48 protein-coding genes and 1 pseudogene (1 of these 49 running past the window's edge) are annotated in these 57671 nt (G+C 67.5%); 20 read left to right on the top strand and 29 right to left on the bottom strand.

The genetic code is table 11. From position 1 onward, the window contains the following. Together C265_RS07000 and C265_RS06995 are read left to right on the top strand one after the other, a co-directional pair. Positions 1-332: the final stretch of an aromatic acid/H+ symport family MFS transporter gene (locus tag C265_RS07000; protein ID WP_010811591.1), read on the top strand. 1045 nt of this gene lie to the left of the window's left edge; the window shows 332 of its 1377 coding nt (coding positions 1046-1377); the start codon falls outside the window, past its left edge; it ends in the stop codon at positions 330-332. 138 nt (positions 333-470) lie between these two features. After that, positions 471-722, top strand: a complete 252-nt coding sequence (locus C265_RS06995) for a hypothetical protein (RefSeq protein ID WP_010811590.1) — start codon at positions 471-473, stop codon at positions 720-722. Positions 723-775: 53 nt separating this feature from the next. Here the strand turns inward: C265_RS06995 and C265_RS06990 are convergent, their stop codons facing one another. Then, positions 776-1621 carry a class II glutamine amidotransferase gene (locus C265_RS06990; protein ID WP_010811589.1) on the bottom strand — a complete coding sequence of 282 codons (846 nt, stop codon included), beginning with the start codon at positions 1619-1621 and terminating at the stop codon, positions 776-778. 325 nt (positions 1622-1946) lie between these two features. Here C265_RS06990 and rpoD point away from each other — a divergent pair, with 325 nt between their 5' ends. From rpoD to C265_RS06955, 7 genes are all read left to right on the top strand, one after another. After that, a complete protein-coding gene (rpoD, locus tag C265_RS06985) occupies positions 1947-3917 on the top strand; it encodes an RNA polymerase sigma factor RpoD (protein ID WP_037023804.1) in 1971 nt (656 codons plus the stop codon). Between the two features lie 56 nt (positions 3918-3973). Beyond that, on the top strand, positions 3974-4558 hold the full coding sequence (locus C265_RS06980; RefSeq protein ID WP_010811587.1) for a DUF2760 domain-containing protein: 585 nt from the start codon (positions 3974-3976) through the stop codon (positions 4556-4558). Next, positions 4558-6405: an Hsp70 family protein gene (locus C265_RS06975; RefSeq protein WP_010811586.1), complete on the top strand. Its 1848-nt coding sequence runs from the start codon at positions 4558-4560 to the stop codon at positions 6403-6405. Before C265_RS06980 ends, C265_RS06975 begins: the two co-directional genes overlap by 1 nt. Then, positions 6380-9205, top strand: a complete 2826-nt coding sequence (locus tag C265_RS06970) for an Hsp70 family protein (RefSeq protein ID WP_010811585.1) — start codon at positions 6380-6382, stop codon at positions 9203-9205. Before C265_RS06975 ends, C265_RS06970 begins: the two co-directional genes overlap by 26 nt. A gap of 72 nt (positions 9206-9277) precedes the next feature. Then, positions 9278-10057: a protein-L-isoaspartate(D-aspartate) O-methyltransferase gene (locus tag C265_RS06965; protein ID WP_037023802.1), complete on the top strand. Its 780-nt coding sequence runs from the start codon at positions 9278-9280 to the stop codon at positions 10055-10057. Between the two features lie 32 nt (positions 10058-10089). Beyond that, positions 10090-12540 carry a hypothetical protein gene (locus C265_RS06960; RefSeq protein ID WP_010811583.1) on the top strand — a complete coding sequence of 817 codons (2451 nt, stop codon included), beginning with the start codon at positions 10090-10092 and terminating at the stop codon, positions 12538-12540. Positions 12541-12632: 92 nt separating this feature from the next. Further along, positions 12633-13238 carry a J domain-containing protein gene (locus C265_RS06955; protein WP_010811582.1) on the top strand — a complete coding sequence of 202 codons (606 nt, stop codon included), beginning with the start codon at positions 12633-12635 and terminating at the stop codon, positions 13236-13238. Here the strand turns inward: C265_RS06955 and C265_RS06950 are convergent. The 3 genes from C265_RS06950 to C265_RS06940 all read right to left on the bottom strand — a co-directional run bounded on the left by C265_RS06950 (position 13235) and on the right by C265_RS06940 (position 14659). Then, positions 13235-13537: a hypothetical protein gene (locus C265_RS06950; protein ID WP_010811581.1), complete on the bottom strand. Its 303-nt coding sequence runs from the start codon at positions 13535-13537 to the stop codon at positions 13235-13237. The two genes, C265_RS06955 and C265_RS06950, sit on opposite strands and share 4 nt — an antisense overlap. A 30-nt stretch (positions 13538-13567) precedes the next feature. Beyond that, a complete protein-coding gene (locus C265_RS06945; RefSeq protein WP_010811580.1) occupies positions 13568-14020 on the bottom strand; it encodes a PA2169 family four-helix-bundle protein in 453 nt (150 codons plus the stop codon). Positions 14021-14230: 210 nt separating this feature from the next. Next, positions 14231-14659, bottom strand: a complete 429-nt coding sequence (locus C265_RS06940) for an ACT domain-containing protein (RefSeq protein WP_010811579.1) — start codon at positions 14657-14659, stop codon at positions 14231-14233. Positions 14660-14863: 204 nt separating this feature from the next. On the opposite strand from C265_RS06940, the gene acs reads away from it, so the two are divergent. Continuing rightward, positions 14864-16921: an acetate--CoA ligase gene (gene acs, locus C265_RS06935; protein ID WP_010811578.1), complete on the top strand. Its 2058-nt coding sequence runs from the start codon at positions 14864-14866 to the stop codon at positions 16919-16921. A 35-nt stretch (positions 16922-16956) separates the two neighbouring features. Here acs and C265_RS06930 read toward each other — a convergent pair whose 3' ends face one another. After that, entirely contained in the window at positions 16957-19686 is a 2730-nt protein-coding gene (locus C265_RS06930) for a UPF0182 family protein (RefSeq protein ID WP_010811577.1), read from the bottom strand. Between the two features lie 300 nt (positions 19687-19986). On the opposite strand from C265_RS06930, the gene C265_RS06925 reads away from it, so the two are divergent. After that, entirely contained in the window at positions 19987-20562 is a 576-nt protein-coding gene (locus C265_RS06925) for a cysteine dioxygenase family protein (protein WP_010811576.1), read from the top strand. A gap of 66 nt (positions 20563-20628) precedes the next feature. After that, positions 20629-21087, top strand: a complete 459-nt coding sequence (locus C265_RS06920) for an Lrp/AsnC family transcriptional regulator (RefSeq protein ID WP_010811575.1) — start codon at positions 20629-20631, stop codon at positions 21085-21087. A gap of 15 nt (positions 21088-21102) precedes the next feature. Here C265_RS06920 and C265_RS31260 read toward each other — a convergent pair. The 17 genes and pseudogenes from C265_RS31260 to C265_RS06835 form a co-directional block, all read right to left on the bottom strand. Beyond that, positions 21103-21204, bottom strand: a pseudogene (locus tag C265_RS31260) (PAAR domain-containing protein); the annotation flags it as partial. A gap of 381 nt (positions 21205-21585) precedes the next feature. Further along, a complete protein-coding gene (locus C265_RS06910; protein WP_010811574.1) occupies positions 21586-22023 on the bottom strand; it encodes a DUF6708 domain-containing protein in 438 nt (145 codons plus the stop codon). A gap of 148 nt (positions 22024-22171) precedes the next feature. Beyond that, entirely contained in the window at positions 22172-22894 is a 723-nt protein-coding gene (locus C265_RS32775) for a hypothetical protein (protein ID WP_246840182.1), read from the bottom strand. Positions 22895-23159: 265 nt separating this feature from the next. Continuing rightward, a complete protein-coding gene (aspT, locus tag C265_RS06900; RefSeq protein ID WP_037023796.1) occupies positions 23160-24857 on the bottom strand; it encodes an aspartate-alanine antiporter in 1698 nt (565 codons plus the stop codon). Positions 24858-24887: 30 nt separating this feature from the next. Then, positions 24888-26276, bottom strand: a complete 1389-nt coding sequence (locus tag C265_RS06895; protein ID WP_010811571.1) for a BatD family protein — start codon at positions 26274-26276, stop codon at positions 24888-24890. Then, on the bottom strand, positions 26273-27916 hold the full coding sequence (locus C265_RS06890) for a VWA domain-containing protein (RefSeq protein ID WP_010811570.1): 1644 nt from the start codon (positions 27914-27916) through the stop codon (positions 26273-26275). Before C265_RS06890 ends, C265_RS06895 begins: the two co-directional genes overlap by 4 nt. Beyond that, positions 27916-28953 carry a VWA domain-containing protein gene (locus C265_RS06885; RefSeq protein WP_010811569.1) on the bottom strand — a complete coding sequence of 346 codons (1038 nt, stop codon included), beginning with the start codon at positions 28951-28953 and terminating at the stop codon, positions 27916-27918. Before C265_RS06885 ends, C265_RS06890 begins: the two co-directional genes overlap by 1 nt. Continuing rightward, positions 28940-29479, bottom strand: a complete 540-nt coding sequence (locus tag C265_RS06880) for a DUF4381 domain-containing protein (protein WP_010811568.1) — start codon at positions 29477-29479, stop codon at positions 28940-28942. The genes C265_RS06885 and C265_RS06880 overlap by 14 nt, the downstream gene beginning before the upstream one ends. Continuing rightward, a complete protein-coding gene (locus tag C265_RS06875; protein ID WP_010811567.1) occupies positions 29476-30498 on the bottom strand; it encodes a DUF58 domain-containing protein in 1023 nt (340 codons plus the stop codon). The genes C265_RS06880 and C265_RS06875 overlap by 4 nt, the downstream gene beginning before the upstream one ends. A gap of 20 nt (positions 30499-30518) precedes the next feature. Continuing rightward, positions 30519-31493, bottom strand: a complete 975-nt coding sequence (locus tag C265_RS06870) for a MoxR family ATPase (protein WP_010811566.1) — start codon at positions 31491-31493, stop codon at positions 30519-30521. Next, positions 31490-34135: a fused MFS/spermidine synthase gene (locus tag C265_RS06865; protein ID WP_010811565.1), complete on the bottom strand. Its 2646-nt coding sequence runs from the start codon at positions 34133-34135 to the stop codon at positions 31490-31492. The genes C265_RS06870 and C265_RS06865 overlap by 4 nt, the downstream gene beginning before the upstream one ends. A 93-nt stretch (positions 34136-34228) precedes the next feature. Next, positions 34229-35986, bottom strand: a complete 1758-nt coding sequence (locus C265_RS06860; RefSeq protein ID WP_176844237.1) for an arylsulfatase — start codon at positions 35984-35986, stop codon at positions 34229-34231. 70 nt (positions 35987-36056) lie between these two features. Beyond that, positions 36057-37133, bottom strand: a complete 1077-nt coding sequence (locus C265_RS06855; protein ID WP_010811563.1) for an HAD family phosphatase — start codon at positions 37131-37133, stop codon at positions 36057-36059. 64 nt (positions 37134-37197) lie between these two features. Then, a complete protein-coding gene (locus tag C265_RS06850) occupies positions 37198-38442 on the bottom strand; it encodes a formylglycine-generating enzyme family protein (protein WP_010811562.1) in 1245 nt (414 codons plus the stop codon). A gap of 147 nt (positions 38443-38589) precedes the next feature. Then, positions 38590-38985: a hypothetical protein gene (locus tag C265_RS06845; RefSeq protein ID WP_037023794.1), complete on the bottom strand. Its 396-nt coding sequence runs from the start codon at positions 38983-38985 to the stop codon at positions 38590-38592. A gap of 69 nt (positions 38986-39054) precedes the next feature. Next, positions 39055-40218, bottom strand: coding sequence for a BamA/TamA family outer membrane protein (locus C265_RS06840; protein ID WP_010811560.1), 1164 nt, complete (start codon positions 40216-40218; stop codon positions 39055-39057). A gap of 30 nt (positions 40219-40248) precedes the next feature. Further along, positions 40249-41109, bottom strand: coding sequence for a hypothetical protein (locus tag C265_RS06835; protein WP_246840181.1), 861 nt, complete (start codon positions 41107-41109; stop codon positions 40249-40251). Positions 41110-41347: 238 nt separating this feature from the next. On the opposite strand from C265_RS06835, the gene C265_RS06830 reads away from it, so the two are divergent. After that, complete coding sequence (locus C265_RS06830) at positions 41348-42304, top strand: transporter (RefSeq protein WP_037023789.1); 957 nt, start codon at positions 41348-41350, stop codon at positions 42302-42304. A 24-nt stretch (positions 42305-42328) separates the two neighbouring features. On the opposite strand, the gene C265_RS06825 is transcribed toward C265_RS06830, so the two are convergent. Continuing rightward, positions 42329-43162 (bottom strand): autotransporter outer membrane beta-barrel domain-containing protein, encoded by an 834-nt coding sequence (locus C265_RS06825; protein WP_010811557.1) that lies wholly within the window; start codon positions 43160-43162, stop codon positions 42329-42331. 141 nt (positions 43163-43303) lie between these two features. On the opposite strand from C265_RS06825, the gene C265_RS06820 reads away from it, so the two are divergent. Continuing rightward, the gene (locus C265_RS06820; RefSeq protein WP_010811556.1) at positions 43304-43570 is read left to right on the top strand and encodes a hypothetical protein; all 267 of its coding nucleotides are present in this window, start codon (positions 43304-43306) and stop codon (positions 43568-43570) included. A 467-nt stretch (positions 43571-44037) separates the two neighbouring features. Continuing rightward, positions 44038-44940, top strand: a complete 903-nt coding sequence (locus C265_RS06815; protein WP_010811555.1) for an acyltransferase — start codon at positions 44038-44040, stop codon at positions 44938-44940. Between the two features lie 7 nt (positions 44941-44947). Here C265_RS06815 and C265_RS06810 read toward each other — a convergent pair whose 3' ends face one another. The 3 genes from C265_RS06810 to C265_RS06800 are packed head-to-tail and all read right to left on the bottom strand — an operon-like array spanning position 44948 to position 48335. After that, positions 44948-46792: an FAD/NAD(P)-binding protein gene (locus C265_RS06810; protein WP_010811554.1), complete on the bottom strand. Its 1845-nt coding sequence runs from the start codon at positions 46790-46792 to the stop codon at positions 44948-44950. A gap of 7 nt (positions 46793-46799) precedes the next feature. After that, positions 46800-48134, bottom strand: coding sequence for a cytochrome c (locus tag C265_RS06805; protein WP_010811553.1), 1335 nt, complete (start codon positions 48132-48134; stop codon positions 46800-46802). Between the two features lie 15 nt (positions 48135-48149). Further along, positions 48150-48335, bottom strand: coding sequence for a DUF2970 domain-containing protein (locus C265_RS06800; RefSeq protein ID WP_010811552.1), 186 nt, complete (start codon positions 48333-48335; stop codon positions 48150-48152). A 147-nt stretch (positions 48336-48482) separates the two neighbouring features. On the opposite strand from C265_RS06800, the gene C265_RS06795 reads away from it, so the two are divergent. Next, the gene (locus C265_RS06795; protein ID WP_010811551.1) at positions 48483-49901 is read left to right on the top strand and encodes a PLP-dependent aminotransferase family protein; all 1419 of its coding nucleotides are present in this window, start codon (positions 48483-48485) and stop codon (positions 49899-49901) included. On the opposite strand, the gene C265_RS06790 is transcribed toward C265_RS06795, so the two are convergent. Next, complete coding sequence (locus tag C265_RS06790; protein WP_037023814.1) at positions 49898-51382, bottom strand: glycine betaine ABC transporter substrate-binding protein; 1485 nt, start codon at positions 51380-51382, stop codon at positions 49898-49900. The two genes, C265_RS06795 and C265_RS06790, sit on opposite strands and share 4 nt — an antisense overlap. Before the next feature lie 220 nt (positions 51383-51602). Between C265_RS06790 and C265_RS06785 the strand changes: the two genes are divergently transcribed. From C265_RS06785 to C265_RS06770, 4 genes are read left to right on the top strand one after another with little or no spacing between them, the layout of a single operon-like run. After that, a complete protein-coding gene (locus C265_RS06785) occupies positions 51603-52613 on the top strand; it encodes a LysR family transcriptional regulator (RefSeq protein ID WP_010811549.1) in 1011 nt (336 codons plus the stop codon). Beyond that, positions 52606-54081, top strand: a complete 1476-nt coding sequence (locus C265_RS06780) for an FAD-dependent oxidoreductase (RefSeq protein ID WP_010811548.1) — start codon at positions 52606-52608, stop codon at positions 54079-54081. Before C265_RS06785 ends, C265_RS06780 begins: the two co-directional genes overlap by 8 nt. 31 nt (positions 54082-54112) lie before the next feature. Continuing rightward, a complete protein-coding gene (locus C265_RS06775) occupies positions 54113-54649 on the top strand; it encodes a CMD domain protein (protein WP_010811547.1) in 537 nt (178 codons plus the stop codon). Beyond that, positions 54646-55242 carry a peroxidase-related enzyme gene (locus C265_RS06770; RefSeq protein ID WP_010811546.1) on the top strand — a complete coding sequence of 199 codons (597 nt, stop codon included), beginning with the start codon at positions 54646-54648 and terminating at the stop codon, positions 55240-55242. Before C265_RS06775 ends, C265_RS06770 begins: the two co-directional genes overlap by 4 nt. A gap of 34 nt (positions 55243-55276) precedes the next feature. Here C265_RS06770 and C265_RS06765 read toward each other — a convergent pair whose 3' ends face one another. Continuing rightward, positions 55277-55612, bottom strand: coding sequence for a cupin domain-containing protein (locus C265_RS06765; RefSeq protein ID WP_010811545.1), 336 nt, complete (start codon positions 55610-55612; stop codon positions 55277-55279). Between the two features lie 39 nt (positions 55613-55651). Continuing rightward, the coding region (locus tag C265_RS06760; protein WP_010811544.1) for a DNA translocase FtsK at positions 55652-57671 on the bottom strand (2020 nt) is incomplete at its 5' end.

The raw sequence follows: 57671 nt of genomic DNA, 5'->3' as shown, positions 1-57671 counted from the left end.
GCCTGGCCGGTGCGTCGACGATCGGCACGCAGATCGTCGCCAATGCCTACACCGGGCAGTTCTACCCGACCGCCATCCGTTCCACCGGTCTTGGCTGGGCCCTGGGCATCGGCCGCAGCGGGGCCATCCTCGCCCCAATCGTCATCGGGGTACTCGTCGCCATGGAACTCCCGCTGCAGCAGAACTTCATCGCGATCGCAATTCCGGCGGTGATTGGCATGGGCGCGGTCCTGCTGATCGATCACAGGCGCTCGGCATCGGCCCGCTACGACGAAATGAGCGCCGGGCTGCCTGCGTCGCCGGTCGGGCTGTCCATCGCGGACCGGAACTGATTCCCCAGGCCGGCGCGGCCCGGCGGGCAGCGCTCCGGGGACAGGCGCGGGCACGGCTAGAATGTATTCATGGGAACCACGTCGGGATCACTTCCAGGCCCCGACCCCGGTTCAGTCAGAATCGAAGAGGTTGTCGCGATGAAGGCAAGAGCCTCGATCATTGCATTCGTATTGGTGACCCTGGCCACCCCGATGGCGCACGCGGGGGTGGCCGAGGACGCGCGCGGATTCAAGAACGGCGTCAAATCGGCTGGCAAGCAGGCCGGGCATGCGGTGCGCGACGGCGCGCATGCCATTGGCCGCGGCGCGAAGGCGGCCGGCCATGCGATTGCCGATACCACTAAACAGGGCTATCGCGCGACCAAGAGGGCCGTGAAGGGTCACGAGTAAGGACTTGTCCTGCGGAGCCGGATCCTGCCGCGCTCCCTTGCTCCTTTACGCCCTCAGGCCGACTGGGAAGGCATCCGCGGCACGAAGCGGCGGCGCTCGATCTCGCCACCCCGGGCCACCAGGGTGGTCGCCTCGGGAATTTCCTCCCATACCCCCTGCACCTCGATCAGCGGCTCGGACAGCACCAGGAAGGCGTTGTCGCCGGCGGCGATGATGCGCGGATCGTCCGGGTAAAGCGCGCGCAATTGCCGGAACGAGGTGCTGTGGAACAGCGAGCGCGAGTCCGTCTCGCTCGAATAGCGCACCGCCACGATCTGCTGGCCGTCGGTCACGCAGACGGTCATGTTGAGCGGAAACTGCACATCGTAACGGTGGCCAACGTCCTCGATCAGCCCGGCCATCTGTTCCAGCGCGCCGCCCGGATCGCGCTCCAGGCCGAAACTCAGGGCCAGGAAGAACATCACCTCGGAGTCGGTCGACCCCTCGATCCAGCGGAACAGGTGCGGCGCCACGGCCAACATCAGGTCACGCCGCAACAGCGGGTATTCGCGGATCAGGCCGTTGTGGACGAACAGCCAGCGGCCGAAGCGGAACGGATGGCAGTTGGTCTCCTGCGTCGGGGTGCCGGTGGCTGCGCGCACGTGGGCAACGAAAAGTGGCGCTCTCACCGCCCGCGCGGTCTCGCGCAGGTTGGTGTCGCTCCAGGCCGGGTGCAGGCAGCGGTAGCGGAACGGCACCTCCGAGTGACGTCCATACCACCCGACGCCGAACCCGTCGCCATTGGTCGTGGTATGACCCAGCCGCGAATTCAGGCTCTGGTCGATCAGCGAGTGTTCCGGCTGGAACAGCACCGTTTCCAGCGGAACGGATTTGCCCGAGTAAGCCAGCCAGCGGCACATGATGCTCCTCCTTGACCGGTGCGGCCCGGTGGCTTCCGGCCCACACTTCCAGTTGTAGGACGACAACGCGCGAACGCAAAGCACGCGCAGCTGTGGCGCACCGGCTACCCTCAACTGTGCGCCGGCTCCACCGGGATACGGCGAGTTGACGCTGCGAAGCAGCAATGGCTGTAGAATACGCGTCCTCCCCGATTCCAATGGTCACGGCGTCCGATATCGGCCCGCGCCGCACCGGTACCTCACGAGCCTTGACAGCAGGCCCGATAGCGCACGCACAGCGTGCGCGCTGCTGTCGAAACGCGATTCACGAAGGAAACAGTAGTAAATGACAAGCGGCGTACAACGAACGGCAGCTAAAACACGAGAAATAGGCGCAATCAAGGACCCTGGCCAGACCAGCGCAGGGTCGACGGCGCAGCCTGATCCATCGACGGAAGCCGCCGCGCGTAGCCAGCAATTGCGTGCGCTGATCCAGCTGGGCAGGCAGCGCGGCTACCTGACCCACGCGGATATCAGCGACCACCTGCCGGAGAACTTCACTGACACGGCGGCGATGGAAAGCATCGTCAGCACGTTCGCCGAGATGGGCGTGAAGATCTATGAGCAGACGCCGGATGCCGAGACGCTGCTCCTGAGCGATGGCCCGGTGGTGGCCTCGGACGACCAGGCCGATGAAGAGGCCGAGGTAGCGCTTGCGACTGTGGACTCCGAGTTCGGCCGGACCACCGACCCGGTGCGCATGTACATGCGCGAAATGAGCTCGGCAACGCTGCTCACGCGCAAGCAGGAAGTCGAGATCGCCAAGCGCATCGAGGAAGGCCTGAACAATATGGTGCATGCCATCTCGGCCTGCCCGTTCACCATCGCCGCGATTCTCGAGCTGTCGGGCAAGGTCGCCAGCAATGAAATCAGCATCGACGACCTGGTCGATGGCCTGAGCGACGAGAGTATTGCCGAAGCAGCCGTGGCGGCGGCAGCTGACGAGACCGACGACAGCGTCGATAGTGCCGACGAGGCCGATGACGATTCCGAAGACTCCGACGACGAAGGCTCGACCCAGCAAAGCAACGAAAAAGCCCTGGCCCAACTGCGTGAGGAATGCCTGAAGCGGTTCGCGCGTGTCACCGCGCAATTCGAGCTGATGTGCCAGGAAAGCGCCGCAAATGGCGCGGGCTCGGCAGCCTTCCTGGCCGCAAGGGATGCGGTGCGCGAAGAACTGCGCACGATCCGCTTTACCGCGAAGACCATCGAGCGCCTGTGCGCCAACGTCCAGGCCATGGTCGACGAGGTGCGCACGGTCGAGCGCCAGGTGGTCCAGCTGCTGGTCGAGCGCTGCGGGATGGAGCGCGAGGAGGTCATCGCCCGCTTCCCCGGCAATGAAACCAACCTGGCCTGGGGGCAGGAGCTGGTCGCCCAGTCCCGTCCGTACAGCGCGGCGGTCGCGCGGGCCCTGCCGGACCTCGAGGCGCACCAGCAAAAGCTGATCGACATCCAGGCCCGGGCGGCGCTGTCGCTGCCCGACCTGAAGGGCGTCAACCGCAAGATGCTGGCTGCCGAGCGGCAGATGCGCCAGGCCAAGCACGAGATGACGCAGGCCAACCTGCGGCTGGTGATCTCGATTGCCAAGAAGTACACCAACCGCGGGATGCTGTTCCTGGATCTGATCCAGGAAGGCAACATCGGCCTGATGAAGGCGGTCGACAAGTTCGAATATCGCCGCGGCTGGAAATTCTCCACCTACGCGACGTGGTGGGTGCGCCAGGCCGTGACGCGGGCGATTGCCGACCAGGCCCGCACCATCCGCGTCCCGGTGCACATGATCGAGCAGATCAACAAGCTCAATCGCCTGTCGCGCGAGATCATGCAGCAGACCGGCAAGGAACCCGATCCGGCGGTGCTGGCCGAGCGCCTGGACATGACCGAAGACAAGGTTCGCTCGATCATGAAGATCGCGAAAGAGCCGGTCTCGATGGAAACCCCGGTCGGCGAGGATGGCGATACCAGCCTGGGCGACATGATTGCCGACTCGGACACGGCCACGCCCGCCGACGCCGCATTGCAGGCGGGCCTGCGCGCCGTCGTGCGCGAAATGCTCGACGAGCTCACGCCGCGTGAAGCCAAGGTGCTGCGGATGCGCTTTGGCATCGATATGTCCACCGACTACACGCTGGAAGAAGTCGGCAAGCAGTTCGATGTCACGCGCGAGCGGATCCGCCAGATTGAAAGCAAGGCAATGAAGAAGCTGAGGCATCCCAGCCGGGCAGACCAGCTGATCACCTATCTGCGCGACGCCTGATACTTGCCGGCAACAGCCGCTTGGCCGACTGACACAGAGCAGACAGGAGCTTTCGGATGACTGACTCGAACCTATCTTTCTTCGGCAGGGTCTCGCTTGCCATGGGCACCTTCTTCGCCATCCTTGGCAACCGCGAACTCGCGGCCGGTGTCAAGCGCCTGCGTGACGGCGAGGGATTCGCCGCGGCGCCGGCGCCCGCGCCTGTATCAGCACCTGCTCCCGCCCCGGTGGCGGAGGCTGCCGCACCCGTGCTGAAGGAAGCCAGCCCGGTGGCGGCGCTGCAGTTGCTCGGACTGCTCCAGCGCGATGCACGCTTCATCGACTTCGTCGAGGAAGATATCGCGCGCTATTCCGACACGGAGATCGGTGCCGCCGCGCGCCTGGTGCACGATGGCTGCCGCGGGGTGCTGCGCGAGCATTTCACCATCCGGCCGGTGCGCGAGGAAGCCGAGGGCAGCCGTGTCACGCTGGCCGACGGCTTCGATGCCACCGCCATCCGCCTGACCGGCAACGTGGTAGGCAGCGCGCCGTTCCATGGCAGCATCAGCCACCGCGGCTGGAAGGTCGAGGAAGTCCGCCTGCCGCGCGTGGCCGAACGCCATGACGCCACCGTGATTGCCCCCGCCGAGGTGGAGCTTTGATGAGCGAAGCACGCTATGCCATCGGCATCGACCTGGGCACCACCCATAGCGCGGTCTCCTACGTCGACCTGGCCGCCAGCGATGGCGAGAAGACCAGCCAGCGCGTCCTGCCCATCACGCAGCTGACCGCGCCGGGGGCCGTCGAAGACCTGGACCTGCTGCCCTCCTTCCTGTACCTGCCACACGCCAGCGAACTCGCCCCGGGCGACCTGGCGCTGCCGTGGAACGCCGCGCGCGACTTCGCCGTGGGCGAGCTGGCGCGCAGCCGCGGCGCGGCCACGCCGATCCGCCTGGTGTCGAGCGCGAAGAGCTGGCTGTGCCATCCCGGCATCGACCGCCGCGCGCAGGTCCTGCCCAACGACGCACCGCCCGAGGTGACGCGCGTGTCGCCGCTGGAGGCTTCCGTGCGCTATCTCACGCACCTGCGTGAAGCCTGGGACCAGGCCCACCCCGAAGCGCCGTTTGGCGAGCAGGACGTCACCGTGACGATTCCCGCATCGTTCGACCCGGCCGCACGGGAGCTGACGGCCGAGGCGGCCGCCGCGGCCGGCTATGCCCGCATGACCCTGCTCGAGGAACCCCAGGCCGCGCTCTATAGCTGGATCCAGAAAAGCGGCGGCCAATGGCGCAAGCAGGTCAAGGTCGGCGACATCATCCTCGTCGTCGATGTGGGTGGCGGCACCACCGACCTTTCGCTGATCGCCGTGATCGAGCGCGAAGGCAACCTTGAGCTGCACCGTATTGCGGTCGGCGACCATATCCTGCTCGGCGGCGACAACATGGACCTGGCGCTGGCCCACGTGGTGGCGCGCAAGCTGGCGGCCCAGGGCACGCAGGCCGATCCGTGGCAACTGCGCGCGCTGACCTATGCCTGCCGCGCGGCCAAGGAAACGCTGCTGACCGACCCGGATACCGATACCGTGCCCCTGGTCGTGCCCAGCCGCGGCTCCAGGCTGATCGGCGGCTCGATCCGCACGGACCTGACCCGCGCCGAGCTGACCCAGACCATCCTGGAAGGCTTCTTCCCGCAAGTCGAGGCCTCGGCCCGCCCGGTGAGCCGCGCACGCGCCGGCCTGACGCAGCTTGGCTTGCCCTATGCGCAGGATGCGGCCATCACGCGGCACCTGGCCGCGTTCCTGGGCCGGCAGGTGGCGGCGCTGGCCGAAATCGAAGGCTTGCAGAGCGCACAGCCGGAAGGCGCGACCTTGCTGCACCCGACCGCCGTCCTGTTCAACGGCGGCGTGTTCAAGTCCGGCCTGCTGGCGGACCGCATCCTGCAGACGCTGAACGGCTGGCTCGCCGCGGAAGGCGCTGCCCCTGCCCGCCTGCTTGACGGCGCCGAGCTGGACCTGGCCGTGGCACGCGGCGCCGCCTATTACGGCTACGTGCGGCGCGGCAAGGGGGTGCGGATTCGTGGCGGCACCGCGCGCGCCTACTATATCGCCGTGGAATCGTCGATGCCCGCCGTGCCTGGCTTCGAACCGCCGATCCAGGCCCTGTGCGTGGCGCCGTTCGGCATGGAGGAAGGCACCGAGGCCGCGCTGCCGCCGCAGGAATTCGGCCTGGTGGTGGGCGAACCCGTGCACTTCCGCTTCTTCGGCTCGTCGGTGCGCCGCCAGGACCAGGTCGGCACCCTGCTGGACTACTGGGGGCCGGAGGAACTGCAGGAGCTGGAAGAAATCCAGGCGACCCTGCCGGCCGAAGGCCGCACCGCGGGCGAAGTGGTACCGGTCAGGCTGCATGCGCGGGTGACCGAGGCCGGCACCCTGGAACTCGAAGCCGTGCCCGGCGGCAGCGCTGAGCGCTGGAAGGTCGAGTTCGATGTGCGCGGCAGCGCCGATGCCTGAGCAAGCGGCCGGGCCGGCGACGAAGCAATACGTCGTCGGCATCGACCTCGGCACCAGCAACACCGTCGTCGCCTACGCGAAGGCCGGGTCCGACGATATCCGCGTCTTCGATATCGACCAGCTGGTCAGCCCGGGCGAGGTCGCGGCCCGTCCCCTGCTGCCCTCGGTGCGCTACCACGCGGCACCGGGCGAGCTCAGCGGCGACGACCTGCAACTGCCCTGGCAATCCGCCGCCAGCGCCGCCGCGCGCCGGACCGTGTTCGGCCGCCTGGCGGCCACGCTCGGCGCGCAAGTGCCCGGCAGGCTCGTAGCCAGCGCAAAGAGCTGGCTGTCGCATGCTTCGGTCGACCGCACCGCGGCCATCCTGCCTTGGGGCGGGGATGACGATCTCGACAAGATCTCGCCCGTCGTCGCCAGCGCCAGCTACCTGGGCTATGTGTGCGCGGCGTGGAACCACCGTTTTCCCGATGCGCGGCTCGAGGACCAGGACGTGGTCCTCACCGTGCCCGCCTCGTTCGACGAAGGCGCGCGCGCGCTGACGCTTGAGGCGGCGCGCCTGGCCGGGCTGCCCGCGCTGCGCCTGCTCGAGGAGCCGCAAGCCGCGCTCTACGACTGGCTGTTCCATCATCGCCAGAGCCTGGACACGGACCTGGCGCAAACCCGCCTGGTGCTGATCTGCGACGTGGGCGGCGGCACCACCGACCTCACCCTGATCCGGGTGGACATGCAGGACGGGCAGCCGCAGCTGACCCGCATCGGCGTGGGCAACCACCTGATGCTCGGCGGCGACAACATGGATCTTGGCCTGGCGCATCTGGTCGAGGCGCGCCTGGGCGCCGGCGGGGCCGCGCAGCCGCGGCTGTCGGCGGCCGGCCTGTCGCAGCTGGTCGCGCGCTGCCGCGCCGCCAAGGAACAGCTGCTCGGCGCGCAGGCGCCGGACTCGGTCGCGGTGACGCTGCTGGGCGCTGGTGCCAGGCTGGTCGGCGGCGCACGCTCGGTGGAAGTGACGCGGCAGGAGGTCGAACAGCTGATCGTCGACGGCTTCTTCCCCAAGGTGCCAGCCAGTGAAAGGCCGGGGCGCGCACGGGGCGCGATTGTCGAGTTCGGCCTGCCGTATGCGTCCGACCCCGCCGTGACCCGGCACGTTGCGGCGTTCCTGAGCCAGCATGCGGCGCAGTCGCGGGCGGCACTGGACGCACCACAGGCGCCGGCCGATGCCTTGCCGATGCCCGATACCCTGCTCCTCAACGGCGGCGTATTCAGGGCGCAGGCGCTGGCCGGCCGCATCGCCGACACGCTGGGCACGTGGCGCGGCGCGCCGCTGCAGGTCCTGCACAACGACAATCCCGACGTTGCCGTGGCCCGGGGCGCGGTCGCGTATGCCCGGGCCCGTGCCGGGCAGGCCCCGCGCATCGGCGGCGGCTCGCCGCGCAGCTACTTTCTGGTCCTCGATGATGGCGCGTCGGGGCAGCAAGGGATCTGCCTGCTGCCGCGCGGCACTGAGGAGGGCCACGAGATTCACCTCAGCGACCGCACTTTCGCCTTGCGGCTCGGCCATCCGGTGCAATTCCACCTGGCATCCTCCGTCGCCGACACGGCCTATCAGCCCGGTCAGCTGACCGACCTGTCGGCGGGCGACTTCATCCGCCTGCCGCCGATCGCCACCGTCGTGCCGCCGCGCGGCGCCAGCGGCCCGCGGGAAACGCCGGTGCAGATCACCGCCTCGCTGACCGAGGTCGGCACGCTCGAGGTCCACTGCATCGACATTGCAGATGCCTCGCAGCGATGGCGCCTTGAGTTCCAGTTGCGTGGCAATGACACCCAGGCGGCACCGGCGCCCGATACGGCACACCCGTCCCTGCCCCAGGCCCTGGAGGCGATTGACCGCACCTTTGGCGCGCGCTTGCAGGACGTCGGCCCCAAGGAGGTCAAGCGCCTGCGTGCGCAGCTGGAACAACTGCTGGGTGCGCGCGAGCAATGGGACAGCGCCGTGCTGCGCGAGCTGTTCGGCGCCTTCTGGGAACGCGCCCGGCGCAGGCGGCGCACTGCCGACCATGAACGCCTGTGGCTGAACCTGGCCGGCTATTGCGTGCGCCCGGGATTCGGCTATCCGCTCGACGAATGGCGCGTCGGGCAACTCTGGTCGCAGTACGACCAGGGCATCCAGTACGTCAACGAAAGCCAGAACTGGTCCGAGTGGTGGACGCTGTGGCGGCGCGCGGCAGGCGGGCTGGACGAAAGCGCGCAACTGCGCCTGCTGGAAGACATGGCCTTCTACCTGCAGCCACCCGGCAGCACCCGCTACAAGAAGCCCGCCGGGCCCGCCAGGGGCGGCTATGCCGATATGGTGCGCCTTGCCGGCTCGCTCGAGCGCATTCCCGCCGACGCCAAGATCGAACTGGCCGAATGGCTGCTGGCCCGGCTGCGCAAGCCATCCGAAAACAGCCAGGGCTGGTGGGCCGTGGGCCGCATCGGCGCGCGCCGGCCGTTCTACGGCAGCGCGCACAGCGTGGTGCCGGCCGGGACCGCCGCCCAATGGGTGGACGCGATCCTGGCCCTCGACTGGAAAAAGGTCGAGCCGGCAGCGTTCGCCGCCGTGCAGATCGCGCGCATGACCGGCGATCGCAGCCGCGACCTGCCCGACGAGATCCGGGCAACCGTGGTGCGCCGGCTGGAAGCCGCCAACGCGCCGCCAAGCTGGATTGCCATGGTGCGCGAAGTGGTGGAACTCAATACCGCGGACGAGGGGCGGGTGTTTGGGGAGGCGCTGCCCGCCGGGCTCAAGTTGATCGCGGGGTAGCAGACCAGCGCGAATCGACTGGCAGGCGCCTCATTTGCCACTTATCTGCGCCAGCCAGGCCGATGATCTACGATGACGGTAGGCTCCTTGCCTGCCCCACTCGTGAAGCCATCAGCGCCCCGCCCACTCCTCCCAATCCTGGTCGCCGCCATCGCGCTGGCCTTGCCCTGCTCGATCACCGCCGCCGACGACGCCTTTGCCCCGCAGCGCGCCGACATGGTCAGGGAGATCGCCGCGGTCGCGGCAGCGGCCGCCGCCCAGAGCGGCAGGCATGCCATCGACCCGCGCGTCATGGCCGTGATGGGGCAAGTGCCTCGCCACGAGTTTGTGCCGGACGCGCAGAAGCCGCACGCCTATGAGAACCGGCCGCTGCCGATAGGCCATGGCCAGACCATTTCGCAGCCGTACATCGTCGCCCTGATGACCGACCTGATGCTGGTCAAGCCTGGCGACACCGTGTTGGAAATCGGCACCGGATCCGGCTACCAGGCCGCGGTGCTGACCGGGCTGGCGCGCGCGGTCTATACCATCGAGATCATCGAGCCGCTGGGACGGCACGCCTGCGACCGCCTGAAGCGGCTGGCCTACCGGCAGGTGGCGTGCAAGGTGGGCGACGGCTACTACGGCTGGGACGAACACGCGCCCTATGACGCCATTGTCGTCACCGCGGCGGCCAGCCACGTGCCGCCGCCGCTGATCCGGCAACTGAAGCCAGGCGGGCGCATGGTGATCCCGGTGGGCGCCCAGTTCCTGACGCAGTACCTGCTGCTGGTCGAAAAGTCCGAGGACGGCACCGTTTCCACCAGGCAGATCCTGCCGGTCAGGTTCGTGCCGCTGGTTGGCAAGCACTGAAGCGCGGCACATCAGCCCGGCCAGCTGACGCCATGCCACGCCCCCCGCTGTTCGCCCTGGCCTTGCTCTCTGCCGCCGCGCTGGGCTACGAGATCCTGCTGATGCGGCTGCTTTCCATCATCCAGTGGCATCACTTCGCCTACATGATGATCAGCGTGGCACTGCTGGGCTATGGCGCGGCGGGTGCGCTGGTGGCGCTGGCGCAGCGAACGCTGGTCCGCCATTTCGTGCCAGTGTTCGCGGGCGGGGCCCTGCTGTTCGGCGTCAGCGCGATGGGTTGCTTCGCCCTGGCCCAGCACGTGGCGTTCAACCCCCTGGAGATCCTGTGGGAGCCATCGCAGCCGCTGCGCCTGTTGCTGATCTACCTGCTGCTGTTCGTGCCGTTCTTTTGCGCCGCGACCAGTATCTGCCTGAGCTTTTCCCGCTTCACCGGGCAGGTTCCGCGCATCTACAGCTTCGATATCCTTGGCGCCGGGCTGGGCTGCCTGGGCATCATCGTGGCGCTGTTCGCGCTGCATCCGGTCGATGCGCTGCGGCTGGTCGGCATGGCAGGCATGGCGGCGGCGGCGCTGGCATGCGTGGAATGCCGCTGGCACCGGCCCTGGCTGCCGGCGCTGCTGCTGTTGGCGGCAATCGTTCCGGCCGGTGTGCCAGGTGACTGGATTGCGCTGCGGCCGTCCGAGTACAAGGAGCTGAGCCAGGCCCTGCGCATCGGCAACGCGCGCGTGGTGGCGCAGCGCTCGAGTCCCCTCGGCCTGGTCACGGTGGTCGAGAGCCCTTCGATCCCGTTGCGGCACGCACCCGGGCTGAGCCTGAATGCCAGCCAGGAGCCGCCAGCACAACTGGCCGTATTTACCGATGGCGACGGGCTCAGTGCGCTCAACCGCCATGACGGCCGGCGCGAACCGCTTGCCTACCTGGGCGACCTGACCTCTGCCCTGCCCTACCACTTGCTGCGCAATCCGAAGGTGCTGGTGCTGGGCAGCGGTGCGGGGGCGGACGTGTTGCAGGCGGTCTATCACCAGGCCAGCGCGGTCGATGCCGTGGAACTGAATCCGCAGGTGATCGACCTGGTGCAGGACCGCTTCGCTGCGTTTTCCGGCAAGCCGTACAGTGCCGCCGGCGTGCGTGTCTTTGCCGGCGAGGCGCGCGGCTTCCTGGCGGCCAGCACGGCACGCTACGACCTGATCCAGGTGGCCCTGCTGGATTCATTCAGCACCTCATCGGCCGGACTGTACGCTCTCTCCGAGAGCTATCTCTATACCGTTGAGGCCTTCCAGGGCTACCTGCGCCATCTTCGGCCCGGCGGCCTGCTTGCGATCACGCGCTGGGTCACGCTGCCGCCGCGCGACATACCCAAACTGCTCGCCACCGCCGTGGCCGCCATGGAAGGCGCGGGCGTGCCCGATCCGTCCCGGCGGCTGGCACTGATCCGTGGCTGGAAGACGGCCACGCTGGTGGTCAAGAACGGGGAATTCAGTGCCGCGGACCTTGCCGCCCTCGCCGACTTCTGCCGCGCCCGTTCCTTCGACGTCGAATACTATCCCGGCATCCAGCCCGGCCAGGCGAATCGCTACAACGTGCTGGACCAGCCCTACTTCTTCGACGCCGCGCAGGCCCTGCTCGGCCCCGAACACGACCGGTTCCTGTCCCGCTACAAGTTCGATGTGCGGCCCGCCACCGACGACAGGCCGTATTTCTTCCATTTCTTCAAATGGCGCACGCTGCCTGAACTGCTGTCGCTCAAGGCGCAGGGTGGCCTGCCCTTGCTGGAATGGGGCTATCCGGTGCTGGTGGCGACGCTGCTGCAGGCCACCGCCCTGGCATGGCTGCTGATCGTGGTCCCGCTCTGGATTCTGCGGCGGCGCCCCCGGCCGCAGCCCGCCGCGGGGCCTGGCGGCAATGGCGCAGCCGTGCGGCGCTTGCCCGAATGGCGGGCCGGCTTCTACTTCCTGGCGGTCGGCCTCGGCTTCATGTTCGTGGAGATCGCCTTTATCCAGAAATTCATCCTGTTCCTGAGCCACCCGCTCTACGCGGTCGCGGTGGTGCTGTGCGCCTTTCTCTGCTTTGCGGGACTGGGTAGCCGATACGCCCAGCGCATGCCCGCGCGCGCTGGCGATGACCGCGGCCGGCGGCAGGCGGCGCTGGCCGTCAACGGCATCTGCGTGGCCGCGCTGGTCTACCTGGCGGCGCTGCCGACGGTGTTCAGGCTGCTGATCGGGTTGCCGGACCCGGCCAGGATAGGTGTCTCAGTGCTGCTGATCGCGCCGCTGGCGTTTCTGATGGGAATGCCGTTCCCGCTCGGCCTGGCCCGGGTCGCGGCGCGCGACGAAACGCTGGTGCCCTGGGCATGGGGCATCAACGCCTGCGCCTCGGTGGTGGCGGCGGTCCTTGCCACGCTGGTCGCGATCCATGTCGGATTCACCGCGGTGGTGCTGCTGGCGCTGCTCCTGTACGCTGCCGCGGCGCTTGCGTGCCCATGAACCGGGGCCGGGATCGATCTCGCATGCCATGGCTGCGGGTCACCCCGTGCTAGGATGAATGCCCGCCCGGCAGAAAGACGCCCAATCGGCCCATGACCACCCTCTACACAACCCTCGGCGTGGCACCGGACGCCACCCTGGACGAGATCAAGCGCGCCTACCGCCGCGCCGCGATGAAGTGGCACCCCGACCGCAACCTTGGCCGCGAGACTGAGGCGCATGCGGCATTCCAGGAAATCCGCGACGCCTACACCATTCTCTCCGATGCCGGGCAGCGCCAGATCTACGACGAGGTATTCGAGCGGGAGATGCGGCGCTGGCAGGCCGAGCGCGAGGCCCAGGAAGAGCAGGAGCGCGAGGCGCAACGCGAGAGCCAGCGCATCGCGCAGGAACACTACGAGAAAATGCTCGGTATCGCGATGCGCTTTGCCGACGACGGCCACAACCGCGACGTCATCTTCGGCGTGCTGCTCGGCCGCGACTGCGAGGCGGAACTGGCGTCACGCATCGCGGACAGCATATGGGCGCTGCAGGAGTCGCGGCGGGCAAGTGCGCGGGACGCGCACGCGCCGGACACCGAGGCCGCCCAGGCGCCCGACGGGGCGGCAGCGTCAAACCCCGACGAGGAAACGCGGCCCAGGCGTCATGCCGGCGCCTTCGATTCGTTCTGGCACGGCTTGTTCGGCATCCGCTCCTAGATGTCGGGGGCGACCAGGAGCCCGCTTTTCACCGTATGGATCAGCGCAAGGCGATCTTCAACCGCCTTGCGCAGGACTTCGCGTCCCCTGAACGGATCCGTCAGGTAACTGGCGTACTGGCTTGCCCGAATCTGCACCTTGAGATGCATCGTCGTCGGTCCACTCTCCGGCCATGTCACCAGGAACGCCGGATGGCTGTCCGCGCACTCAACGAAAGCAGCGTCAGGGGACGGGAAACAGGAGTCGGCGCCCTGGGCAAGGAACTGTAGATCCTTGTCCTTGAACTCGTAGGTTGCCATTGCTTACTCCCATCGCGCGAAGCCGGGCCCTCAGTGAATCTGCATCCCGCGCATGGCATGAATCCGGCCATGATGCTGCGTCAACGCCTCATACTGGCGCTGCAGCGCCGCGCTGGCCTCTGGCGGCAGCGGCTTCATCATGACGGACTGATACTCGCGCCTGGCGGCATCTTCCTCGTGCTCGCACATGCCCAGCACGGCGTCGTCGTTGTTCGGCGACAGCATGTGGCGGAATGCCATCCAGCGGCGGTACAGCATGCCATTCATGCTGCCCCGGTCAGCTGGCGCGCCGCCCATGGCGCTGACCATCGACTGCAGTTCCTTCACCGACGCCCGGTACGATTCCGCGGTGCTGGTCAGAATGTCGCGCAGCGCTTCATCGCGCACTTCGCTGGCTCCGCTCATGCAGGCCAGTTCGCTGTCCTTGCCAGCCTCGATCAGCTGGTTCAGCGCCAAGACAGCTTGTTGCTGGTTGTTGCCCATGGAATTCTCCCAATTTGCATGCCAGCGATGCGCAACTTCGGCGCAAGTCGCCAGGTCTCGCCAACGGACGGACCGCCACGGCGCAACCGGCCGCGAGGGGAACGTCGGAGACGCCATCAACATGAATCAGCCGGTTCGCGCCGGGCCCCATCTGCCTGCCCGTTCAGAGGCAAGGCGTGATTCCATGATAGGAGATGGCTGAACCTCGCTTCAGCCCTTGCCCAGGATTGCCATTGCCTTGTTCGCATCGTCGAGCGAGTCCACCGACACGTACGCGACAAACTGTATCCCGATGACGGAGGCAGAGAATCCGCGCAGGTTGATTCCGCCTTCCGCCAGCTTTCGGGTCAGTTCCGCCACGATGCCGGGCCGGTCCCCGCCCATGATTCGCACCGAATGCAGGCTGTGCGTGACGTTGAAGCCGACCTGGGCAGCGGCACGGATTTCCCTGTCATTCTGCAGCGGTGTCACGAACACGACACCCTTGCCGGGGTCCTCCGGCGTGCGGCGCGCAATCGCGAATTGCAGGTCCGCACCGGCATCGCGCAAGGTCTCCAGTACCTCGGCGAGGCCGCCGGGACGGTCCGGTATGGTTGCCGCCCACACGTCCACGCGTTCCACGAGAAGATCGTTGGTCATTGCTCATTCCTCCAATGCCCTCCTACGAATCTAGCTCATGGCGGCCGCCAGGCAAGCTCCGGGCTCGGCGGACAGCGGCAGGGCGAATTCCTGGAAACTCCCCGTGCCCGGACTTAATATGGACTAGTCGTTTCAGGCAGCTATCGCAGGATAGTGGCACCGACCATCCCTGGATGGATGCCATGAAAGTGAAGGGGGATCGTCATGTCTGAAGGCAAAGCGCCACGCCATGCTGCCCAGCAGGAATTGGCCGATGTGTCCGAGGCCGAAATCGCGGTCCATTGGCCCGAGGAAGACTACGTCCCGCCGGCCGGCCAGTTCATTGCGCAGGCCAATCTGACCGATCCCCATATTTTCGAGCGCTTCTCCCTCGAACGTTTCCCCGAGTGCTTCAAGGAGTTCGCAGACCTGCTGGACTGGTACAAATACTGGGAAACGACCCTGGATACCAGCAACCCGCCTTTCTGGCGCTGGTTCGTCGGCGGCAGGATCAACGCCTGCCACAATTGCGTGGATCGCCACCTCGCTGCATACAGGAACAAGACCGCGATTCATTTCGTGCCCGAGCCGGAGGATGAGGCGGTGCATCACCTCACCTACCAGGAGCTCTTCGTTCGCGTCAATGAGCTGGCCGCCCTGCTGCGCGAGTTCTGCGGCCTGAAGGCCGGTGACCGCGTCACGCTGCATATGCCGATGGTGGCCGAACTGCCCATCACCATGCTCGCCTGCGCCCGCATCGGCGTGATTCATTCGCAGGTATTCAGCGGCTTCAGCGGCAAGGCCTGCGCCGAGCGCATCGCGGACTCCGAGAGCCGGCTGCTGATCACCATGGACGCCTATCACCGCGGCGGTGAATTGCTCGATCACAAGGAAAAGGCCGACATCGCCGTGGCAGAAGCCGCCAGCGCCGGTCAGCAGGTCGAGAAGGTCCTGATCTGGCAGCGCTACCCGGGCAAGTATTCCAGTGCCGCCCTACTGGTGAAGGGCCGCGATGTCATTCTCAATGACGTGCTCGCCGGGTTCCGCGGCAGGCGTGTCGAGCCCGAGCCGATGCCGGCGGAGGCGCCGCTGTTCCTGATGTACACGAGCGGCACCACGGGCCGGCCCAAGGGCTGCCAGCATTCCACTGGCGGCTATCTGTCCTATGTGGCGTGGACCTCTAAGTACATCCAGGATATCCACCCCGAGGACGTCTACTGGTGCATGGCCGATATTGGCTGGATTACCGGGCATTCCTACATCGTCTATGGCCCGCTCGCGCTCGCCGCTTCGTCTGTCGTCTATGAAGGCGTGCCGACCTGGCCCGACGCCGGCCGGCCCTGGCGTATTGCGGAAAGCCTTGGCGTCAATATCTTCCACACCTCGCCCACCGCAATCCGCGCGCTGCGGCGCAACGGGCCCGACGAGCCGGCGAAGTACGACTGCCATTTCAAGCACATGACCACGGTGGGCGAGCCGATCGAGCCCGAAGTCTGGAAGTGGTACCACCGTGAAGTCGGCAAGGGCGAGGCGGTGATCGTGGACACCTGGTGGCAAACCGAGAATGGCGGCTTCCTCTGCAGCACGCTGCCGGGCATCCACCCGATGAAGCCCGGCAGCACTGGCCCGGGAATCCCGGGCATTCATCCGGTGATCTTTGACGAGGAAGGCAATGAGGTCCCGGCCGGCTCGGGCAAGGCGGGCAACATCTGCATCCGCAATCCCTGGCCGGGCATATTCCAGACCGTCTGGAAGGATCCGGACCGCTACGTGCGCCAGTACTATGCGCGCTATTGCAAGAATCCCGACAGCAAGGACTGGCACGACTGGCCGTATATGGCGGGCGATGGCGCAATGCAGGCGGCGGACGGCTACTTTCGCATCCTTGGCCGCATCGACGACGTGATCAATGTTTCCGGCCATCGCCTCGGCACCAAGGAGATCGAATCCGCAGCACTGCTGGTGCCGGACGTCGCCGAGGCGGCGGTGGTGCCGGTGGCCGACGAGGTCAAGGGCAAGGTACCTGATCTCTATGTATCGCTCAAGCCGGGACTGTCGCCCTCCATCAAGATCGCGAACAAGGTCTCGGCCGCGGTGGTATCCCAGATTGGCGCGATTGCGCGTCCGCATCGGGTCGTGATCGTCCCCGACATGCCCAAGACACGCTCGGGCAAGATCATGCGCCGCGTGCTGGCGGCGATCTCCAACCACCAGGAGCCTGGCGACGTATCCACGCTTGCCAATCCGGAGGTCGTCGAGAAGATCAGGGAGCTGGCGACATAGGACGGCACTCCTGCCGGCGGCTCCCGGCACGCCGCTCACTTCCGCTCATCGGCACCCCCTGCCCCGAGCGCCTCGAGCAGCGGCCGCAAGGCATCGAGCTCCGCGCCAAAGCCGCTCCAGTCCCCCGCCTTCAAACGCTCGACGGCGCGGTCATAGTGCGCGAGTGCTTCGCGCGCGCGGGCGTTCGCTGCGCCCTGCGCCGGAATCGCCGCCGGCGCGGATTCCTTGAACAGGGCCGCAAGCGCTGCGCCCAGGGTGTCCTCCATGACCACGCGATCGCCATAGGCGGCGATCACCCGCTTGAGTTCGGGCAACTGGCCGGACTCCGCACGCAGGTAGAGCGGCGAGACATAGAGGATGGAGTTCTCGATCGGCACGACCTGCAGATGGCCGCGGATGACGCGCGAGCCCATCTGGTTCCACAGCGAAATCTGCTGCGAGATCTCGGTATTCTGCTGGATGCGCGCCTCGATCTGGAACGGCCCGTAGACCAGCTTTTCCTTGGGGAAGGTGTAGGCGACGAGCTTGCCGTAGTTGGGGGGATCGGAGCGCGCAGCCAGCCAGGCGATCATGTTCTCGCGCTGGCTCGGCACCATCGGCAGCATCAGGACGAACTCGGCGCGCGGTTCGTCCGGCAGCCGCAGGATCATGTAGTAGGGCATCATCCGCGCGGCGGGCGTGTTCCCTGTGCTCATGCCGGTCAGCTGGCGAGGAAACTCCCACAGATCCTCGCGGTTATAGAAGACTTCTGCCGCATCCATGTGGTAGGCGCGGTAGATCCGCGCCTGGATCAGGAACAGGTCCTCAGGGTAGCGGATATGCCGCTGCAGGTCCTGCGACATGGCGCCCAGCGGCCTGAACATGCCCGGGAAGATGCGCTGGTACACCTGCACGATCGGATCGGCCGGGTCGCTGGTGTAGAAGTCGACCGTGCCGTTGTACGCATCGATCACGACCTTGACGGCGTTGCGGATGTAGTTGGCGCCGCCACCGGTGCCGGGCTGCGAATAAGGGAACCAGCGGCTGGTAGTGTAGGCGTCCTGGATCCAGTAGAGGCGACCATCGCTCACGACCACATAGGGGTCATGGTCGAGGCTGAGGAACGGCGCAATCGTGCGCACGCGGTTCCGGATATTGCGATGGAGCAGGATGCGGCTTTCCTGCGTGATGTAGCCGCTCAGCAGGATATTGGGATCGCCGAGATGCCAGGCGAACAGGGTCCGGCGCGCAATGCCGCCGATTCCGATGCCGTCGCGCCCGCGATAGGCCGTATAGACGTTGTCCTTGCCCTTGGGGTAGTCGAACTCGGGCACGCTGCCTTTGACGATGACATAGCCTTTGCCGCCTTCACCGAAATAGAGGCGCGGCTCCTGGATGACCGGGCCGCCGTCGGAGAGCGGGGGAATGTCATGCAGATAGAGTGAGGGCAGGCCTTCGGCGGATTTCTCGGTGACCGGCGACATCACCACGCCATTGCCATGGGTGAACAACAGATGCAGGTTCACCCAGGTCTGGGCATTGGCCGGAATCAGTGCTGGCTCAAGCTCCCGCGCCGACAGCATGACCTGCTGGTAGCCAGCGCCGAGCTGGTAGCGGTCGATGTCCGTCGCGAGGAACTTGTAATAGGTCCTGATCTCCTGCAGCTGCGCATAGGTATCGCGCAGCGGCTGCAGGTCCCACAGGCGGATGTTGTCGATGGTCGGCCGATTGGCCTGAAGCGCGGCGAGATTCACGTTCTGTTCGACCGGAAACGGCTTTACCTCGATCTGCGTCAAGCCATAGGCCTCGCGCGTCAGCGCAATATTGTGTTGGAGATACGGTGTCTCGAGTTGCAGCTCGTTCGGCTTGACATAGAAACGCTGGAACAGTGCCGGCCAGATCGTGCCGAGCACGATTGCGCTACCGACCACCAGCAGCGCCGCGGCCGCAGGCACCCGGTAGTCCCGCCAGCGCATATTGGCCCACGAAGCGGCGGCAGCCGCGGCAGCCAGGCCGACTTGCAGCCACAGGACCGGCAGCCCGACATGGACATCGGTATAGCTCGCGCCGACCACGACGCCGTTGTCGCCGTAGAGCAGCATGAAGCGGTCGAGCCAGTAGGACCACGCCTGCAGCGCGAAGAACAAGCCGAGCAATGCCGATCCATGGGTAGCGGCCGCCGGCGAAAGCCCGCGCGGCGACCGGACCAGCGCGATGTCGCCGCGCAAGCCATAGACCACGCCGGCAAGCACTGCGCTGCAGCCCAGCAGCAGGAGCAGCCAGTTCCTCAGTGCAAGATACGCCGGCAGCGTGAAGAAATAGAAACCGATGTCCTTGGCGAAGATCGGATCGGTCTTGCCGAAAGGCACCTGATGGAAATAGCGCAGCGCAATGGCCCAGCTTGACAGTTCACCGACGGCCATGAGCAGCCCCACCAGGACGGCGACGCCGGCAATGGCGGCGCGCCAGGGGACGCGCGCCGCAATCTCGCCAACCGGCTGGCCCAGGACCTCCGGCCTCCAGGCCTGCGCCTGGCTCGCGCTGCGGTGCGCCAGCCAGCCCGATAGCCAGAGCGCGCCTGCCGAAACGGCGAATACGGCAAGGAACAGCAGCGCCTGGGTGAGGAAGATCGTGCGGAAAACCCCGGCGTAGCCAACCGAGGCAAACCACAGCCAGTCAACAACGAGGCCGGTGACGCGACTGACGGCGATCAGCGCGACGATGACGGCAACAACCCAGGTCGCAAGGCGTCCCAGGCGCGTGGCGTCCCTCGCTGGCGAGCGCATCGATCATGCTCCTTTGCCGCACCGTCGTCCGTGACCCGGCTACTCGGGCTGCCTGCCCATATCAGCATATATGCGTTCGCTGCACAGCGCACGGGGTACGCCACCCTGGCCCGGCCGTGGCGTCGTTGGCGAGCACCCATTCACCCTGCCCGGCCTGATGTGAGCATATGATTCTCAAAATTCAACCAATCCAGGAATAGAATTACAATCTCCGGCGACATTGAACGACAATTCGCATGCCTGTGCTCCGGCCCGCAAATATCATGGACACGTACCCAGAACAAGACCAAGGTGCCTGCCATGCCGACCGGATCCCCCCTGACTGCCGCCCCTCCGGCAACTCTCCCGCATCTGCCCCCGCCAGCCGCGCCGCTCGACCAGCTGGCGCTCGACCTCGAGGCCACCTTCGCCCACAGCGCGCGCATGGTGGCCGGCCACATCGCCACGCACCTGCCGGACACCGACACGCTGCTTGCAACACTGCCGCCAGGCGCCCTGCTCGGCAAGCCGGATTGCTATGCCCGCCACCTGGTCCATGCCGACCCGCTGGAGCGCTTCTCGGCGATGGTGCTGGTCTGGCGCCCGGGCCAGGCCAGCCCCGTGCACGGCCATCGCACCTGGTGTGCCTACCGCGTGCTGCGCGGCACGCTGAGCGAGCAGCACTACCGGTGGGATCCCGCCAGCCGGCAGGCGCGCCATGCCAACACCGTCGCGCGCACGGCCGGCGATACCTTCAGCGTGCCGGCCGGGCTGCAGCATATCCATGCGCTGGGCAATGCCAGCGACGAGATCGCCGTGTCCCTGCACCTCTACGGCGTGCACCGCGACCACATTGCCACCGGCGTGAACCTGCTGGTGCCGACCGCCGACGCCTAGGTCTTGCCGCGCGTAGCCGCGCCGCATGCGGGCGCCGGCCCACCCTCACCTGAACCGCTACGCGCCATGGACCGCTACGACAAACAGATTCTCGCCATCCTGCAGGAAGACGCCACCGTGCCGGTGGCAGAGATCGGCGAACGCGTCGGCCTGACCTCGACGCCATGCTGGCGCCGGATCCAGCGGCTGGAAGACGCCGGCCTGATCCGCAAACGCGTGGCACTGCTCGACGCCGACAAGCTCAATGCCGGGGTCACGGTCTTTGTCTCGGTCCGCACCAGCCAGCACAACGTGAAATGGCTGGCGCAGTTCCACGGGCTGGTGGCATCGATCCCGGAAGTGACCGAGTTCTACCGCATGGCCGGCGATACGGACTACCTGCTGCGCGTGGTGGTGCCGGATATTGCCGCCTACGACCGCGTCTACAAGAAGCTGATCCAGGGCGCCGAGCTGGCCGACGTCAGTTCCAGCTTTGCGATGGAGCAGATCAAGTACACCACGGCGCTGCCGCTCGATTATGCGTAGGCCGGCACCGGCCAGCTAAGCCACGTTCGCGCTGCCACCGCCGATTAGCGTGGCACCGCACCGGGTGCGGTCCCCATGCAGTGCTGCGGGTTGCCCATCGACATCCATGCCGGAACTCGCGTCAACGACCGGCTACGTTGTACATCGCAGGCAGTGTGGAAGGCTTGTGTCACTGCTCGGTCCAACGCGCCTGGTCCCAGTTGCTGGCAAAGTAATGAAGTATTTCGCGACATGCGAAGAGGCCCGCATGCTCGTGGAGGTAGTCAAGCTCAGCGGCTTCCAGGCGGTCGATGGGAAGCCCACTCGCCCAGGCATGAATCCCAGTATCATCCGTCCCCCAGGGGTTGGTGAGGGTAACTCCCTGAGCAAGACTCTTAGTGCCGACGTATCCGAGGGCGTTGCCATCGGGCTTGTTTCGTTGGCTCGCATTGTCAGTTCCTTTGACTGGACGCTGATGTTTCCTTCGCTTCATTCGCAACTTCCTCCACGTCCCATGACTTAGACATGGTGGTTGCCGTCTTCAATGCCAGGCCTGGCATCCGGGCCGTTCGGCACACCGATGAACTCGTCGGCATGGGGACGCGCATATGGGTCGTTGGGTGTGGGCCTGCACGCCGCCTCAATCTCGGGAGGCCACACGGGATCGCTGCAAGTTACCAGCGTGAGCCATCGGAATGTCGCATCCAGCAAGATCATCGGCAGGAAGATCAGATCACCAGCAGACCTGAGGTCGCCCCTGCAGATCTTGAAGCCCTCCCAAAAGCCCTCTCGTGGAGCCCAAAAAAACTTCGGTTCAGGCAGGTTGGCGGGACCGTCTTGCATATAACGTCGGTAGTATTCCCACTGCTGCTGGGCCTGTTCCAGCGTGAACATCTGCTGCCCGAGAACGAAGGCACGAACCACATTACCGTCCGCGTCCAACTTTGCCGATTTCATCGGCGACTTCGCTGGACGGCCTATCGATGTACAAGCGGTGCTGCAACTGCCATGTTCCAGGCGGTCTTCCCTTCTCGCGAAAGTAAAGTGGAATGCGTTCATCCTTGGTCGGGAGCTTCATTTCTTGGCATCCTCGCTAACCTTAATGTCAAGTTGAAGAAACTCTGCCCATTCCTTCTCCATGGTGGTGTAGCGTTCGCCATTCGCTTGCTTGCTGAAATGGCAGCGCGTGGCCCATTTGAGCGTGGCCGGGTCGTCCAGGATCGCGATCCCCACGTTCACCGCGAAGAGTACGACCAGGAGAGGCCAAACCGGAGTGCCAACGAGAATTAGTTCTGCAGAGATAAGCCCGGCGGTGCTGGTGTCGCTTACTCTTGTCCAGCACGGCTTCATAGGGCGCCCAAGCCGCATCGCCGGCTGCCTTTTTCCTCGCAAGGCGAGTCGCTTCACGCTCCGCATCTTCGCGCTTCCATCGCTCGGCCGTCGCTTTTCCATTAAACAGAACCGACATGAGTTCGTAAGCCGGAAATCCATCCGGCGTGGTCTTCATGCGCTCAGCCTCGGCCGCCGCGGCCTCCGCCTCTTTTGTGTGCTGCGCCTCGGCGCTGGCCCGGATGTTCGATTCAAGACGATCCAGCAAAAAGTCCGTAGACTGATCCCAGATGACCGCGTTGTTCGCCTTCGGGTGCATCTTGGGACTGGTCAGGATGCTCAGGTCCTCGATAATCGCCAGCGGGTCGTTGCATGCCAGCATCAGTGCCTTGCCGGGCGAAATCTGCTCCATCCGATCCGCAAGCATCGAACCGCTTATGGGGCCAATCGGAGCAATCTCGCCCAGGTTAATGGCGGGCATATCGGCAATCCCGCGCATTGACACTTGCTCACATTGCGTGGCTCGCGAGCGACGCCACGGCGCGCACAGAAGCGCTTGTGCCAGCGCTTCCGTCCGCTGACTTGGCGATCGCCCGGCGGAGACCGGCGGCGCCTGAGCGAAACGATATAGCGGCAGTGTGTTTGGGCCAGATCCGGCACCGGCGGAGCGCCCTCGCGGACACTAGGAAAATGCTGATCAGTGAGCTGGCGCAGGTAATCCAGACCTCGGCATTCGTAATGTGAGAGAAGCAGGCCGCATTTCCCTAAGTGAACCTGAACGCCAGCGAAATAATGATCGGCCCCAGCACCGGCAGCAGCACGTTGGCAATGGCATAGGTAATGGTGTAGCCCAGCAACGGCACCGAGCTGTGGCTGGCGGCCAGGATGGCGCTGATCGCCGGGGTGCTCACGTGCTGCCCGGCAATCGCACCAACCAGCAGCGGGCCTTCGATCTTCAGGAGCTTGTGACCGATCCATAAGGACAGGCACGCCGGCCCCAGCGACACGGCCAGCCCGATCAGTGGCAGCACCGCGCCGTGCTCGCGGATCAGCGAGATCGCATCCGGCCCGGCGGACAAGCCGACGCATGCGACGAAAACCGCCAGGCCCAGGTCCTTCAGGATCTGCACGGCCGACCTCGGGAAGGTGCCGAGCGACGGCCTTCTTGAATTGATCCATCCGAACACCAGGCCGCTGAGCAGCGCCCCGCCCCCGCTGCCAAGCGTAATATGCATGCCGCCAGGGCTCAGGCTCAGGGTTCCCACCAGCAGGCCCGCCAGGATGCCCACGCACAGGAAGACCAGGTCGGTGACCTCGGTTGCCTTCGCTTCCACGCCGATTCCGGCAATGGCTTCGGACAGCGACGGCTCCAGGCCGACGATGGTGACCACATCGCCATGCTGCAGCGGCGTGGAACGCGTGATCGGCAGCGACATCCCCGAGCGCCGCACCTGCAGGATCCAGACTTCACGCAGACGGCGTGCGCCGGCCAGGCGGGCCAGTTCGCCGATGGTCTTGCCGTTGACCCTGGGCTTGTTCACGATGACCTGCTTTTCGACCAGCTGGATGGCATCCGTGTGGGCCTCGGGCAGCAGGACTTCGGGCCCGATCAGGGCTGCCGCCTTCAGCAGGTTGCTGCGGATCCCGACCATGGCCAGGATATCGCTGGCCTGGACCTTGTCGTCATCGCCAAGCTCGATACTGGTGCCGTCGCGCAGCACCTTGACGATAGACGCCCGGCCACCCACCTGTTGCTGCAGCTCGCTCACCGTCATTCCGGCGGCCTGGTGCACGGAATAAGCGCGCCCGATCAGGCGCGGCAGCGCGGGTTGCGTCGCGACGTCGTCCTCGGACGCGGCATCCATCTTCGCGGCGACTTCCCTGGCGGCCTTGCGCAGATCGATGCCCAGCAAGGCCGGCGCGATCTGGCTGGTGAAGAACACGATGCTGATCAGGCCGACCAGGTAGGTCAGCGTATATGCCGTGGCGATATTGGCCTCGTAGCGGCTCGCGGTGGCGGCGTCCAGGCCCAGGTGCTTCAGCGCCTCGGCGGCGGTGCCGACCACGGCCGATTCCGTCGCCGCACCCGCGGCCAGGCCGGCGGCGGTGCCGGGATCGAAGCCCAGGTAGGCCGCCGCACCGACGGCAATGGCGAGCACGACGATGGCTTCCACCACCGGCAGGACCATATAGCGCAGGCTCGACCGGTTCAGGTTGGCAAAGAATTGCGGCCCGCCGGAATAGCCCATGGCGAAGATAAACAACGCGAAGGCCATGTCCTTGAGCTCGCCGTGCATCTGGCAACCGGTCTGCCCCATGAACAGCGCGACGACCAGCGTGCCGCAGACTCCCCCTAGCTGGATCGGGCCCACGCGTGCCTTGCCGATGAAGTAACCCAGGCCCACGGTGATGAAGAGCACCATCAACGGGTTGCCTGCAAACAGATCAACGGAGCATTTCATAGAGGGGGCGCCGTTTGGGGGACTTGATTGTCAGGGATTGAGCGGAGGCAGTGCGGGCATGGCTTGCCGGTGCCGTCGCACCGGCGCCCTGGCAGTATGGCGGCGCAGGCCCTGGGCCAACGGGGTGCCATTCCAGGCGGCCTGGGCCGGCATCGCGCCGTAGAGATGGCGTTGCAGGTCGGTCACGGCATCGGCAAGGCCGGCATCGCCGACCGACTCTGCCCACACTGCGGGGGTGGTGCCGTGGGCGGCGCGCGTCCATGCCCCCAGCGCCTGGCTGGCGACAGCGGCACTGCCTGCCTGGCAGGCTTGCAGCGTTGCTTCCAGCTGCGCGTCGGCACCTTCGGCGCGGGCGCGCTTGCGCTCGGCCAGCCGCTGGCGCAGCCGGGCCAGCGCCGGCCGCATACGCCACCACGACAGCCCGGCTGCCAGCACAGCCACCAGCCCCACTGCCCCCCACAGCAATGTCCGCCAGGGCAAGCCGCCCTCGCCCGGCAGCGCGCCGGCAGACGGACCGCCCGGGGCCAGCGCGCTGCCCGCGCGCGCGGGAGCCACTACCACCCTGATCGCGGGCGCTTCGGACTTTGCCGGCTTGCGTGTGGCCGGATCGACCCAATCCACTGTCACCGCCGGCAGCGTGTAGGTACCGGTCCGCTCGAACACGTAGGTGATGGCATCCACGCGCGTGCCGCCCGGCCCGGGCGCGTCCTGGGCGTGATCGGACAGCCGCGCATCGGCGCTGAAGACACGCACCCCGCGCGGCGCCGCGGCGTGCGGCGGATGGATCATCATGGCCTGGGTCTGCGGCGCAAAGGTGGTGACGGTGCGCACCAGGGCATCGCCCGCGCGCAGCCGCACGGTGCCTTCGTCGGAGGCGTGGTCCAGCGCCTGTGTCACGGTGAGCCGGGCCACCGGCAGCAAGGGCCGTCCGATTCCGGCGCCGGCCTTCACCGCGCCGCCGGCTCCCGCGCGGATCCGCGTGGGCGGGAAGGTCACGCTGCCCTCGCGCGACGCGCCGTCGTCGCCCGCATAAGTGAAGCGCACGGTCGCGGATGGCAGCTCGAAGTCGCCATCCTGCTCGGCGGTGAAGGCATAGGTCTTGCGGATGCCGGCGTAGCCAACCCCATCGATGATTTCGGTCGAGTTCAACGCGCGCTGGTCAGGCATGGTGACGACGGCGCCCGGCACCTGGAGCACCGGGAAGGCCGGCGCCGACATGAAGAAGTTGGGCGCCAGGATAGTGACGTCGATGCTGATCTGCTGGCCGACCAGCACCGGCTGCTTCGCGCCCACTTCCACGCGCACGATGGGCTCGGCGGCACGCGCGAGCAAGGGCAGCAGCAACGCCGCCATCAGCAAGATGACCAGCGGCGCAAGCCGCCGCAGCCACCCGCGCTGACACACGGCGCGGCCGCTCATCGCTGCCCCTGCTGCGGTGCGGCCTGCCCGCGCTGCAGCGCGAACTTGCGCTGCAACAGGTCGGTCGGCGTGGTCTGGATCGCGCGCATCCACATCTCGGCGTCCTGCGTCAGGCCGATATGCATGGACTGGCCGCCCTGCTCCGGCGGCTTCGCGGCGTCGTACTTGATTTCATCCGGCGGCACGTCGGGGGGCTCTTCCTGGTCGTCGGGGTCTGGCTTGTCTTTTGGCTTCTGCTGCGCCAGCAGCTTTTCCATCAGCGCCAGGTTGGCCGTGGCCGCCGGCCATTGCGGCTGGCGCCTGAGCGCCTGACGGTAGCGCGCGGCGGCTTGCTGGTACTGGCCCTGCCGCGCCAGCGCATTGCCCTGGTTGTAGTCGGCCTGCGGTGAATCGACCAGCGCGAAGCTCTGCACCGCCTGCGCGTACTGGCCGGCGCGATACTGGGCGACGCCGCGCCACATCGCATCGTCGAACAGGGTCGCGGCGCGCGCGAAGTCGCGCTGCTCGAAGGCGCGGCGGCCTTGCTGGTCATGCGTCAGCCACAGGTCGGCAAAACGCCACGGGCGCGCGCCATCGGCCTGCTGTGCGCGCAAGCCCGGCTGCGGCGCAGCGAACGCCAGCGCCAGCAGCAGGCCGGCGGTCCAGCGCACGGTCCAGCCCTTGCGGAACCACAGCATGGCCAGCAGCGTGACCGGCAGCACCAGCCACCAGCCTTCATCCTTCCAGCGCGTGCGGTCGCCAGCCTGCATCTGTTCGAGGTGCGACTGCACATGGCGCTGCACCCACGCCACGTCGTCGTCGCTGCCGGGCGTGAAGGTGGCGAGCGGTGTGCCGCTGTCGTCGCCGAAGCGCTTGAACGCCGCCACATCCAGCCGCGCGAACACACGTGCGCCGTCCTGTTCGACATAGCCGCCCGCTGCATTGCGCAGCGGCCCGCCCTGTTCCGTGCCGATGGCCAGCACCACCGGCTGGCTGCGGCCGCTGTCCGCCTGCGCGCGGAAGGCCCTGGCGGCGGCGGGGTCCACGCCGTCGGTCAGGAACAGGATGGTGCCGGGCACCGGCTCACGCGCCAGGTCGGCGTCGATGGTGCGCAGCGCCTGTGCCATGTCGCGCCCCGGCACCGGCATGATGCGGGTCTGCAGCGCATCGACAAAGGTCTGCAGCAGGTTGGTGTCGTCCGTCAGCGGCAGCACCAGGTGAGTGGAGCCGGCATAGGCATAGATCGCAGTGCGGCCGCCGTCGCGGCGCGCCAGCAGCGCCTTGATCTTGAGCTTGGCGCGCTCCAGCCGCGTGGGCGTGACGTCCACCGCGTCCATGGTGCGCGACAGGTCCACGGCGATCGCCAGCGGTGCCTTGTCATCCAGGAACGGCGGGCGCTCCTGCCGCCAGCTCGGCCCTGCCAGCGCGATGGCGCCGAGTGCCAGCAGCAGCGCGGTCAGGTGCACCGGGCGCAGCGCCACGCGGCGGCGTTCGCCGATCACCAGCGCGTCGAGCAGGTGCGGCGCGATGGTCTGGCGCCAGCGCCGCCGCACATCGCCGCGGCGCTGCACCGCCCACACCAGCAGCGCGGCCGGCACCAGCACCAGCAGCCACCACGGGCGCAGGAAATGGAAGTGCGCAAGCGTGTCGAGGGCCTGCATCAGCGCCCCTCCCCGGCGGCATTCGCGATCTCGTCAGCTCCTTTGGCCGTGCCACGCCGGCGCGACAACCACGCCGAGTAGCCGAACATCAGCAGCTGGTACGCCAGCACCAGCGCCAGCGCCGCCCCCAGCGGCCACATGAACAGCTCGCGCCGCGGCCGCCATGACAAGGTCTTCTGGTTGTGCGGCGTGATCCGGTCCAGCGTCGCGTAGATGGTCTCCAGCCCGCCCTGGTCGGCGCCGAAGAAGTAGCGCCCCCCGGTCTGCGCGGCCAGCCGCTGCAGTACGCCGAGATCGACCTTCTCCTCGCCCGAAGCATTGGGATCGCCGATGCCGATGGTATGTACCACCACCTTGCGCTCCTTGGCGATCCCCCCCGCGCGCTCGGGCGGCATCCGGCTGGCGGTGTCGTTGCCGTCGGTCAGCACGATCAGCACTTTCTCGGGCGCTTCGCTGTGCTCGAACATCTTGATGCCGAGCCCGATGGCATCGCCCAGCGCCGTGCTCGGCCCGGCCATGCCCGGCAGCAGGCCGGTGATCAGCGTCTGCACCAACTGGTGATCCAGCGTGAACGGTGCCAGCGGGTACGGCGCGTCGCCAAACACGATCAGGCCGATGCGGTCGCCCGGGCGCCTGGCGACAAAACCGCTCACCACCTGCCGCACCGCCTGCACGCGCGGGATCAGCGCGCCGGACGGGTCGCGGAAGTCGCGTGTGTCCATCGACTGCGACAAGTCCAGCGCGATCAGCAGGTCGCGCGCCGGCTGCACCTTCTGGAACGGTGCCTCCAGGAACTGCGGCCGCGCCAGCGCCGTCACCACCAGCGCCCACGCCAGCGGCGCCAGCACCCATTGCAGCCGGTTGCGGCGCGACACCACGGCCCCGGTGGCCGGGGTCAGGCCGGCGGCGCTGGCCACCTCGCCAAAGAACGGCAGGCGCACCGACGGGCTTTCCTCGCGGTACGGCGGCAGCCACCACCACAGCAGCAACGGCAGCGGCAGCAGCACGAAGAGCCAGGGGTATTCAAACTGGTACATGGTGCTCCGCGATCCAGCGCCGGCACGCGCCGGCCACCGCCTGCACCTGCGTCTCGGGCCATTGCGCCAGCACCGCGTCGTCGCGGTATTCGGCGTCCTGCACCAGCGCAGCCAGCAGCGGCGCGGCGTCTTGTGCGCGCCCGGCGTGTGCCTGCAGGAATTCGGCCCAGCCGGCGCCGGCCAGGCTGGCAACCTGGGCGCGCGGCCACGCGGCCAGCGCCGTGCGCTTGAGCAGCGCCGCCATCTGCCGCAGCGCGGCGACGCGGTGCGCGGGGTCAGCGCCCAGCGGCAGTCCTGCCAGTTCGGCCAGCGCCTCGCGCCGGTAGCGGTTGGCGCGGTAGCGCCGCCACGCGCGCCAGCCTGCCCAGGCCAGGGCCAGCAGCAGCAAGGCGCCGGCGATCGGCCAGCCGATGGTCTGCGGCGCCCAGGAAGGGGGCGGCGGCACGGCTACGTCGGCAAGGGTGGCCAGCGTAGCCACGCCCGTGCTGTCTTCGACGCCCGCTGCGGTGCTGTGCGTGAGGCTCATCGCGCCGCTCCTGCGCGTTGCCGCACCGGCGTCTGCTGCAGCGGGCGGCCCAGCAGCCGGCGCAGCTGCAGCGCCGTTTCCTCTGCCGCCGACAGCGGCAGCAGCGGCACGCCGATGGCGTGGTGCCAGTCCAGCAGCGCCTTGGCGTGCGTATCGACAAACTCCGCAATGCTGCGCCGCGTGGCCGCGTGGCCGAAGCCCAGCTCCACCTGCAGTTCGCCGTCGCTGACCACCAGTTGGCCGGACTCCGGCAACTCGCTCAGGAAGGGATCGTGGACCAGGATGGTCAGCACGTCGTTGCGCGCCGCCATTTCCAGCATCAGGTCGCGGGTGCGATCGTCATGGCCGTCGAAATCGCTGATGACGATAACCAGGCAGTCATGGCGCGCCATGCGCGCGGCGCGCTCCAGCGCCGCGTTCAGCTGCCCCGCGGCGCGCCGCGCCGGCGCATCGGCGCGCAAGGCCTGGTTGAAGCGCGCGATGGCGCCCAGCAGCTGCTGCACGGCTTCGCGGCTGCGGCGCGGGGTGAACTCCTCGGCCTTCGCATCGCCGAACACCACGCCGCCGACGCGGTCGCCTTCGGCCAGCACGCGCCAGGCGGCCAGCGCTGCCGCCTCGGCCGCGCTGACCGACTTCATCGCGCGCCGGCTGCCGAAGAACATATTGATGCGCTGGTCCACCACCAGCAGCACGGGACGGTCCTTTTCCTCGGTGTAGACGCGCACGTGCGGCTTGCCGGTGCGCGCGGTCACGCGCCAGTCCATGCTGCGGATATCGTCGCCGGGCAGATACAGGCGCAGTTCCTCGAAGGTCAGTCCGCGTCCGCGCACCTTGGAGGCGTGGCGGCCGGCCAGCACGCTGTGCACCGGCTGGCGCGGCAGGAAGTGGAAGTCGCGCGCGGCCACTTCCAGCGCGGCCAGCGCCGCCGCGTCCACGCTGACGCCGGCAACGGTCGCGGCAGCCGGCGCCTGCACCGCAGATGGCGCGGCGCGGGCCATGGCGCGGAACGGCAGACGCATCGGCTAGCCCTCGCGCGCCGTCAAGCCACCGCCACCCGCTGCACCAGGCGGTCGATTGCGGCATCGGCACCGATGCCGGCCGCATGCGCCTCGTACGACAGGATCAGCCGGTGGCGGAACACGTCGTGCACCACCGCCTGCACATCCTCGGGCGTGACGAAATCGCGCCCATGCAGCCAGGCGTGCGCGCGCGCCACCTTGTCCAGCCCGATCGAGCCGCGCGGGCTCACGCCGATCTGGATCCACTTGTCGAGGTCGTCGTCCACGGGCTTGGGAGCGCGCGTGGCTTGCACCAGCGTCACGATGTAGCGCTCCACCGCATCGCTGACATGGATGCCATGGATCTCCGCCCGCGCGGCGAAGATCGCTTCGGGCGCCAGCCGCACTGCCTGCGCCCCACCCCCCGCCCCGCCGCCGGCCTCTTCCTCGCGGGCCAGCTTGACGATGTCGGCCTCGGCGTCCGCCTCGGGATAGCCCACGCTGACATGCATCAGGAAGCGATCCATCTGGGCCTCGGGCAGCGGATAGGTGCCCTCCTGCTCGATCGGGTTCTGCGTGGCCATCACCAGGAACAGCGGCTCCAGCTTGTGGGTGGTGCCGCCGACGGTGACCTGGCGCTCCTCCATGGCTTCCAGCAGAGCCGCCTGCACCTTGGCCGGCGAGCGGTTGACCTCGTCCGCCAGCACCAGGTTGGCGAACACCGGGCCGGCCTGGAATCGGAACTCGCCCTTGCCGCCTTCGGTGAAGTACACCTCTGAACCCGTGATGTCGGCGGGCAGCAGGTCCGGCGTGAACTGGATCCGCGACAGCCGCGCATCCAGGTTGCGCGCCAGCATCTTGATGGCCCGCGTCTTGGCCAGCCCCGGCAACCCTTCCACCAGCAGGTGGCCATCGGCCAACAGGCCAAGCAGCAAGCGTTCGATCATGCGCTGCTGCCCCACAATCGATTCGCCCATGCGCTGCTGCAGGGCCAGGACGTCGTCGCGTGCGCTCATGGCGTGTTCCTTGGTTCAGCAGGTGCGCGGCGGGCGGGGCGAGCTGACTGGCCGCCGACGAACCAGGCGTAGTAGGGATTGTCGGGATCGGCGCGCATGGCCTGCGTGATATGGCTGGCCCAGGCTTCGCGGTCACCGCGGTAGGCATCGAGGCCGGCGCGGTAGAAGGTGTGCAGCACTTCGCGCTCGCGGCGCAAGTCGCTCCAGAATGCGTCATCGGCGCCCGCCAGCGGGGGTTCGCTTTGCAGCGACAGCAGCCTGGACAAGGTTTCCGGGAAGGCGTCGCGGCGGACCCAGCCGGCGTATTCGATGCGCGGGCGGTCATCGGTGACGGCCGGCGCATCGGCCGCATACCAGTCCAGGCCAGCGCGGTCGGTGACCCAGGTCGCCATCAGCGCCGCCGGCGAGCGCACGCCCACGGCCTGCAGCGCGGCAGCAACTTCCGGCTGTTCAAAGCGCGTGCGGATGCGCGCGGCATCCAGCGCCAGCGGCGACAGCGAACCCACCAGCATCATCTCGTGCAGCTCGGTGGTCCACAGCATGGCGTGCGGGAACACGTCCAGGAAGCTGCGCACCAGCATGCGGGTGTCTTCGTCGTTCTGCGTCGGCAGCGGCAGCCACTGCGCCACCAGCCCGCCGGGTTGCAGCCGCGCTGCCGCGAGGCGGTAGAAATCGGTCGAATACAGGTTGACCACGCCGGCCGCCGACGGAGGCGGCGGCTCCAGGGTGATCAGGTCGTACTGCTGCGTGCTTTGCAGCAGTTCACGCCGGCCGTCGCGCAGGCGGATGTCCATGCGCTTGTCGGCGGCCACGCCGAAATTGCCCTCGAAGTTGGGCACGGCGCGCGCCACCGGCGGCAGCAGTTCCGCCACCACGCGGTGTTCAAGGCCAGGCCAGGCCAGCGTGGCGCCGGCCGTGATACCGGTGCCAAGGCCGATGACCAGGGTGGATTTGGGCGTGCCGTTGTGCACGATCAACGGCAGCAGCGCCTGCAGCCGCATATAGCGCTGCGAGGTCATGGCATCGCCCGAATTGGAGACGCCCTGGATATACAGGCGTCGGAAGCGGTTGCTGGACGAGGTCTGCTCCACCACGGCCACGGTCGCGCCGCGGCCCTCCTCGTAGAACACCAGGTCGCCGCCGCGGGCGCGCGCCAGCAGCGTGGCGAGCCGGTCCGCAGGCGCCAGCGCGGCGGCGATCACGGCCAGCACACTGACCATCGGCACCGCCCAGCGCGCTACGCGGCGCACACCACTACCCAGCGCCACCGCCACCACGCCGACCACGCCAGCGCTCACTGCCAGCAGAGACAGCGTATGCACCAGCCCCAGGTATGGCACCAGCACAAAGCCGGCCAGCGCCGTGCCGGCGATGCCGCCCAGAGTATTGAGCGCCACCACGCTGCCCACGCCGGCGCCGACGTGCCGGCTATCGATGCTCACGCGCAGCACGAAGGGGAACGCCGCGCCCAGCAACAGCGTGGGCACGAACACGACCGACAGCGCCGCCAGCGCAAAGCTGGCACAGGCCGCCACCAGCGGGCTGGACGTCAGCCCCTGCACCCAGGCGGACAGGCTGCCCTGCGCCCGCAGCAGCCATTCGCCCAGCAGCACGAATTCAAGCAACGCCACCAGCCCCGCCCCCGTCACCAGCAGACCGAAGGCGCCCCAGGGGTCGCGCACCCGGTCGGCATGGCGCGCAGCCAGCGCGCTGCCGATAGCCAGGCCGGCAAGGTACGTTGCCAACACCACGGTAAAAGCGAAGGTACGCGTGCTGAGGAACTGCACGATGGCCTGCGACCAGACCACTTCGTAGCCGAGGGCAATGCCGCCGGCAGCGGCATACAGCACCAGCGCCAGCCGGCCGTTGGCGGCATCGCCGCCGGCAGCGGCGCCTTGCCCGGCAGCGGCGGCAACCGGCTCGGCCGCAGCTTGCGTGCGCGCAGCCAGCAGCCAGGCCACCAGCGCCGCGGCGCCATTGAGCATGCCTGCCGTGACCGCACTGCCCAGGATGCCCAGCAGCGGCACCAGCACGAATCCAGCCAGCAGCGTGCCGGCGATGGCGCCGGCCGTATTGGCGGCATACAGCCGCCCGCCATGCACGCCCACACGGCCGGCGCCTGGCGTCAGCACGCGCATCAGCACCGGCAAGGTGCCGCCCATGGCGGCTGCAGGCAGGATCACCAGCACAAAGGGCAAGGCCCACGCCAGCCATCCGGTGCGCTGCTCCAGCCAGGCGAACGGCGCTGCCGCATGCGCCAGCGCCACGGTGGCGCCGATGCCCAGCACCAGGACGCCGATTTCGAGCCACGCATACAGGCGCAGCGGATTGCCGTGGCGGTCGGCCACGCGGCCGAACAGCCAGCCACCCAGGGCCAGCCCGCCAAAAAAGGCGCTGACCGCGGTGGTGACCGCGTGCACGTCGACGCCAACCACCAGCGACAGCTGGCGGATCCAGACGATCTGGTAAACCAGTCCGGCCGTGCCGGATATGAACAGCAACACGGCCGCCCAAAGCCACGTCTGGTCGGCCGTGTTGCCCCGCAGCGCCAAGGCGGATGCGGAATATTCGGTCTTCACGGAGCGCGCCCGGCGCCCGTCCTTGCCACCATGGCCGCCCGGGGCGGCATGAGATTCGATCATGAACTGGACCGTTGGCGCGAAGGCCCGCGCGTACGCGGGCCTTCGCCGGTTTCAACTGCCGTCACAGGCGGACGGCGCTGATGACTGACTGCATTACTTCTTCTTCATCGATTCTTCAATCTTCTTGTCGACCTGCTCGCGCACCTGGTCGATGCTGAAGCTGGCCGGGCGCTGGCTCGGCGGGTAGTTGACGAAGGTCTGGAGGAACGCCGCAGCCTTCATCGTCCCGATCTCGGTCAGGTACGCGTTCTTGCCCAGCCAGTCGTTGTACTGGTCAGAAACGATGTCTGCGCGTTCATACGGATCCATGCGCAGGTTGAAGATCTTCGGCACCCGCAGGCACTTGAACGGATCCTGCCAGACCTGGAACCCGCCCGGTGTAGTCTGCTCGCAGAAGACGACCTTCCAGTCGTCATAGCGCATCGCCACGAGCACGCCGTCGTCGTTGAAGTAATAGAACTCCTTGCGCGCGCCCTTGTTGGTCTGCCCCGTCAGGTACGCCAACTGGTTGTAGCCGTCGAGGTGTACCTTGGCGTTCTTGCTGCCAAGCGACGTACCCTTTAGCAGCCGCTCCTTGATATCGCCGTCGCCAACGGCAGCCAGCAGCGTCGGGAACCAGTCAAGCCCGGAGAACATCTCGTTGCTGACGGTGCCCGCCTTGATCTTGCCCGGCCAGCGGATCATCGCCGGTACGCGGAACGCGCCTTCCCAGTTGGTGTTTTTCTCGCTGCGGAACGGCGTGCTTGCCGCATCAGGCCAGGACCACTGGTTGGGGCCGTTGTCGGTGGTGTAGATGACGATGGTGTTGTCCGCGATCTTCAGGTCATCGAGCGTCTTGAGCAGCTTGCCGACGTCGCCGTCGTGCTCGATCATGCCGTCGGCGTAATCGTTGCCGGGCATGCCGCTCTGGCCCTGCATGGACTGACGCACATGGGTGAACGCGTGCATGCGGGTTGTGTTCATCCAGACAAAGAACGGCTTGTCGGCCTGGACCTGCTTGGTAATGAACTTCTGCGCCGCGTCGGTGGTCTCGTCGTCGATGGTCTCCATGCGCTTGGTAGTCAGTGCACCGGTATCCTCGATCTTGCCGTCGGCCGTGGAGTGCAGCACGCCACGCGGCGAGAAGTTCTTCACGAATGGATCGTTCTTGTCCTTCGGCCAGTACGGGCGCTGCGGTTCTTCTTCGGCATTCAGGTGATAGAGGTTGCCGTAGAATTCGTCGAAACCGTGCTTGGTCGGCAGGTACTCGTCGCGGTCGCCCAGGTGGTTCTTGCCGAACTGGCCGGTGGCGTAGCCGAGCGGCTTGAGGGCCTCGGCAATGGTCACATCGCGGGCTTGCAAGCCCACGGTCGCCCCCGGCGCGCCTACCTTCGACAGGCCGGTGCGCAGCGGCGACTGGCCCGTGATGAACGACGAGCGGCCCGCCGTGCAGCTGTTCTCGGCGTAGTAGTCGGTGAAGATCATCCCCTCACGGGCGATGCGGTCGATGTTCGGCGTGCGATGGCCCACCACGCCCATGCTGTAGGCGCTGATGTTGGTCTGGCCGATGTCGTCGCCGAAGATCACCAGGATGTTGGGCTTCTTGCCCGACGTATTGACAGCCACTGGCGCGGAAGCGGCTTCAGGTGCAACCGGCAGGTTGGACTGCGCCGGCGGCTGTGCCGGCGTCGCGGACGTGTCCGGCGCCGCCGCAGCCGGGGCCGGGGTCGCCGGCTGCTGCGCGGCAGGCGCCTGCTGTTTGGGCTCGTCTGCCTTCTTGCAGCCGGCGATCGCCGCGATGGCGATCGCCATTGCGGCCATGGCAAAGCGCGCGCCGCGCCTTGCCGGGGTGGACTCTGTCATTCGTTGCATTGCTGCTCCCGATAGTCAAACAGCTTCAACCTGCGTCCGGCACGCCTGGCATGCCGGCTCCCTCTTCTGCCTACTTCGCACCAGCCGTGGGGTAAACCTGCTGCCAGTCCTGCTTCATGCTGACCACCGTCCAGCCCTTGGCGCGGGCAGCGTCCAGTGCCTTGTCGAGCTTGCCCACCTTTGACTGGCGGTCATAGGCGAACTCGCGCTCGGCATCGTCGTGATGCACCAGCACGCCCATGCGCGGACCGTCGCCGCCGGTGGTGTACTCCAGCATCTGCAGGTCGCCGTCGGAGTTGCCCACGGCGAGGATCGGCCGGCGGCCGATATGGCGGTAGATGCCGACCGGCTTGCCCGGCCCGTCATCCACGAATTCCAGCTTGGGGTCGCGCACCAGCACCGGCCTGCCGTCGCGCACCAGGTAGCGCACGGCCTGCGAGGAGCCGATCACCTGCTCGGGCGGAATGCCATAGACAGCCTGGCTCCAGGGGCGCATGAACTCGATGGTGCCGCCGGAGACGATGTAGGTCTTGAAGCCGTTGGCGCGCAGGTAGGACAGCAGTTCCAGCTGCGGTTGATAGACCAGCTCGGTATAGGGCCGCTTGAACCTGGGATGCCGCGATTTCGCCAGCCAGTCGCGGATGGTGCGGTCATACTCGTCCGTGGTCATGCCGCTGTTGGCCGTGACGACCAGGCCGGCCAGCTGCTTCTCGTTGCGCATCAGGCCCTCCATGTCGTTGGCCATCAGCGCCTTGAAGGCGGGGTTGTTGCGCCACTCCGGGTGTTGCGGCGCGGCGGCGCGGATCTGGTCGAGCAGGAAGAAGAACTGGAAGTACAGCGGCTGCTCGCTCCACAGCGTGCCGTCGTTGTCGAACACTGCGACGCGCTCCTCGGGCGGCACGAATGTCGGCGAGTCCTTGCGCGTCACGTCGGCAACAAACTTCAGCAGTGCCTGCCGTGCCGCACCGTCGCGCCACGACGCCAAAGCCTGCGCGGCCGGCTGCGCCGCCTGGGTGACGGCGGCCTGAGACTCGGGCGCCGTGGCGGGCGTCGAACAGCCCGCAAGCGCAAGGCCGGCCAGCACCAGCGCGGCAATGGCCCTGCGCGAGGGGCTGGCTAGGAATCCGCGGGTGGCAGCGATGTCCATATGGTTCACTCCTGTCGCGTGCTGTCGTGCTCGTCGTTGTGCTTTGGTTCGCGCGGGCGCAGCGCTATCGAGCCGCCTGCCCGGACTGGCCGGCCAAGGCCACCGGCGCCTGCCGTTGCCGTTCCGCCCAGCGGCCCTCGTCCATCACCAGCCGGAAACCGAGGTGCGACATGCTGTTGTACGGGTCGGTCCCGCGCCGCGCGCTGGGGCGGTAACTGAGGCAGAAATCCTCGTTGCAGAGGAAGGAGCCGCCGCGCGTGACGCGCTTGGGCGCATTCACCGGGACGCCGGGCTCGGCCGGATCCCACGAGCCCATCGGGCCGACCGGGTTTTCGATCGGCTGGGCCTTGCCGGCCTCGCGCCGGAACTGGTCGGCCCGATACCAGTCGGACACCCACTGCCAGGCATTGCCGGTCATGTCGGCCAGGCCATAGCCGTTGGGCGGGAAAGTGCCAACCGGGCTGGTGCCGAGCGCCCCGCCCGCCTTGGGGCTGACCACCGGGAACGGCTGGTTCTGCTGGCCCTGCCAGACATTGGCCATCTGCTTGCCGTCGGGGGCGAACTGCTCGCCCCAGGCATAGGTGGCCTGCTCCAGCCCGCCGCGCGCGGCAAACTCCCATTCCGCCTCGGTGGGCAGGCGCTTGCCGGCCCACTTGGCGTAGGCCTGCGCGTCTTCATACGAGACCTGGACCACCGGGTGGTTGTCCTTGCCTTCGATCGAGCTGCCAGGACCGGTCGGATGGCGCCAGTCGGCACCGGGCACATAACGCCACCAGCGCGAGTAGTCCTGCAGCGGCACCGGCCGCGGCGTGCCCACGAAGACCATGCCGCCGGCCACCATGGCGCTGTCGGGCGGGCGCGGCGTGCCGGGCGGCAGCTGGACCCGCAGGGTTTCCCAGTCAGGTGCCCGTTCCGCGGTCGAGACGTAGCCCGTGGCTTCGACGAACTTGCGGAATTCCGCGTTGGTGACGTGGTGCTGGTCCATCCAGAAGGCGTGCACGCGCACCTTGTGGGCCGGCTTTTCGTTGGGCTGCGCCATCTTGCTGTCGCTGCCCATCAGGAACTCACCGCCGGGCACGCGCACCATGCCAGCGGGTCCGCGCTTGCCATCGCCGATGACGATGGCGGGCGCCGTTGGCGTCCGCCCCTTCATGTACCAGTAGCTGGCGCCGAGGCCTGCTGCGACCCCGAGACCCAGCAGCACCAGGATCAGTGCCCTCTGCCCGCTGCGCCGTCCCGCGGCAAGCGCAACCGAGCCGGAACGCCCCGCGCCCGCGCCGGGATTGCTGCCTTTACGTCGTCCGCTCATTCACTCCGCCTCTTTGTATACAAAAATCATGCTGATTCAGCGCAAACCATGATCTCAGATGGCTACGGTTATCAGAAGTCAGCTTTTTCTCGTTCGGGGGCCAAGTGAATTAAGTTTTTCTTGCGCGCACTGCCACTGGCGCCCTGCTCATCGCTCGCTATCTGCCCTTGGCACCATCTTCGTCAGGGCCGCCGGATCTTCCTCACCCTCATTGAGGATGCCGTAGTCCGCCGGAAACAGCGCTGCCAGCGGTGGCGGATACTGAAAGGCGTGCAGCGGCTCCAGGTTTTCGCCAGCGTCGATCACGAACACCTCGATCAAGCGGCTGCGGCCGCCGTTCTCCTGGCCTGCCACATAGTAGTGAACGCGGTTTTGCCAGACGAAGTGCCCGCCGAAGTAAGGCTTGGAGACATCCGGCAGCCCGGCCAGATGCGTTTCGCACAGCAGCACCGCTTCGCGCAGGTAGTTCCGGCTGGACGTCTCATCGGAGGCGGACAGCCTGGCCATCATGCCCCGCCTGTCCTTGACCTTCTTGATTGCCATAGCGTAGCGAGCAGGTTGGGCGCGTGGGCGCCCGGACAGCCTACCGGCACATCGAGCGGACCTCGCAACTCAGTGCCATGCGCTCCCCACCTGGATATAGAAGGCGTTCTGGCCCTTGCTGTGGGCCACATCGAGACCGATCGACACCCCCAGCTTGCGCGCAATCATGTAGCGAAAGCCCGCGCCTACGCTGTAGATGGTCGATGCATCGGAAAAATCATGCCAGCGCCCATATGCCTTGCCCAAGCCGGTGAAGCCCAGCAGCGACCAGCGCGGCGTCACGTCCCAGCGCAGCTCCATTTCTGCCGCCAGCGCATTGCGGTCCTGGTAACGCCCCTTCTGTACCCCGCGCAGGTCCACGAACGGCTGCGCGTAGAACGGCACGTCGCCGGTGGAAAAGCGCGTATCGGCGCGCAGCCCCAGGATCACGGTGCGCGCCAGCGGCAGCCAGGTGAAGCCGCGCGCGTTATACATATTGAATGACTGCGTGCTGCCGAAGCCGCCGCGCGCGAACTGCGCCTCCAGCTCGGCATAGCTGCCGCGGCTGGGATAGAAGATGTTGTCGCGCGAGTCGTAGTCGACCACCAACCCGGCCTTGCCGATGCGCTGGGTCTTGTCGAAGCTGCCGAGTTCACCCGCATCGCCAACCTTGAAGGTCGCGGTCGAATCGAAATACACGTAGCGCGGCCCCACGTACCAACGCGTATCGGCAACCCGCACGAGCAGTTGCTGCACCAATGCCACGCCTCTGAGTTCGTAGGCACGGGGCTGGTTCAGCAAGCCGAAGTAGTCCAGGTTTGCATTGACCTTGGCGATGCCCCCAAGATAACGGTAGCGGTCGCCGTCCCACGTGTGGAAGTGCGCCACGCCTGCGCCCCAGGTGCCGTTTTCCGTATACGCACCGCCGATGGCTGTAATGTTCGGCGGTGCGGGCCCCTTTCCACTGGCCTTGGCGCTGGCCGCCGCATCCGCCATGGATTCCGAGAAGAACATCAGCCCCAGCCCGCCGCCGTAGCCAACGGCTGGTTCCGTGATAACGACCGGCACCGGCAGCGCGCCCTTGTGATTGAGCAGGAAGTCGCTCATGTCCAGCTTGCCGTCCTCAGGATCGAAGAACGACAGCGGTTTCTTTTCAGCCGGCGCTTCAGCCTGGCCGAAGGCGGCGTCGCACCAGAGCAAGGCCAGTGCGCTTAGCGGCGATGCAATGCGCTGGCTTGCCTGGGAGCGGGTCATCAGCAAGTTATGAAAGGTCCCTGCTTATGGCTACAGCGGGAACTGGATATTCAAGCCCATGAACACCTGGAATTTGGGCACCCCGACTCCCTCGTGCCCCACCGTCCATTGCGGCTCGGCAAACAGGTTGCAGATTTCCTTGCCGATTTTCCAGATCTTGCCCGCGCCGATACCGAGGGGGATGTAGTAATTCCCACGCTTGAGGTCGAAATTCCAGGTTGCGGTGCTGCGCAGGTACCTGCCTTGCGGCAGGTTATAGATCACGAACGGCTGCGCGGTCAGGTTGTCCTGGGTGGGCCGGTCGCTTTCCCCGGCAAATGAATGCTGCCAGGTCACGAGCCCGCCGATCATGCCCCATTTCTGCGGGGAAATACCCACGCCGGCCAGGCCGGCCTGCCATTTCCCGGTGCCGGTCTGGTCGCGCGATGCCGTGGGAATGGTGAGTTGGGGGCCAATGCCCCATTCCATGCCCAGGCCCTTGAGCAACACCAGGTTGAACAGGTTCAGGTCGCCCAGTCCGGTCTTGCTGCCATCCGGCGCGACATTCGGCGTGGTGACGACGGGCATCGTGAACCGGACGATCTGCGGCAACCCGAACAGCTTGTGCGGAATGGTGCCGCGCAGCAGGACGCTGTTTCCGTCCTCGTCGCCGAGTCCGTAATAGCGTCCCACGTACTGGTCCTGCAGATTCAGGGTAATGGTCGGGCTCAGCGGATTATTTGACGCATTCATGTCATCCGTCGAGGGCCCTGCCGCACAGGCAAGCGCCGGCAATGTTGCTGCCACGCTGCCCGCAGCAAGCCTTAATCCCTGCATGACTGAATTCATTTGGAATCGTTGCCCTGAATGAAATTGGTAACGCCCGCCGATTGAATATGGCGCTTCCATCATCGCAGACCGCCTCAAGGCCTGTGAAGTAAATATTTGCGATGCCGTGATGAAGATTTTCGTCGGCTTGCGCGCTGGCAGTGACAGGGGTCTTTGCTGGTAGTATGCAATGTCACGAAAATATGAGGGTGGGGCATTGCCTTACTGTGTAATTTCACTATAGCTGGCGCGGGCAGGCATGCGCCAGAGGCCGGCATTCCGGCAAGCGCCTGGCCGGCCTTGCATTCCTTGTTCCTTGAATATGTCAACGACCATCGCAAACCGGCTGGCCATTGCTGCTTCCTTCCTCTTTGCCTGTGCAGGTGCGAACGCGACTGAAGGCGCCCTGGGGCGACCCGTGACCGGCACCAGCGTGCTCCCCAATGTAGGGATCGTGTCGCCGGAACCCGCGCTCATCGTGAATGTCGGCGAGATCTACCTGGATGGCTCGATCGGCGGCAGCCGAAACGTGCCCATCGCAGGCAAGACGGCGCTGGGCGTGGACGGCAAGGTCGCGTTCACCCTGGCAACGGTGATGAAGGTATGGGACACCGATACCGGCCCCTGGAACTTTGCCTCCAGCTTCACGCTGCCCTATGTCTGGACCAAGGTCACGGCCAACATCAGCGCCGGCGGCCGGGGCGCCAGCACCCAGGACACTGCATCGAACCTGTTCGACATCACCTTCGCGCCGATCATCGCGGGCTACCATTTCTCAAAGACCGAGCATGTGGCTCTGAGCCTGAATGTGTGGGCGCCGACCGGCAAGTACGATCCCAACGCACTGGCCAACGCCAGCCTGAACAACTGGACGTTTATTCCGCAAGTGGCCTACACCAAGCTGTTCCCCGAACACGGGCTCGAGTTCGATGCCGTCGCCGGGGTCCAGTTCTACACCCGCAACAACGCCACCGACTACCAGAACGCACCGCTGTTCACGCTCGACACCATGCTGCTCAAGCGCTTTGCCAACGGCGCGGGCCTCGGGTTGATCGCGGGCACGACGCAGCAGCTCGGCGACGACAGCGGCCCGCTGGCCGACCGCCTGAACGGCTTCCGCGGCCATGACTGGGCGGTGGGCCCGATCGTCACCTACGACACCAAGATCGGCGCGAAGAGCCTGCTGTCGCTGGGCTTGCGCTGGGTGCCGACCGTTGCCGGCAAGAACCGCCTGAAGAGCACGAACACGTTCATGGGGACAGCGACTGTCGTGTTCTGATGGCCGCGCGCGCGGTGAGCCCGCTCACCACGTGTACTTCACCCCTGCCCTCAGCGCGTACTGGTAAAAGGATTGCTGGCCCCAGGAACCCGACACATTGGTCCAGCCGGTCCAGCGCTTGCCGAGATCGGCGTTCAGCCCCAGCTTCAGTTCGAAGCGGTTATGCGGATACAGCCCGCCGATCGGCAACTGGTTGAACGAGATATTGGTGTCGGTATCGGAATACCACCAGTTCACCGTCGCATACGGCTGCAGTTTGCGGCCGTCCTCGCGCACGAAGGTCCGATGCGTGCGTACGCCCAGCCGCGCGATGATCCCGCTGGAATCCGCCCCGCTGACGCGCGTGCCGTTGGGCTCGGCAATGTCGTCCTCGCTGTAGTTGACATAGATGAGCTGCGCCTGCGGCTCGATCACCCAGTCGCGCGGCAGTGGGATGGCATAGCCGACTTCCCCCGACAGCCCTAGTCCCTGCGCGTGGTATCGCACCGTCGGCAACTGGTCGCCTTCAACGCGGTTGGTGAACCAGCCATACTGGAACCAGGCATCGACATAGGCGCCCAGCTTGTTCTCGTCGTTCTGGTACCAGGCGCCGTAGACACCCGCAGCCCACCCTTCCACTTTGCCCCTGGCCCGCGTGGGGTTGCCGGCGGCATCCGCGTCGGTGCTGGCGTTGCCATAGCTGCCCGTTACGCCGACATGCAGGCGGTCGGTCTCGCTGGCGACACGCCACCTGGCCAGCTCGGCACCGCCGTGCAGCAGGAAGCTGTCGGTGCGGGTGCGGAAGTTGCCGTCCTTGCTGCGGCTGCCCTCCCACTTGCCCACTGCGCGCAGCCAGCCGCTGCGCGGCTTGTCCTGCACTGGCGTTGCCGCCCCCGGTGGCATTGATATCGAACCCGTCGCGCTCGTTGCCGCCAACCAGGTTGTTGAGGTTCAGCGTCGTGCCCGCATTGACGGTGATAGCCGACCCGCCGGCCGTGCTTGGTGACGGCAACGCCGTCCATGCCGGCCCCTTGCATCGTGATGGCGCTGGTGCCGCCATTGAACGTCACGCTGGCATCGCCCGGGTTGGTGATGACTTGTGACGCGACGCCACTGGCAGCCGTGGCGGTGGTATTCGTGATGGTGGTCCCGGTCAGGGTCACCGAGGCATTCGCCCCCCTCGCGAGCGCGCGCAGGCTCGCGCCTGTGTTCGTATTGAAGGTGGTACCTGACACGGTCTCCATCTCGGCGTTGCCCGATGCAGGCGTACAGGACAGTGCCGTATAAGTGCCGCTGGCAATCGTGCCGCAGGCGGTCTGTGCGCGGACTTCGAGCGTTGCCAGGGCCATGGTTCCGGCCGGCGCAAGCCAGTAAGCGATCAGCGCGGCAATCGGCCGCAGGGCGTGGTTGCGTCGCCGCTTGATGATGGCACCGTGCTGCATGCCTGGTCCCGGAACTCGCACAGTGATCTCCTTTGTAGGATTTTTGTTGCATTCTCGGGAACCGGCAATCTGCGCACCAGTGAAACATTTGGTAGGCTGTATTAAGCCTGCTGCGTCAGCCGAACGGGGTAGCAGCGTCAACTTGAGGGATCCACGCGCCAACGTCCGCGTTGATCAGGCTCAAGCCCCGATCCATTACAAGCCTGCACACTGGCGCCCATGACCACACTGCCCTCTTCTCCGCCCGTCGCCGCTGACGCGGGCCAACCCAAGCCCCCGCCCCCCTCCGTGGCTGCACGCCGCCCGGCTCTTGTGCCGCGGGGCCGTTTCGCGTGGCTGACTGGTATCCTGAGCTGGACGCTTCTGATTGCCAGCACGCTGTTCTGGTGCGCGCTGCTGTTTCCGCTCGCGCTGCTCAAGCTGGTGCTGCCGTTTGCCCCCGCCAGGCGGCGCATCGATCCGATGCTCAACGGCATCGCCACCGCCTGGATCTCCGGCAACACCGGCTGGTTCGCGTGGATCCAGCGTGAGCCGTGGGACGTCCAGGGCAACGAGGGACTGCGCTATGCCGACTGGTACCTGGTCAACTGCAACCACCAGTCGTGGGCCGATATCTTCGTGCTGCAGCGCTCGCTGAACCGGCGCATCCCGCTGCTGAAGTTTTTCCTGAAGCAGCAGCTGATCTATGTGCCGGTTATCGGGCTGGCGTGGTGGGCGCTGGACTTTCCGTTCATGAAGCGACACGGCAAGGCGCAGCTGCGGCGCAATCCGGCGTTGCGGCGCCAGGACCAGGAAACGGCCAAGCGCGCCTGCGCGAAGTTTTCGCTGGTGCCGACCAGCGTGATGGTGTTTGCCGAAGGTACCCGCTTCACCGAGGCCAAGCGCGCGGCCCAGGACTCACCGTACCGCCATCTGCTCAAGCCCAAGGCCGGCGGGCTGGCGGTGGCGCTGAATGCGATGGGCAACAAGTTCCGCTCCCTGCTCGACGTCACCATCGTGTACCCGGAAGGCGCGCCAGGCTTCTGGGACCTGGCCTGCGGACGCGCCGGCCCGGTGCTGGTGCGCATGCGGCAGTTGCCGGTGCCGCCGGCCTTCTGCGAGGCCGACTACGGCAGCGACAAGGCCTTCCGCACGGAATTCCACAACTGGCTGGCACGCCAGTGGGAAGCCAAGGACGCCGAGATCGATGCGCTGACGCCGCCGCGCGAAGGCTGAAGCCCTGCTACCCGGGCAGCCGCTCGACTGCCCGCTTCCCCTGTCCCACCGCCGCGGTCAGCGAAGGGCTGCCGGCATTGTCGCTGTTGGCAATGCTGATATTGCCGACGCCGGCCAGCCCGGGCCACACCGCGTCGGGCGCCACGTTCTCAGCGGCCAGGCTGTCGGGCATATAGCTGTAGCCATGCGCCCAGCGGTTGACGGTGATGCCGCGGATCACGTCCTTCGAAGCAAAGCCCTTGTGCCCGAGCATGCGGTCAAGCTGCGCGCGGATGTCGCGCTCCAGCGTGTCGAACGGCGTGCCCAGCAGCAAGGCGCGGCCCGCGCGGAAGCGGTCGCGCGCCTGCATGCCGCTGTCAGGCACGGTCGGCACATAGAGCATGTGCAGCACGGCCGGATCGGAGGGCTGCCTGCCCGCCGGCGGTTCCAGCCACAGGTCGGTATAGGCCATGGCCGGCGCGTGGATGCGGCGCGTGCGCAGCGCGGCGAACGCCTGCCAGTGGTCGAGCGCCACCTTGGTGTAGACCAGCGGCGCCTTGGCCTCGTTGTGCAGCACCTCTTTCTGCTTGGCCGGCAGCGACGGCAGCAGGTACGGGATCATCATGTTGTAGCCGGCCAGCACCACGTGGCGCGCCTCGACGCGATGCAGGTTGCCGCTGAACCCGTAGGTCACGCGCGTGATATTGCCGTCGGGCTCGACCGCGATCGCGGTGCTGTTCAGGCGCAGGCGCACCGGCTGCCCGTCGCCGTCCAGCCGGCTGTAGTCGAACGCGGCCGACACCACATCGGCCGGCCGGGCGATCGACGCCACGCCCGGGATCAGGCTCTGCACCAGCAGCCGTGCCAGCGAGGCATTGCCATCCGGAAACCACAGGCGCGATGCCGGCGACTTGCCAAGCCGCGCATTGCCCGCCGGCGCGGGCATGTTGGCGCCTGCAGGCAGGCCGATGGCGATGGCGTCGGCAACCGAAATCCCATCGACATCGAGCGCATAGGCATCGTTGCTGCGGCTGCGCAGGAAGCGCTGCCCGGCCAGGCCGATGCCGGCCTTGTCACGCAGGAAGCTGGCGTAACGCATGGAGCGCAGCGCAGCCGCGCGCTCGGTGCCGGACAGCGCCGGAAGGTAATCGGTGGTGCCGGCGGCCAGCCGCGCCAGCGCGGCGCGGTCCGCCACAGGCAAAGGCGTGTTGTCCAGGAAGCGCGACAGGGCAGCCGCGTCCGGGGCACCGGCCTGCTGCCCGCTGCGAACATCGATCAGCTCGCCGAACGGATCGCCAGCCACCCACTGGTCGCGCCCGAAATGCTCGGCATCGAAGAACACGGCGCGGCCCATGCCGAGCGCGCCATAGGGATCCGCAGGCACAGTGCCAGGCGGGCGCGTGGCATCGAGCCCGATCCCCGCCAGCAGTTCGCGCACCGCGGCGTCGCTGGCAGCGCCTGCCGGCATTTCTGCACTGCCGCCATAGGTCACCAGCCGCTTGCCGCGCACCGTGAACTCGTTGCGCTTGGCATGACCGCCGAAGTCGTCGTGGTTGTCCAGGATCAGGATGCGCCGGTTGGCGCCGAAACGGCGCCGGTAGAACCACGCCGCCGCCAGGCCGCTCAGGCCGCCGCCGACCACCACCAGGTCGAAAGCCTCGCGCGCCAGCACGACCGGGTATTTCGCGCCCTCGCGCGCCAGGCTGTGCGCCAGCGTGTAGGTGCCGGCATGGTTGCCGCGCAGACCGGTCAGCGCGGGCGGATACGCCACGCCTGCCCCGCCCTGCTGCGCGTGCAGCAACTGCACCGGCGCAAGGCCGGCGGCAATGGTCAGGGCGGTGCCGTTGAGGAAGTCTCTGCGCGTAATCGTCATCGGGTGCTCATCGGGATGCGTCGCCTGCCGCGGCCGGGTGCTGCGCGGCCAGCTCTTTGCGCCGTGCCGCCACGGCGGCTTCCGGCACCGGCGCCGCGCGGTTGCCCCAGCTGCCGCGGATAAAGGTCAGCACATTGGCCAGTTCCTGGTCGTCCAGCGTCCAGCCATAGCCGGGCATGTGGTAATCCGCCGGCGCGGTGCCCACGCGCGCGGTCACGGCGCCGTCGAGCAGCAGGTTCACCAGCGAGGCCGGGTCGGGATCGGCCACGGTGGGGTTGCCGGCCAGCGGCGGGAACACGCGGGCAAAGCCCTTGCCGTCGGCGCCGTGGCAAGGCATGCAGAACACCGCGTACTGGCGCGCACCGGGCACATCGAAGCGGCCCTGCCGCAGTTGCTGCGCGGTGGCGGCATCATGCCGGAACGGCTTGTCCTCGCCGCGCGCGCCGGGCAGGGATTTCAGGTAGGCGGCCACGGCATCGAGGTCGGGCGCGCTCATGTACTGGGTGGCGGTGGAGATCACCGTGGACATCGGCCCGAACGAGGTCGCGTGCCCGTTGCGCCCGGTGCGCAGGAACTCGGCGATATCCGCGCGCGACCACGCGCCCAGGCCGGTGACCTGGTCACTGGTCAGGTTGGTGGCGGACCAGCCCTCCACGCTCGCCCCGGACAGGAAATGGCGGCTGCGCTCGTCCAGCCCCTTCTCGGCGAACAGGTTGCCGCGCGGCGTATGGCAGGCGCCACAGTGCGCCACCGCCTGCACCAGGTAGGCACCGCGGTTCCAGGCTGCGCCGCGCGCGGGGTCGGTGCGGACCGGGTCGTCATCGACGAACAGGACGTTCCACGCGGCCAGCAGGCTGCGCATGCTGAACGGCCAACGCATCTGCGGCGCGGGGTTGCGCTGCGTGACCGGCGCCACCTCGGCACGCAGGTAGGCGTACAGCGCCGCCACGTCCTCGGCACGCATGCGCGCGTACGAGGGATACGGCATCGCCGGATAGAGCCGCTTGCCATCGCGCGCCACGCCGTGCCGCAAGGCGCGGTCGAACTCGGCCAGCGTATAGGCGCCGATGCCGCTGCCGGCATCGGGCGTGATATTGGTCGAATGAACCGTGCCGACCGCCGTGCGGATCGGCAGCCCGCCGGCAAACGGCTTGCCGCCTTCGCTGGTATGGCACGCGGCGCAGTTGGCGATGCGCGCCAGGTAGCGGCCGCGTTCGATCTGTTGCGTGTCGGTGGCGGCCAGCGCCATGCCCACGGGCAGCAGCACCGCCAGCGTCAGGCAGGCCAGCTTGCGCAGCGCACGGGCTGTGGCGATACCAGGTCCTTGGGGCAGGAAATGCATGGGAGCAGTTTCAGGTCAGGCAGCCGATACCGCCCAGTTTGCCGCAAGCACCAGGCACACCACCAGCCCGGCGGCCACGGCCACGCCAGTCAGGATCAGCGGTACCGGGCGCAAGGTGTCCAGGTCGCGCTGGTGCTCCTGCCCCTGGCGCAGGCCAAAGAAGCCCCACAGCACGGTCCGCAACAGCCTCAACGGGTTCATGGCATCTCCTTGCACAACGCCTTTGTGTACGAGTGCCGATTATGGGTCGTCCGTGCCATCCATAACAGCATCAGATAACAGGAAATTTTACGTATCAGTTTGCCTGTCCGGGAGATAATGCGCTCACCCGCCCCGCCCCCGCCCGCCATGAAACGCTACGAAGCCCTTGCCGAGACCCTGGCTGCCGATATCCGCAACGGCAGCCTGCCGCCGGGCACGCGCCTGCCGTCGATCCGCAAGACCGTGGCCCAGTATGGCGTCAGCCCGTCGACCGCCTTCCAGGCCTATTACCGGCTGGAAGAGCGCGGGCTGGTGCGGGCGCGCGAGCGCTCCGGCTACTACGTGGCGGGACCTGCGCGGCGCGAGCTGCCCCAGCCGCAGGCGCGGCCGTCGCGCCAGGTGTCGACGCAGGTCGACATCTCCAAGCTGGTCTTCGCCGTGCTGGAAGGCGCGCGTGACCGCGAGCTGGTGCAGTTCGGCTCGGCCTTTCCCTCGCCCGAGCTGTTCCCGTGGGAGCGGCTGGGCAAGTCGCTGGCGCGCGCCGGCCGCGCGCTCGACCCGTGGTACTCGGTCAACGACCTGCCGCCGGGCAATACCGCGCTGCGCCGCCAGATCGCGCTGCGCTACCTGGGCGCGGGCGCGCCGCAGCCGGCCGAGGACCTGATCGTCACCAACGGCGCGCTCGAGGCGCTCAACCTGTGCCTGATGGCGGTGACGCAGCCGGGCGACGTGGTGGCAATCGAATCGCCCGGCTTCTATGCCTCGCTGCAGGCACTGGAGCGGCTGCGGCTCAAGGCCGTTGAGATCCCGGTCGACCCCGCCGAAGGCATCGACCTGGGCGCGCTCGACACCGCACTGTCACGGCACCCGGTCAAGGCGTGCTGGTTCATGACGCAGTTCCAGAATCCGCTCGGCGCCAGCATGTCGGAAGACAAGAAGAAGGCGCTGGTGGCCTTGCTGGCGCGCCACCAGGTGCCGCTGATCGAGGACGATGTCTATGGCGAGCTCTACTTCGGCAACCGCTGCCCGCTGCCGGCCAAGGCCTTCGATACGCAGGGGCTGGTGATGCACTGCAGTTCGTTCTCGAAGACGCTGGCGCCGGGCTTCCGCATCGGCTGGGTGGCGCCGGGCCGCTTTGGCGAAGCCATCCAGCGGCTCAAGCTGATGACCACGCTGTCTGCCGGTGTGCCCACGCAGGTGGCGCTGGCCGAATACTTGCAGCACGGCGGCTACGACAAGCACCTGCGCAAGCTGCGCCATGTGCTGGAGATGCAGCAGGGGCGCATGATCGATGCCATCGGCCAGCACTTCCCGGAAGATGTGCGCGTGTCCCGGCCGGAGGGCGGGTATTTCCTGTGGGTCGAGTTTGCGCCCGGCTTCGATGCATTGGCATTGCACCATGCCGCACTGGAGGCAGGCATCGGGCTGGCGCCGGGTCCGATCTTCTCGGCGCGGCAGGGTTACCGCAACTGCATCCGGCTCAACTACGGGCACCTGTGGAGCGATGAGGCCGAGGCCGCGGTAGCCACCCTCGGCCGGCTCATCGCGCAGCAGCAAGGCAGCTAGCAGCGCGCATCGCGATGGCGGCGCAGCGCCCACTCCAGGGTCTCGAACGCTGCCTGTACCACCAGTGCCAGCACGGCCGCCGGGATTGCGCCGGCCAGCAGCAGCGCTGTGTCGTTGAGCGCCAGCCCGGTGGCAATGCGCTCGCCGAAACCACCGGCGCCGACAAAGGCCGCGATTGTGGCCGTGCCGACGCTGATGATGGCCGCGGTCTTGACCCCGGCCAGCAGCACCGGCAAGGCCAGCGGCAGTTCTACATAGCGCAGCACCTGTCCGCCGCGCAGCCCGAGCGCCCGCCCCGCATCGCGCATGCCCTGCGGCACCTGCTCCAGCCCGGTCGCGGTATTGCGCACGATCGGCAGCAAGGCATAGAGAAACAGCGCCACCATGGCCGGCCAGACGCCGATGCGGCCCAGCAGCGGGATCAGCATCGCCAGCAATGCCAGCGACGGCACCGTCTGCAGCACGTTGACCACGCCCAGCACAGCCTGTCCGGTGCGCCGCCGCCGCGCCGCCAGCATCCCCAGCGGCACGCCGACCAGCGTTGCCGCGCCGACCGCCCCCGCCACCAGGCCGACATGGCGCAGCGCCAGGCGCGTGGTGTCGGGCCCGAACAGCGCGGCAGCCAGCCGGCTGCGCGGTTCGGCACCGTCATGCGTTGCCTTTTGCCCCGCAGTGCCGGCCAGGAACGCGCGCGCGATTGCATCGAATGACTGGCCATCGATCTCCGCCGCCGCATTCATGGCGATCATGTCGTCGGCGCTGACGCGCCCGGCCAGCCGCTCCAATGCCTGCCAGGCCTGCGGGAAGCGCTGCGGTACGTCAAGGCGGTAGACCACTACTGCGTCGTAGCGCGGGAAGTAGTGCCGGTCGTCTTCCAGCACGCGCAGCTTGTACTTGCGGATCTTGGCGTCGGTGGAATAGATGTCGATGGCATCGACCTGCCCCGCGGCCAAGGCCTCGTAGGCGACGCCATGGTCCAGCCCGACCGGGCGTTGCGGCAGTCCATAGCGGCTGGCCAGCCCCGGCCAGCCGTCGGCGCGCCCCAGGAACTCGTGGGACAGGCCGAGCCTGAACTGCGGCTGCGCGGCGAGGTCGCTCAGCCGGCGCAGCGCGCCGGCGCGGGCATCGGACACGGCCAGCGCGTAGGTGTTCTCGAAACCAAGCGGAATTGCCGCGCCCAGCCCCATCGGCGCCAGTGCCCGCTGGATGGCATCGAGGCCGGCCCCCGGGGGCAGTTTGAGGATTTCGGCGGCGAGCGTGCCGGTGTAGTCGGGATAGAGGTCGATGCCGCCGGCCTTCAGCGCCTCGAAGACGATCGCGGTATTGCCCAGCCCTGGCTGGTGCTGCGCGGCGCCGGGCGGCCCCGCGGCCTGAGTCAGCAGTTCGCCAAGGATGTACGACTCGGTGAAGCGCTTGGAGCCGATACGCAGCGGATCTGCCGCGCGCGCCGGCATCGCGCCCGCGAGTGCGGCAGCCAGCACCCAGGCCACTGCCCGCCACAACGCGCGCCCTGTTCTCCCGATCTCCCGACTGCCGCGGATCCAAGCCAAAACGTCTGTCCCGATATGGGGCCGGTGTGCGCCCGGCATCGCTACATCATAGCTGCCGCATGTCCTTATCCCGAAATAGTATTTGCCATTTGCATGATGAAGGCATCAGAATCCGGATTACACATACATTAATCCCGAGACCCAGCCCGCCATGGAAATCCGGCAACTGGAAGCCTTCGCCGCAGTCGTCACCACCGGCAGCGTCACCGCCGCCGGGCGCCTGCTCGGCCGCTCGCAGCCGGCCATCACGCGGCTGATCCAGGAGCTGGAGGCCGAGCTGGGCTTTGCCCTGTTCACCCGCAGCGGCCCGCGCGTCAGCCCGACCGAGCAAGGCTTCCTGCTCTATGACGAAGTCGAGCAGACGCTGGCCGGCATGCAGCAGATCCGCACCCGCGCCGCGGCGCTGGCGCGCGGCGATGGCCGGCCCCTGCGCATTGCCGCGACCCCGGCGCTGGCGGCCGGCCTGCTGCCGCCGGCGCTGGCGCTGGCCTTTGAGCGCGGGCTGTGCGCGCCGGAACGCGTCGCGGTGCAGAGTGTGTCGCCCGAACAGGTGGTGCACGCGGTGCTGACCGGCGCCGCCGACATCGGTCTGAACAGCCTGCCGCTGGAACACCGCGGCGTGACCGTGCACTGGATCGGCCAGTCCGCGTGCGTCGCAGCCGTGCGTGCCGACGACGCACTGGCCGCACAGCCTGCGATCGCGCTGCAGGACTGCCGCGGGCGCCGCATCGTGACCATGCAGAACCCGTACCGGCTGCGCCGCCGCGTCGACCGGGTCCTGGCTGGCGCCGGCGTGCCCGAAGCGGGCGTGATCGACACCAACACCTCGATCAGCGCGCTGACCCTGGTGCGCGCCGGGCTGGGCATCGCCGTGCTGGAGCCGGTGACCGCCCGCGGCCTGCCGCTGGCCGATATCGCCGTGCGGCCCATCGATGCAGATATCCCTTTCTACTTCGGCGTGATCACGCCACAGGCCCGCCCGGCCAGCACGGCGGTGCTGGGGCTGGTGCAGGCCGTGGCCGACGCCGCCGCCGCGCTGTTGCCCGACCTGGTGCGGCGCGATCCCGCCGAACACGGCGCGCTGCTGCAATCGCTCTATGGCGATGCCAGCGACGACGCTGACACGCTCACGCAAGATGCCGGACTTCCAAGCCATGACTGACCTATCCGCCCCCGCCCTTACCCCCGCCGCCGGCCTGGCCGCGCTTGAAGCGCGCCTGCGCCAGGACCTGTCCTGGCTGGACCTGCCCGCCAAGGCCTGGACCATGCCGCGCAGCCACGATGGCCAGGACGTGCTCGACGTCGCCGTCATCGGCGGCGGCATGGCGGGACTCGCAGCCTGCGCCACGCTGACGCACCTGGGCATCCGCGTGCGCGCCTTTGACCGCGCCCCGGCGGGCTTCGAAGGCCCGTGGACCACCACCGCGCGCATGGAGACGCTGCGCTCGCCCAAGCAGCTGACCGGCCCCGCGCTGGGCCTGCCGGCCCTGACCTTCCGCGCCTGGTTCGAGGCGCAGTTCGGCGAGGCCGCCTGGCAAACGCTGGACAAGATCCCGCGCCTGCAATGGATGGACTACCTGCGCTGGTACCGCCAGGTGCTGGCGCTGGATATCCGCAACCAGCACCAGGTCAATGCCATCGTGCCGCGCGCGGACGGCCTGGTGGCGCTGTCGATGCAGACCCCGGACGGCCCGCACACCGTGCTGGCGCGCCGCGTGGTGCTGGCCACCGGCCGTGACGGCCTGGGCGGTGCCTACGTGCCGCCGGTCGCGGACACGCTGCCGCGCCACCTGTGGGCGCACTCGTCGGACGAGATGGACTACGCCAAGCTGCGCGGCAAGCGCGTGGGCGTGGTCGGCGCAGGCGCCTCGGGCATGGACAGCGCCGCGACCGCGCTGGAGGCGGGCGCCGCCAGCGTCGAAATGCTGATCCGCCGCCCGGACATTCCGCGCGTCAACAAGAGCAAGGGCGCCGGCAACCCTGGCCTGACCTTCGGCCACTACGGGCTGCCCGATGCCTGGAAATGGCGGCTGCGCCATTACATCAACACCCAGCAGGTGCCGCCGCCGCGCGGCAGCACGCTGCGCGTGTCGCGCCATGCCAATGCCTACTTCAACCTGGGCGCAGCGCTGGAAGCGATCGAGGCGCAAGGCGATGTCCTGCACGTGCAGACACCGCAGGGCACGTTCGAGCTGGACTTCCTGATCTTCTCGACGGGCTTCCGCATCGCGCTGGAAACACGGCCGGAGTTCGCCGCCTTCGCCCCGCATATCCGCTTCTGGCGCGACCGCCATGCGCCGCCCGCGGGCCAGGAAGACCGCGAGCTGTCCGACTCTCCCGATCTCGGCGCAGCCTTCGAATTCCAGGAGAAAACGCCCGGCGCCTGCCCCGGCGTCACGCGCATCCACTGCTTCTGCTATCCGGCGGCGCTGTCGCACGGCACCGTGTCCGGCGACATCCCGGCGATCAGCGACGGCGCACGCCGGCTCGGCCAGGGCATTGCCGCGCTGCTGTACCGGGAAGACGTTGAGCTGCACTACGCCGCGCTGCAGGCCTATGCCGAACCCGAAGTCTTCGGCGACGAATGGGTGCCGGCCCCGCCGCCGGCGCTGCGCGCAGCCAAGGCCTGAATCCCACCCCGACCTGAACCTGGAGAGTCCGATGACCCAGCCCCCGACTTCCACGGTCGACCTGATCGACCAGCTCACCGGCCTCGCGCCGGGTAGCGCGACGCACGCGCTGCGCCACCAGCGCAACAAGGTCGTGGCCGCCACGCAAGGCAGCTACGACGCCCTGTTCGACCCCGCCCTGCCTGGCCTGTCGCTGGCAGAGCGCCTGCTGGTTGCGTTGTACGCGGCACGCCTGACGCCGTCGACGGCGCTGGCGGCACACTATCGCGCGCGCCTTGAGCAGGCCGGCGCAGATGTCAGCCAGGTCCGCGCCGCGGCCGAAGGCCAGCCGGAGGATATTGCCGACACGCGCCTGCACGCCATGCTGGAGTTCACCCGCAAGCTGATCGAAAAGCCCGTTGAGGGCGACAAGGCCGCGCTGCAGGCCCTGCCCGCCGCCGGCCTGAGCACCCCGGCAGTGGTCACGCTGGCGCAACTGATCGCCTTCCTGTCGTACCAGGTCCGGCTGGTGGCCGGCTTGGATGCGCTGAAAGCACTGAACGACAACGCCGCAGGAGCCCAGGCATGAGCGAGATCATCAAATCCCACGGCTTCACCAATGAAGTCCTCGACTGGAAGGCCTGGCTGGACGTGGTCGAACTCGACCAGGCCACGCCCGAGCAGGTCGCCGTACTCGAAGAGAGCCACCCCAAGGCCAAGGTCCAGGATTACTACCGCTTCCTGGTGCACCAGCCCGAAATCCTGCGCCAGCGCTCCACCGCCTTCAACGCCATCATGTACGCCCCCGGCGGCATGCCGCGTGCCGAACGCGAGCTCTCCACCACGGTGGTGTCGCGCATCAATGGCTGCGTCTACTGCGCATCGGTGCATGCGCAGCGCTTCGAACAACTGGCCAAGCGCAACGACGTGATCCGCCAGGTGTTCGACGATCCCCATACCGCCGGCACGACTGCGCGCGAACAGGCAATCGCGAAGTTCTCGATCGAACTGACCGAGCGGCCCGCCGAAGTCACTGCCGAGCAGCTCAAGCCGTTGCGGGAAGCGGGCGTCACGGATGCGGAAATCCTGGACCTGATCCACTCGATCGCCATCTTTGCCTGGGCGAACCGGCTGATGCTGAACCTGGGCGAGCCGGTGTTTCCGGAGCAATCCGGGGAGTAAGCCGTCAGGCGCCAGCCACAATGCGCGCGGGCGCTCAGCCCGCGCTGTGATGCACCGCCAGCCAGACACTGGGCTGACTGGCATCGGTCCACGCCACCCGGTGGCGGCAGTGGGCCGGAAGATGCAGCCAATCCCCCGGCTTCATGGGATACAAGCCGGACTGGCCTTCGATCTCGATGGCGGCGCTGCCGCTGACCAGCAGCACCCATTCCGCCTCTGCGCTGTCGTACCAGAAGCCCTCAGGACTGGCCTGCCCGTTGGAGACGATGCGCTCGATCCGCAGCCCGGGCCGTTCCAGCAGCGGCTGGAAAAGTTCCTGCGCCGCGCCGGCCGGGACGTCCGCCAGCAGGTTTCCGTGTTCAGGCTGCATGCTGCCTCCTGGAAGGGAAGTCGTGGATGCCGACCCCGGTCAGTTACCCGGCCCCGGCGCCAGTACGTCGCGCGCGCCGTTGCGGCCCATCGGCGACACCAATCCGGCCACCTCCATCTGCTCGATCAGGCGTGCCGCGCGGTTGTAGCCGATGCGCAGCTGGCGCTGCACGGCGGAGATCGAGGCGCGGCGGCTGGTCAGCACAAAGCTGGCGGCTTCGTCGTAGAGCGGGTCGGCCTCGCCGTCGCCGCCGCTGTCGCCGAACAGGTCGGTGCTGCCGGCCTCGGCCGGGTCGCCGGCAAGGATGGTTTCATCGTAGTCCGGCTCGCCGAACTGCTTCCAGTGTTCCACCACGCGGTGCACTTCGTCGTCGGCAACAAAAGCGCCATGCACGCGCTGCGGATAGCCGGTGCCAGGCGGCAGGAACAGCATGTCGCCCTGGCCGAGCAGGCTCTCGGCGCCCATCTGGTCAAGGATGGTGCGCGAATCGATCTTGGACGAGACCTGGAACGCCACGCGCGTCGGGATATTGGCCTTGATCAGGCCGGTGATCACGTCCACCGAGGGGCGCTGCGTGGCCAGGATCAGGTGGATGCCGGCGGCGCGCGCCTTCTGCGCCAGGCGCGCGATCAGTTCCTCGATCTTCTTGCCGGCGACCATCATCAGGTCGGCCAGTTCGTCGATCACCACCACGATCATCGGCAGGCGCGACAGCGGCTCGGGCGCGTCCGGCGTCAGCGAGAACGGGTTCGGCACTTTGCGCTCGGCGGCCTCCGCGGCGCGGATCTTCTGGTTGTAGCCGGCCAGGTTGCGCACGCCCAGAGCCGACATCAGCTTGTAGCGCTTTTCCATCTCGCCGACGCACCAGTTGAGCGCGTGCGCGGCCTGCTTCATGTCGGTGACCACCGGCGCCAGCAGGTGGGGGATGCCCTCATAGACCGACAGTTCCAGCATCTTGGGGTCGATCATGATCAGGCGCACATCTTCGGGCGTGGCCTTGTACAGCATCGACAGGATCATGGCGTTGACCGCCACCGACTTGCCCGAGCCGGTGGTGCCGGCCACCAGCAGGTGCGGTGCGCGGGCCAGGTCGGTCACCACCGGATTGCCGGTGATGTCCTTGCCCATGGCCAGCACCAGCCGCGAATGGTGCGCCTGGAACGAGGCCGCGTTGACGATCTCCGACAGCCGGATCATCTGCCGGCGCGCATTGGGCAGCTCCAGCCCCATGCAGGTCTTGCCGGGAATGGTCTCGACCACGCGGATCGAGGTCACGCCCAGCGCGCGCGCCAGGTCCTTCATCAGCCCGACCACCTGGGCGCCGCGCACGCCCATGGCGGGCTCGACCTCGAAGCGGGTGATCACCGGGCCGGCGCCGGCGCCGACCACGGCGACTGGCACCTTGAACTCGGCCAGCCGCTGGGCGATCAGCTCGCCGGTTTCGCGCAGGCGTTCTTCCGACACCTGTTCGGCGCTGTCGACACCGGTCTCCAGCAGGTCGGCCGGTGGCAGGCGGTAGTCAACGATGGGGCGCGGCGGCGGCGGCGCGACCGGCACCGGCACGGGCGCAGGCTGGGCGGCAGCCAGCGGCACGGTGCGGCCGACCACGGCGGGCAGCACGATGCGCGGCTTGGCGGCCGGGACCGGAGCCTGGTTCAGTGCAGGCGCCTCAGCGGGCTCAGGGACTTCCGGGGCCTCGGTCGCTTCAGGCAGTGCTGCTGCCTCGGCAGGCTCGGCCGCATCGGGTTCCGCCTCCTCGGCGATCAGGCCGTTGCCGTCCATCAATCCGTCCGGTTCGCTGTCCTCCGCGGGTGCCGGGGTGCAGGCATCGAGAGCGCTGCCCTCTCCCATCTCGGAGCTTGCCACGGCCTGGGCTACTGCCTCGGCGCCGGTGATATCCAGTGCGGGCCCGGCTGCTGCCAGCGCTTCGGGTTCCCCAATGACAACGACGTGATCTCCGCTCCTCGCTTCGGCTTCGGCTTCGGCTTCGGCTTCGGCTTCGGCTTCGGCTTCGGCTTCGGCTTCGGCTTCGGCTTCGGCTTCGGCTTCGGCTTCGGCT

The sequence above is a fragment of the Cupriavidus sp. GA3-3 genome (assembly GCF_000389805.1).
GTDB lineage: Bacteria > Pseudomonadota > Gammaproteobacteria > Burkholderiales > Burkholderiaceae > Cupriavidus > Cupriavidus necator_D.
The sequence above is the reverse complement of the archived record's forward strand: the minus strand, read 5'-3'. Positions and strand labels throughout refer to the sequence as shown.

Excerpts from the sequence above, each read along its gene's own strand:
- C265_RS06995 (WP_010811590.1), top strand. The coding sequence starts at position 471 with ATGAAGGCAAGAGCCTCGATCATTGCATTCGTATTGGTGACCCTGGCC.
- C265_RS06990 (WP_010811589.1), bottom strand. The coding sequence starts at position 1,621 with ATGTGCCGCTGGCTGGCTTACTCGGGCAAATCCGTTCCGCTGGAAACG.
- rpoD (WP_037023804.1), top strand. The coding sequence starts at position 1,947 with ATGACAAGCGGCGTACAACGAACGGCAGCTAAAACACGAGAAATAGGC.
- C265_RS06980 (WP_010811587.1), top strand. The coding sequence starts at position 3,974 with ATGACTGACTCGAACCTATCTTTCTTCGGCAGGGTCTCGCTTGCCATG.
- C265_RS06975 (WP_010811586.1), top strand. The coding sequence starts at position 4,558 with ATGAGCGAAGCACGCTATGCCATCGGCATCGACCTGGGCACCACCCAT.
- C265_RS06970 (WP_010811585.1), top strand. The coding sequence starts at position 6,380 with ATGTGCGCGGCAGCGCCGATGCCTGAGCAAGCGGCCGGGCCGGCGACG.
- C265_RS06965 (WP_037023802.1), top strand. The coding sequence starts at position 9,278 with ATGACGGTAGGCTCCTTGCCTGCCCCACTCGTGAAGCCATCAGCGCCC.
- C265_RS06960 (WP_010811583.1), top strand. The coding sequence starts at position 10,090 with ATGCCACGCCCCCCGCTGTTCGCCCTGGCCTTGCTCTCTGCCGCCGCG.
- C265_RS06955 (WP_010811582.1), top strand. The coding sequence starts at position 12,633 with ATGACCACCCTCTACACAACCCTCGGCGTGGCACCGGACGCCACCCTG.
- C265_RS06950 (WP_010811581.1), bottom strand. The coding sequence starts at position 13,537 with ATGGCAACCTACGAGTTCAAGGACAAGGATCTACAGTTCCTTGCCCAG.
- C265_RS06945 (WP_010811580.1), bottom strand. The coding sequence starts at position 14,020 with ATGGGCAACAACCAGCAACAAGCTGTCTTGGCGCTGAACCAGCTGATC.
- C265_RS06940 (WP_010811579.1), bottom strand. The coding sequence starts at position 14,659 with ATGACCAACGATCTTCTCGTGGAACGCGTGGACGTGTGGGCGGCAACC.
- acs (WP_010811578.1), top strand. The coding sequence starts at position 14,864 with ATGTCTGAAGGCAAAGCGCCACGCCATGCTGCCCAGCAGGAATTGGCC.
- C265_RS06930 (WP_010811577.1), bottom strand. The coding sequence starts at position 19,686 with ATGCGCTCGCCAGCGAGGGACGCCACGCGCCTGGGACGCCTTGCGACC.
- C265_RS06925 (WP_010811576.1), top strand. The coding sequence starts at position 19,987 with ATGCCGACCGGATCCCCCCTGACTGCCGCCCCTCCGGCAACTCTCCCG.
- C265_RS06920 (WP_010811575.1), top strand. The coding sequence starts at position 20,629 with ATGGACCGCTACGACAAACAGATTCTCGCCATCCTGCAGGAAGACGCC.
- C265_RS06910 (WP_010811574.1), bottom strand. The coding sequence starts at position 22,023 with ATGAAATCGGCAAAGTTGGACGCGGACGGTAATGTGGTTCGTGCCTTC.
- C265_RS32775 (WP_246840182.1), bottom strand. The coding sequence starts at position 22,894 with ATGCGCGGGATTGCCGATATGCCCGCCATTAACCTGGGCGAGATTGCT.
- aspT (WP_037023796.1), bottom strand. The coding sequence starts at position 24,857 with ATGAAATGCTCCGTTGATCTGTTTGCAGGCAACCCGTTGATGGTGCTC.
- C265_RS06895 (WP_010811571.1), bottom strand. The coding sequence starts at position 26,276 with ATGAGCGGCCGCGCCGTGTGTCAGCGCGGGTGGCTGCGGCGGCTTGCG.
- C265_RS06890 (WP_010811570.1), bottom strand. The coding sequence starts at position 27,916 with ATGCAGGCCCTCGACACGCTTGCGCACTTCCATTTCCTGCGCCCGTGG.
- C265_RS06885 (WP_010811569.1), bottom strand. The coding sequence starts at position 28,953 with ATGTACCAGTTTGAATACCCCTGGCTCTTCGTGCTGCTGCCGCTGCCG.
- C265_RS06880 (WP_010811568.1), bottom strand. The coding sequence starts at position 29,479 with ATGAGCCTCACGCACAGCACCGCAGCGGGCGTCGAAGACAGCACGGGC.
- C265_RS06875 (WP_010811567.1), bottom strand. The coding sequence starts at position 30,498 with ATGCGTCTGCCGTTCCGCGCCATGGCCCGCGCCGCGCCATCTGCGGTG.
- C265_RS06870 (WP_010811566.1), bottom strand. The coding sequence starts at position 31,493 with ATGAGCGCACGCGACGACGTCCTGGCCCTGCAGCAGCGCATGGGCGAA.
- C265_RS06865 (WP_010811565.1), bottom strand. The coding sequence starts at position 34,135 with ATGATCGAATCTCATGCCGCCCCGGGCGGCCATGGTGGCAAGGACGGG.
- C265_RS06860 (WP_176844237.1), bottom strand. The coding sequence starts at position 35,986 with ATGCAACGAATGACAGAGTCCACCCCGGCAAGGCGCGGCGCGCGCTTT.
- C265_RS06855 (WP_010811563.1), bottom strand. The coding sequence starts at position 37,133 with ATGGACATCGCTGCCACCCGCGGATTCCTAGCCAGCCCCTCGCGCAGG.
- C265_RS06850 (WP_010811562.1), bottom strand. The coding sequence starts at position 38,442 with ATGAGCGGACGACGTAAAGGCAGCAATCCCGGCGCGGGCGCGGGGCGT.
- C265_RS06845 (WP_037023794.1), bottom strand. The coding sequence starts at position 38,985 with ATGGCAATCAAGAAGGTCAAGGACAGGCGGGGCATGATGGCCAGGCTG.
- C265_RS06840 (WP_010811560.1), bottom strand. The coding sequence starts at position 40,218 with ATGACCCGCTCCCAGGCAAGCCAGCGCATTGCATCGCCGCTAAGCGCA.
- C265_RS06835 (WP_246840181.1), bottom strand. The coding sequence starts at position 41,109 with ATGATGGAAGCGCCATATTCAATCGGCGGGCGTTACCAATTTCATTCA.
- C265_RS06830 (WP_037023789.1), top strand. The coding sequence starts at position 41,348 with ATGTCAACGACCATCGCAAACCGGCTGGCCATTGCTGCTTCCTTCCTC.
- C265_RS06820 (WP_010811556.1), top strand. The coding sequence starts at position 43,304 with ATGCCGGCCCCTTGCATCGTGATGGCGCTGGTGCCGCCATTGAACGTC.
- C265_RS06810 (WP_010811554.1), bottom strand. The coding sequence starts at position 46,792 with ATGACGATTACGCGCAGAGACTTCCTCAACGGCACCGCCCTGACCATT.
- C265_RS06805 (WP_010811553.1), bottom strand. The coding sequence starts at position 48,134 with ATGCATTTCCTGCCCCAAGGACCTGGTATCGCCACAGCCCGTGCGCTG.
- C265_RS06800 (WP_010811552.1), bottom strand. The coding sequence starts at position 48,335 with ATGAACCCGTTGAGGCTGTTGCGGACCGTGCTGTGGGGCTTCTTTGGC.
- C265_RS06795 (WP_010811551.1), top strand. The coding sequence starts at position 48,483 with ATGAAACGCTACGAAGCCCTTGCCGAGACCCTGGCTGCCGATATCCGC.
- C265_RS06785 (WP_010811549.1), top strand. The coding sequence starts at position 51,603 with ATGGAAATCCGGCAACTGGAAGCCTTCGCCGCAGTCGTCACCACCGGC.
- C265_RS06780 (WP_010811548.1), top strand. The coding sequence starts at position 52,606 with ATGACTGACCTATCCGCCCCCGCCCTTACCCCCGCCGCCGGCCTGGCC.
- C265_RS06775 (WP_010811547.1), top strand. The coding sequence starts at position 54,113 with ATGACCCAGCCCCCGACTTCCACGGTCGACCTGATCGACCAGCTCACC.
- C265_RS06770 (WP_010811546.1), top strand. The coding sequence starts at position 54,646 with ATGAGCGAGATCATCAAATCCCACGGCTTCACCAATGAAGTCCTCGAC.
- C265_RS06765 (WP_010811545.1), bottom strand. The coding sequence starts at position 55,612 with ATGCAGCCTGAACACGGAAACCTGCTGGCGGACGTCCCGGCCGGCGCG.